Source organism: Parabacteroides sp. PH5-46 (genome assembly GCF_029892785.1).
GTDB lineage: Bacteria > Bacteroidota > Bacteroidia > Bacteroidales > Tannerellaceae > DFXE01.
Genome location: NZ_JARXXA010000011.1, coordinates 1 through 57,671 on the forward strand (window position 1 = coordinate 1; position 57,671 = coordinate 57,671).

Annotated in this window: 53 protein-coding genes and 4 tRNA genes (1 of these 57 running past the window's edge); 29 read left to right on the forward strand and 28 right to left on the reverse strand. The window is 42.2% G+C overall.

Annotation, left to right across the window (positions count from 1 at the left end; genetic code table 11):
• Positions 1-152 precede the first annotated feature (152 nt).
• Positions 153-431, forward strand: coding sequence for a hypothetical protein (locus M2470_RS12010; protein ID WP_280745351.1), 279 nt, complete (start codon positions 153-155; stop codon positions 429-431).
• Between the two features lie 66 nt (positions 432-497).
• Here the strand turns inward: M2470_RS12010 and M2470_RS12015 are convergent.
• From M2470_RS12015 to M2470_RS12035, 5 genes are all read right to left on the reverse strand, one after another.
• A tRNA-Ile gene (locus tag M2470_RS12015) sits at positions 498-571 on the reverse strand.
• A gap of 64 nt (positions 572-635) precedes the next feature.
• Positions 636-1,292: a phosphatase PAP2 family protein gene (locus M2470_RS12020; RefSeq protein ID WP_280745350.1), complete on the reverse strand. Its 657-nt coding sequence runs from the start codon at positions 1,290-1,292 to the stop codon at positions 636-638.
• A 3-nt stretch (positions 1,293-1,295) separates the two neighbouring features.
• A protein-coding gene (prfB, locus tag M2470_RS12025; RefSeq protein ID WP_280745349.1) for a peptide chain release factor 2 occupies positions 1,296-2,421 on the reverse strand; the annotation gives its coding sequence in 2 pieces (ribosomal slippage) (positions 1,296-2,357 and positions 2,359-2,421; 1,125 coding nt in all).
• Between the two features lie 60 nt (positions 2,422-2,481).
• Positions 2,482-4,290, reverse strand: coding sequence for a long-chain fatty acid--CoA ligase (locus tag M2470_RS12030; protein ID WP_280745348.1), 1,809 nt, complete (start codon positions 4,288-4,290; stop codon positions 2,482-2,484).
• A 99-nt stretch (positions 4,291-4,389) separates the two neighbouring features.
• Positions 4,390-5,220, reverse strand: coding sequence for a hypothetical protein (locus tag M2470_RS12035; RefSeq protein WP_280745347.1), 831 nt, complete (start codon positions 5,218-5,220; stop codon positions 4,390-4,392).
• 278 nt (positions 5,221-5,498) lie between these two features.
• On the opposite strand from M2470_RS12035, the gene M2470_RS12040 reads away from it, so the two are divergent.
• Both M2470_RS12040 and M2470_RS12045 read left to right on the forward strand, forming a co-directional pair.
• On the forward strand, positions 5,499-6,338 hold the full coding sequence (locus M2470_RS12040; RefSeq protein WP_280746478.1) for a DUF4349 domain-containing protein: 840 nt from the start codon (positions 5,499-5,501) through the stop codon (positions 6,336-6,338).
• Positions 6,339-6,349: 11 nt separating this feature from the next.
• The gene (locus M2470_RS12045) at positions 6,350-9,235 is read left to right on the forward strand and encodes a glycoside hydrolase family 2 TIM barrel-domain containing protein (RefSeq protein WP_280745345.1); all 2,886 of its coding nucleotides are present in this window, start codon (positions 6,350-6,352) and stop codon (positions 9,233-9,235) included.
• A 38-nt stretch (positions 9,236-9,273) separates the two neighbouring features.
• Here the strand turns inward: M2470_RS12045 and M2470_RS12050 are convergent, their stop codons facing one another.
• Positions 9,274-10,278 carry an AI-2E family transporter gene (locus M2470_RS12050; protein ID WP_280745344.1) on the reverse strand — a complete coding sequence of 335 codons (1,005 nt, stop codon included), beginning with the start codon at positions 10,276-10,278 and terminating at the stop codon, positions 9,274-9,276.
• Positions 10,279-10,389: 111 nt separating this feature from the next.
• Between M2470_RS12050 and M2470_RS12055 the strand changes: the two genes are divergently transcribed.
• The 7 genes from M2470_RS12055 (at position 10,390) to M2470_RS12085 (ending at position 15,531) form a co-directional block, all read left to right on the forward strand.
• Positions 10,390-10,932, forward strand: a complete 543-nt coding sequence (locus tag M2470_RS12055; RefSeq protein WP_280745343.1) for a DUF1599 domain-containing protein — start codon at positions 10,390-10,392, stop codon at positions 10,930-10,932.
• Positions 10,929-12,212, forward strand: a complete 1,284-nt coding sequence (locus M2470_RS12060) for a BT_3928 family protein (RefSeq protein ID WP_280745342.1) — start codon at positions 10,929-10,931, stop codon at positions 12,210-12,212. The genes M2470_RS12055 and M2470_RS12060 overlap by 4 nt, the downstream gene beginning before the upstream one ends.
• Before the next feature lie 32 nt (positions 12,213-12,244).
• The gene (tpiA, locus tag M2470_RS12065) at positions 12,245-13,000 is read left to right on the forward strand and encodes a triose-phosphate isomerase (protein WP_280745341.1); all 756 of its coding nucleotides are present in this window, start codon (positions 12,245-12,247) and stop codon (positions 12,998-13,000) included.
• Between the two features lie 79 nt (positions 13,001-13,079).
• Positions 13,080-13,589 carry an SPOR domain-containing protein gene (locus M2470_RS12070; RefSeq protein ID WP_280745340.1) on the forward strand — a complete coding sequence of 170 codons (510 nt, stop codon included), beginning with the start codon at positions 13,080-13,082 and terminating at the stop codon, positions 13,587-13,589.
• A 23-nt stretch (positions 13,590-13,612) separates the two neighbouring features.
• Positions 13,613-14,197, forward strand: a complete 585-nt coding sequence (folE, locus tag M2470_RS12075) for a GTP cyclohydrolase I FolE (RefSeq protein ID WP_280745339.1) — start codon at positions 13,613-13,615, stop codon at positions 14,195-14,197.
• Between the two features lie 40 nt (positions 14,198-14,237).
• Positions 14,238-14,873 carry a LysE family transporter gene (locus tag M2470_RS12080; RefSeq protein ID WP_280745338.1) on the forward strand — a complete coding sequence of 212 codons (636 nt, stop codon included), beginning with the start codon at positions 14,238-14,240 and terminating at the stop codon, positions 14,871-14,873.
• A 16-nt stretch (positions 14,874-14,889) separates the two neighbouring features.
• The gene (locus M2470_RS12085; protein WP_280745337.1) at positions 14,890-15,531 is read left to right on the forward strand and encodes a carbohydrate-binding family 9-like protein; all 642 of its coding nucleotides are present in this window, start codon (positions 14,890-14,892) and stop codon (positions 15,529-15,531) included.
• A gap of 78 nt (positions 15,532-15,609) precedes the next feature.
• Here M2470_RS12085 and M2470_RS12090 read toward each other — a convergent pair whose 3' ends face one another.
• Entirely contained in the window at positions 15,610-16,011 is a 402-nt protein-coding gene (locus M2470_RS12090) for a DUF6249 domain-containing protein (protein WP_280745336.1), read from the reverse strand.
• A gap of 151 nt (positions 16,012-16,162) precedes the next feature.
• On the opposite strand from M2470_RS12090, the gene M2470_RS12095 reads away from it, so the two are divergent.
• From M2470_RS12095 to rpsA, 3 genes are all read left to right on the forward strand, one after another.
• The gene (locus M2470_RS12095; protein ID WP_280745357.1) at positions 16,163-16,726 is read left to right on the forward strand and encodes a sigma-70 family RNA polymerase sigma factor; all 564 of its coding nucleotides are present in this window, start codon (positions 16,163-16,165) and stop codon (positions 16,724-16,726) included.
• Positions 16,723-17,079, forward strand: a complete 357-nt coding sequence (locus M2470_RS12100; protein ID WP_280745335.1) for a hypothetical protein — start codon at positions 16,723-16,725, stop codon at positions 17,077-17,079. Before M2470_RS12095 ends, M2470_RS12100 begins: the two co-directional genes overlap by 4 nt.
• A 126-nt stretch (positions 17,080-17,205) precedes the next feature.
• A complete protein-coding gene (rpsA, locus tag M2470_RS12105; protein WP_280745334.1) occupies positions 17,206-18,996 on the forward strand; it encodes a 30S ribosomal protein S1 in 1,791 nt (596 codons plus the stop codon).
• Between the two features lie 51 nt (positions 18,997-19,047).
• On the opposite strand, the gene M2470_RS12110 is transcribed toward rpsA, so the two are convergent.
• Together M2470_RS12110 and M2470_RS12115 are read right to left on the reverse strand one after the other, a co-directional pair.
• Positions 19,048-19,284, reverse strand: coding sequence for a hypothetical protein (locus tag M2470_RS12110; RefSeq protein ID WP_280745333.1), 237 nt, complete (start codon positions 19,282-19,284; stop codon positions 19,048-19,050).
• A gap of 172 nt (positions 19,285-19,456) precedes the next feature.
• Positions 19,457-19,529, reverse strand: a tRNA-Gly gene (locus M2470_RS12115).
• 171 nt (positions 19,530-19,700) lie between these two features.
• Here M2470_RS12115 and M2470_RS12120 point away from each other — a divergent pair.
• The 5 genes from M2470_RS12120 (at position 19,701) to M2470_RS12140 (ending at position 23,661) form a co-directional block, all read left to right on the forward strand.
• The gene (locus M2470_RS12120) at positions 19,701-20,936 is read left to right on the forward strand and encodes a site-specific integrase (RefSeq protein WP_280745332.1); all 1,236 of its coding nucleotides are present in this window, start codon (positions 19,701-19,703) and stop codon (positions 20,934-20,936) included.
• On the forward strand, positions 20,933-22,075 hold the full coding sequence (locus M2470_RS12125; protein WP_280745331.1) for a hypothetical protein: 1,143 nt from the start codon (positions 20,933-20,935) through the stop codon (positions 22,073-22,075). The genes M2470_RS12120 and M2470_RS12125 overlap by 4 nt, the downstream gene beginning before the upstream one ends.
• An 88-nt stretch (positions 22,076-22,163) precedes the next feature.
• Positions 22,164-22,472, forward strand: a complete 309-nt coding sequence (locus M2470_RS12130) for a helix-turn-helix domain-containing protein (RefSeq protein ID WP_280745330.1) — start codon at positions 22,164-22,166, stop codon at positions 22,470-22,472.
• Complete coding sequence (locus M2470_RS12135) at positions 22,469-23,173, forward strand: Lin1244/Lin1753 domain-containing protein (protein ID WP_280745329.1); 705 nt, start codon at positions 22,469-22,471, stop codon at positions 23,171-23,173. The genes M2470_RS12130 and M2470_RS12135 overlap by 4 nt, the downstream gene beginning before the upstream one ends.
• A gap of 125 nt (positions 23,174-23,298) precedes the next feature.
• On the forward strand, positions 23,299-23,661 hold the full coding sequence (locus M2470_RS12140) for a hypothetical protein (protein WP_280745328.1): 363 nt from the start codon (positions 23,299-23,301) through the stop codon (positions 23,659-23,661).
• 365 nt (positions 23,662-24,026) lie between these two features.
• Here M2470_RS12140 and M2470_RS12145 read toward each other — a convergent pair whose 3' ends face one another.
• Positions 24,027-24,431 carry a hypothetical protein gene (locus M2470_RS12145; protein WP_280745327.1) on the reverse strand — a complete coding sequence of 135 codons (405 nt, stop codon included), beginning with the start codon at positions 24,429-24,431 and terminating at the stop codon, positions 24,027-24,029.
• 4 nt (positions 24,432-24,435) lie between these two features.
• Complete coding sequence (locus M2470_RS12150; protein WP_280745326.1) at positions 24,436-24,834, reverse strand: hypothetical protein; 399 nt, start codon at positions 24,832-24,834, stop codon at positions 24,436-24,438.
• A 718-nt stretch (positions 24,835-25,552) separates the two neighbouring features.
• Between M2470_RS12150 and M2470_RS12155 the strand changes: the two genes are divergently transcribed.
• Positions 25,553-25,798: a toxin-antitoxin system protein gene (locus tag M2470_RS12155; RefSeq protein WP_280745325.1), complete on the forward strand. Its 246-nt coding sequence runs from the start codon at positions 25,553-25,555 to the stop codon at positions 25,796-25,798.
• A 23-nt stretch (positions 25,799-25,821) separates the two neighbouring features.
• Here M2470_RS12155 and M2470_RS12160 read toward each other — a convergent pair whose 3' ends face one another.
• The 8 genes from M2470_RS12160 to pyrE all read right to left on the reverse strand — a co-directional run bounded on the left by M2470_RS12160 (position 25,822) and on the right by pyrE (position 31,152).
• Positions 25,822-26,220, reverse strand: coding sequence for a DUF1896 family protein (locus tag M2470_RS12160; RefSeq protein WP_280745324.1), 399 nt, complete (start codon positions 26,218-26,220; stop codon positions 25,822-25,824).
• Between the two features lie 283 nt (positions 26,221-26,503).
• A complete protein-coding gene (locus tag M2470_RS12165; RefSeq protein ID WP_280745323.1) occupies positions 26,504-27,169 on the reverse strand; it encodes a hypothetical protein in 666 nt (221 codons plus the stop codon).
• Between the two features lie 871 nt (positions 27,170-28,040).
• Positions 28,041-28,124: transfer RNA gene (locus tag M2470_RS12170), tRNA-Leu, on the reverse strand.
• A 19-nt stretch (positions 28,125-28,143) separates the two neighbouring features.
• Positions 28,144-28,216 (reverse strand) — tRNA-Gly (locus M2470_RS12175).
• 63 nt (positions 28,217-28,279) lie between these two features.
• Positions 28,280-28,753: a (2Fe-2S)-binding protein gene (locus M2470_RS12180; RefSeq protein ID WP_280745322.1), complete on the reverse strand. Its 474-nt coding sequence runs from the start codon at positions 28,751-28,753 to the stop codon at positions 28,280-28,282.
• Positions 28,750-30,090: an argininosuccinate lyase gene (gene argH / locus M2470_RS12185; RefSeq protein ID WP_280745321.1), complete on the reverse strand. Its 1,341-nt coding sequence runs from the start codon at positions 30,088-30,090 to the stop codon at positions 28,750-28,752. Before argH ends, M2470_RS12180 begins: the two co-directional genes overlap by 4 nt.
• 3 nt (positions 30,091-30,093) lie before the next feature.
• Positions 30,094-30,504 (reverse strand): SRPBCC family protein, encoded by a 411-nt coding sequence (locus tag M2470_RS12190; protein WP_280745320.1) that lies wholly within the window; start codon positions 30,502-30,504, stop codon positions 30,094-30,096.
• 9 nt (positions 30,505-30,513) lie between these two features.
• Positions 30,514-31,152, reverse strand: coding sequence for an orotate phosphoribosyltransferase (pyrE, locus tag M2470_RS12195; protein WP_280745319.1), 639 nt, complete (start codon positions 31,150-31,152; stop codon positions 30,514-30,516).
• A 437-nt stretch (positions 31,153-31,589) separates the two neighbouring features.
• Between pyrE and M2470_RS12200 the strand changes: the two genes are divergently transcribed.
• Positions 31,590-32,444: a helix-turn-helix transcriptional regulator gene (locus M2470_RS12200; RefSeq protein ID WP_280745318.1), complete on the forward strand. Its 855-nt coding sequence runs from the start codon at positions 31,590-31,592 to the stop codon at positions 32,442-32,444.
• A 56-nt stretch (positions 32,445-32,500) separates the two neighbouring features.
• Here the strand turns inward: M2470_RS12200 and M2470_RS12205 are convergent, their stop codons facing one another.
• From M2470_RS12205 to M2470_RS12215, 3 genes are all read right to left on the reverse strand, one after another.
• A complete protein-coding gene (locus tag M2470_RS12205; RefSeq protein ID WP_280745317.1) occupies positions 32,501-33,085 on the reverse strand; it encodes an acyltransferase in 585 nt (194 codons plus the stop codon).
• Positions 33,086-33,092: 7 nt separating this feature from the next.
• The gene (locus M2470_RS12210) at positions 33,093-33,797 is read right to left on the reverse strand and encodes an SAM-dependent methyltransferase (RefSeq protein WP_280745316.1); all 705 of its coding nucleotides are present in this window, start codon (positions 33,795-33,797) and stop codon (positions 33,093-33,095) included.
• Positions 33,798-33,863: 66 nt separating this feature from the next.
• Positions 33,864-35,522, reverse strand: coding sequence for a glycoside hydrolase family 43 protein (locus M2470_RS12215; RefSeq protein ID WP_280745315.1), 1,659 nt, complete (start codon positions 35,520-35,522; stop codon positions 33,864-33,866).
• A 287-nt stretch (positions 35,523-35,809) separates the two neighbouring features.
• On the opposite strand from M2470_RS12215, the gene M2470_RS12220 reads away from it, so the two are divergent.
• The 9 genes from M2470_RS12220 to M2470_RS12260 all read left to right on the forward strand — a co-directional run bounded on the left by M2470_RS12220 (position 35,810) and on the right by M2470_RS12260 (position 51,544).
• Positions 35,810-36,859, forward strand: a complete 1,050-nt coding sequence (locus M2470_RS12220; RefSeq protein ID WP_280745314.1) for an AAA family ATPase — start codon at positions 35,810-35,812, stop codon at positions 36,857-36,859.
• Positions 36,856-37,464 (forward strand): DUF3226 domain-containing protein, encoded by a 609-nt coding sequence (locus tag M2470_RS12225; protein WP_280745313.1) that lies wholly within the window; start codon positions 36,856-36,858, stop codon positions 37,462-37,464. Before M2470_RS12220 ends, M2470_RS12225 begins: the two co-directional genes overlap by 4 nt.
• Entirely contained in the window at positions 37,464-38,843 is a 1,380-nt protein-coding gene (locus tag M2470_RS12230; protein WP_280745356.1) for an rRNA cytosine-C5-methyltransferase, read from the forward strand. The genes M2470_RS12225 and M2470_RS12230 overlap by 1 nt, the downstream gene beginning before the upstream one ends.
• Positions 38,844-38,919: 76 nt before the next feature.
• Complete coding sequence (locus M2470_RS12235) at positions 38,920-40,407, forward strand: glycoside hydrolase family 30 beta sandwich domain-containing protein (RefSeq protein WP_280745312.1); 1,488 nt, start codon at positions 38,920-38,922, stop codon at positions 40,405-40,407.
• A 29-nt stretch (positions 40,408-40,436) separates the two neighbouring features.
• The gene (locus tag M2470_RS12240; RefSeq protein ID WP_280745311.1) at positions 40,437-43,442 is read left to right on the forward strand and encodes a glycosyl hydrolase family 28-related protein; all 3,006 of its coding nucleotides are present in this window, start codon (positions 40,437-40,439) and stop codon (positions 43,440-43,442) included.
• A gap of 261 nt (positions 43,443-43,703) precedes the next feature.
• The gene (locus tag M2470_RS12245) at positions 43,704-44,186 is read left to right on the forward strand and encodes a methylated-DNA--[protein]-cysteine S-methyltransferase (protein WP_280745310.1); all 483 of its coding nucleotides are present in this window, start codon (positions 43,704-43,706) and stop codon (positions 44,184-44,186) included.
• A gap of 12 nt (positions 44,187-44,198) precedes the next feature.
• Positions 44,199-44,588 carry a YkvA family protein gene (locus M2470_RS12250; protein ID WP_280745309.1) on the forward strand — a complete coding sequence of 130 codons (390 nt, stop codon included), beginning with the start codon at positions 44,199-44,201 and terminating at the stop codon, positions 44,586-44,588.
• Positions 44,589-44,607: 19 nt separating this feature from the next.
• Entirely contained in the window at positions 44,608-49,233 is a 4,626-nt protein-coding gene (locus M2470_RS12255) for a translocation/assembly module TamB domain-containing protein (protein ID WP_280745308.1), read from the forward strand.
• Positions 49,220-51,544: a BamA/TamA family outer membrane protein gene (locus M2470_RS12260; protein WP_280745307.1), complete on the forward strand. Its 2,325-nt coding sequence runs from the start codon at positions 49,220-49,222 to the stop codon at positions 51,542-51,544. The genes M2470_RS12255 and M2470_RS12260 overlap by 14 nt, the downstream gene beginning before the upstream one ends.
• Before the next feature lie 130 nt (positions 51,545-51,674).
• Here the strand turns inward: M2470_RS12260 and rocF are convergent, their stop codons facing one another.
• The 6 genes from rocF to M2470_RS12290 form a co-directional block, all read right to left on the reverse strand.
• Positions 51,675-52,571, reverse strand: a complete 897-nt coding sequence (gene rocF / locus M2470_RS12265) for an arginase (RefSeq protein ID WP_280745306.1) — start codon at positions 52,569-52,571, stop codon at positions 51,675-51,677.
• A gap of 4 nt (positions 52,572-52,575) precedes the next feature.
• Positions 52,576-53,787: an ornithine--oxo-acid transaminase gene (rocD, locus tag M2470_RS12270; protein WP_280745305.1), complete on the reverse strand. Its 1,212-nt coding sequence runs from the start codon at positions 53,785-53,787 to the stop codon at positions 52,576-52,578.
• A 116-nt stretch (positions 53,788-53,903) separates the two neighbouring features.
• Positions 53,904-55,067 (reverse strand): 1-acyl-sn-glycerol-3-phosphate acyltransferase, encoded by a 1,164-nt coding sequence (locus M2470_RS12275; protein WP_280745304.1) that lies wholly within the window; start codon positions 55,065-55,067, stop codon positions 53,904-53,906.
• 2 nt (positions 55,068-55,069) lie between these two features.
• The gene (locus M2470_RS12280; RefSeq protein ID WP_280745303.1) at positions 55,070-56,050 is read right to left on the reverse strand and encodes a D-alanine--D-alanine ligase; all 981 of its coding nucleotides are present in this window, start codon (positions 56,048-56,050) and stop codon (positions 55,070-55,072) included.
• Positions 56,047-57,126, reverse strand: a complete 1,080-nt coding sequence (locus M2470_RS12285) for an RluA family pseudouridine synthase (RefSeq protein WP_280745302.1) — start codon at positions 57,124-57,126, stop codon at positions 56,047-56,049. Before M2470_RS12285 ends, M2470_RS12280 begins: the two co-directional genes overlap by 4 nt.
• Positions 57,127-57,128: 2 nt before the next feature.
• A protein-coding gene (locus M2470_RS12290; protein ID WP_280745301.1) for a PASTA domain-containing protein crosses the window boundary here: on the reverse strand, positions 57,129-57,671 show its 3' portion. It continues 114 nt past the right edge of the window; the window shows 543 of its 657 coding nt (coding positions 115-657); the start codon falls outside the window, past its right edge; its stop codon occupies positions 57,129-57,131.

Consider the following 57,671-nt stretch of genomic DNA (forward strand, 5'->3'; position numbering starts at 1 on the left):
AATAAATACAAACAAAAAATTGCCTATATCATTTTACGGATACAGACAATTTTATTAAGTGAAAAACTTAAAGCCGCTTTTTAAGGGGTGACTAAATAGATTGTTTTTTGTATTTTTATGTTGTTATAAATTAATGAATAGGAGATTGAACTATGAAAAAAACGGGAATAATCAAAGTGGATAAAAGTATTAAACCAATACATTACAAAGAAAGAACTAAGGTTGAGTTGGTAGTAGGGTGCGACTATTATGTAAGTTTTGGCAATAGCGAAGCTAAAAGATGCAAATTGATCGAAATATGTGACGAAGGAGGTCGAAACCAAATAAAAGTTGAAATCTCCACCAAATACCAAACAGCCATACATACTCTCTTCACAGATGAGATCGGGACAACTCCGGAAGAAGCCGTAATCAACGAAGTCACGTTATGATTTGTTAGTACACCCCAAAGAAAAAAGCACCTACAAGATTCTTGTAAGTGCTTCATTATTAATTTGTGGTCCCACTTGGGCTTGAACCAAGGACTCCCTGATTATGAGTCAGGTGCTCTAACCAACTGAGCTATGGGACCTGGTCGGAGGCTTGCTCTGAAATCGGGTGCAATATTACGACTAATTCTTGATTTATGCAAGCACTCAGGGAAAAAACTTGAGCCATATTCCGGTTCCTGCTGTGAATAAAATAATATAGCCTGCTAGTCCGATTGCTAAATATTTTCCATAAGAGGTTGGGTACTCTGTCTTTATGCGTGAATGATAGAGCCGATAGATAAAATAACCAATGATTACTCCTGCTAGTCCGCCGGCAAAGATGTCGGAGATAAAGTGTACGCCAAGATAGATGCGTGAATAGGCCATCAGTAGTGCCCATAGGAAAATAACGAGGCTGTACAGTTTGTTGCGAAATAGGAGGGAGGTAAACATGGCGAATCCGAAAGAAGTTGCCGAGTGCCCGGATACGAATCCGTAAGGTTCCAGGATTGATTCGTACAATGTACGTACTTCCTCCATGAAGGAGGGGTGGAATATCGGTCGGGGACGGGCAAACAAGGGTTTGGTAATAAGAGAGGAGAAGATAATACAAAGGGTGCAGATTGCCAGAATCGCTCCCAATGTATAAAGCCACTCTTTTCGCTCTCTTTTATATATGAGCATGAAGCAGAAGAAAATGATAAAAGGCAGCCATACATAAATCCCCGAATACATCCACATCACCTGATCCCAGAAGGGATTGTATGAACTGTTTATCAGGAAGAATAGTCCTCTTTCAAATTCTAATAACTTTTCAAGCATTACCTATTTTTCGGATGAATCTTCGGCGGCAAACTCCATCAGGTAGGCTTTGATAAAGCCGTCGATCTTTCCATCCATTACTCCGTTTACATCAGAGGTCTGGTAGTTGGTGCGATGATCTTTTACCCTGCGGTCGTCAAATACGTAGCTGCGGATTTGGGATCCCCATTCGATTTTCTTCTTGCCTGCTTCTATTTTCTGCTGTTCGGCCATTCGCTTTTGCAGGGCGATGTCATACAGCATGGAGCGTAGCAGTCGCATGGCATTCTCACGGTTGCCCAGCTGTGAGCGGCTTTCTGTATTTTCGATCAGAATCTCGCGCGTTTCGCCGGTATCCGGATCTTTGTAGTTGTAACGGAGGCGTACACCGGTTTCTACCTTGTTTACGTTCTGTCCTCCGGCTCCTCCCGAACGGAATGTATCCCATGTATAGTCGGAAGGGTTGATTTCTATTTCGATAGAGTCGTCAACCAAGGGTGTTACAAAGACGGATGCAAAAGAAGTCATACGTTTTCCCTGAGCATTATAGGGCGATACACGCACCAGACGATGTACGCCGTTTTCTCCTTTCAGATAGCCATATGCATAATCTCCTTCTATCTGCATGGTTACAGATTTAATGCCGGCTTCATCTCCTTCTTGCAGGGTATTGATCGTTACCTTGTAATTGTTGGATTCGGCCCAGCGCATATACATACGCATCAACATGGATGACCAGTCCTGGCTTTCGGTACCTCCTGCGCCGGAGTTGATCTTCAAGATGCAACTCATCTGGTCGGCTTCCTGGCGGAGCATGTTTCTGAATTCCAGGTTTTCAATAGCCGTCAGCGCTTTGCTATAGGCAATGTCTACCTCTTCTTCAGACGTAATACCTTCTTTTACATATTCGTAAGCTAGTTCTACCTCTTCGGCGGCCGCTTTTACTTCGTTATATAGTTCGATCCACTTTTTTAATTCGCGAACGATTTGCATTTGGGCCTCGGCTTTCTTGGCGTCTTCCCAGAAAACGGGATCTTGAGTACGTAACTCTTCTTCTTCTAACTGGATGGTCTTACCATCGATGTCAAAGGTACCTCCTCAGCGCGTCCTCGCGCTCCAACACATTCTGTAGCTGGTCTGATGTTATCATAATTTCTTTTTATTTTGCGGTGCAAAAGTACAAAGAAATAATTGAAAATTGAAAGTTGAATTACTCTTTGTACATTTCTTCTATCTGCTCGGCATATTTTTCCAGGATAACGGGGCGGCGGAGTTTCAGTGTATCTGTCAGTTCCCGTCCTTCCATGGTGAAAGGCTCAGCCAGCAGAACAAAGCGTTTTATTTTCTCGTAAGAAGCCAGATCTTTCTGGTGTTCTTCTACGTGTGCCTCTATTAGTTTCTGGATTTTGGTGTCACTGACCATCTCTTCCCTGCTGCCAAAACTAATCCCTTTCCGGTTGGCATATGCTTCCAAGGCATCGAAGTCCGGTACAATAAGCGCTCCTACGAATTTACGTTTATCACCTATTACGGCAATTTGGGCAATGTATTTGTCGTTACCCATCAGCATTTCAATGGCTTGTGGTGCGATGTATTTCCCGTTGGATGTTTTATAGAGGTCTTTGATTCTTTCGGTAAAGTAGAGAACTTCGCCTTCCAGTTTGCCGGCGTCTCCTGTGCGGAAAAAGCCGTCTTCCGTGAATGCTTTGGCATTCTCTTCCGGCTTTTTATAATAGCCGGTGGTAATTGTAGCCCCTTTTACCAATATTTCGTTATTACTTTCGTCTATTCTTACCTGTACATCGGGCATAAGGTTTCCGATTGAGCCAATGACAAAACCTTCTGTCGGACAGAAAGATACGGTAGCGGTTGTTTCACTTAGCCCATATCCGTATACGATTGGTATATTCACCGATTGCAGGAATACATTCACCTCATCTGATAGTGGAGCACCGGCCGTAGGGAAGAGGCGTCCTTTCTGTATTCCCAGCACCTTTTTAAGGAGCATGAAAATGGTTTTGTCATAGAAAAAGAATTGCAGCCTGAGTCCCAAAGGCGGCTTTATTCCTTTATTCTTATATTCCAGATTGTGCCTGTGTCCAACCCGGATAGCCCTTTGGGTTAGTTTCTGCAGGAAGCCGGGGAAAGACTCTATCTTTTCATGTACACCTGCGTATACTTTTTCCCAGAAACGAGGCACATTACACATCATCGACGGACATACCTCGGGCAATGTCTGTTGTATCATTTTGGGGTCTTTGTTTATCGCCACTTTCACCCCTTTGTGCAGGCACAGATAGGTCCAGGCTTTTTCAAAGATATGGGTAAGAGGCAGGAAGCAGATGGATGTTTCCTTGTCTGTAATGATTGGTAGCCGGATGTCGTGGATGCGCATCGCTTCCAGAAAATTGGAATGATGAAGCATTACTCCTTTCGGCTCCCCTGTAGTGCCCGATGTATAGATAATTGTAGCCAGATCCTTGGGTGAGGCTGCGTTCATTCTGATCTTTACAGTCGTTTCGGCATCTGCCGTTTCGCCCAGGCTCAGGAAATCATCAAAATAGATGGAGGCTTTATCTTCGGGATTAATAATTACTTTTTTGTCAAATATGATGAGCCGCTTCAATTCAGAAGAGTCTTTTAGTACTTTGTAAGCATTGTTGTATTGAAGCTGTTCTCCTACGAATAAGGTGTGGATAGAGGCATCATTGATTATGTACTCTATCTGTGCCGGCGAACTGGTAGGGTACATCGGAACCATCACGGCCCGGTTGGCATATGCGGCAAAGTCGGTAAACAGGCATTGTGGCATATTCTGGGAATAGATGCCTATGTTCTCCCGTTTTTCAATGCCAAACTCTGCCATAGCTTTTGCTGTAAGCATGATTGTTTCGGAGAAGCTACGCCAGGAAATTTTCAACCATTTCCCACTTTCGTCGTCCCGGTATTTCAGAGCAGTTCTGGTTCCGTACTTTTCCGCCTGTCGGTGAATCAGTTCGGCATAATGGTAGTTAATCATATTTTTCGTTTTATTTGATACAGCAAAAATAAGGATTCCCTCTCATTATTTACTATAAAAACGATAAGTTTTGCGCAAAAATATCAAAATTGTGCAAGATTACCAGATGCCAACTTTTACGTTTTTACTTCTGAAAACAGGAAAGATGAGGTATTGAGGCTCCATTTTCCGGAGGCGGGGATTGAATTCATAATTAACTCCGGCACCTATGCCAAAGTTTTCATTGATCATGAATTCTACGGCTCCGCCTACATTGGTATGATTGAAATACGGATTCATCAGCATGTGCGGATTGTTCTTTTCGCTATCGTTGTAGAAGGCGTACTGCCCCCAGGTACGTAGCGCCAGGCGTTCGTTTATATCGTAACGAACTTGCATGTTTACACCACCTAAATAGCCGGGTGAAGGGTTGAAAGGGGTGAAGAAACGTCCGGCAAACCCGCCGCCTGTTACAGTCCACTTATCCAGACTCCATGCCATGCCCGGGTTGATCGTTGTTAGCCCTCCCAGTCCGGGCCAGGAATATTGGCTTCCGGTAGTGAAAAAGGCTAAATTTTCATTCGTAGGTACAACAACCGTTTCGCTGAAATCGAAAGCCATAGGCGATATTCTCCTCAGCATAGGAGCGTAAATATTGAAGAAGGGGCGGTAGGCTGCAGAGAGTACCTGCATATCCATCGGCCGTTCGTCGAAGCCGGGCTGAATTTCCGGCATAAACTCTCTAAGCTTCGTCTCAATCTCAAATCGGGAAGAAGGGGTGTATGTCTTATAGGAAAGTTCGGGGACTTTCAACTCATAATCCCTCATTTTGGGAATAACGACTATCTTACCTTCTTTATTGACGGTCAGGGAGAAATCAGACTGCGCTAATACAGTGGTGAAAAGCGCAGATAAAAATACAACTGTCAGGAATAAACGTTTTTGCTTCATAGTCCCTCCTATTCTTGCTGCAAGATACGATGAAATTCCGAAACAGAAAAGAATTGTCTGAAATTACTCCTGTTCATTGTGAAAAAGAACATGCTAAAATAATTTAGAGGTACCTCTAAATCGATTTACACCTACCTCTAAATTTATTTACAGGTAGGTCTAAATTCATTTACACGTACGTCTAAATTATTCTGAAGGTAGGTTTAAATAAAATGTTATTTGTACATATATTAGCAGCGGAAGTACTATATTTGCGATTGTTCCTAATACTGAATGTTATGAAATCGCTTTGTCTGCTTTTTATATTGAATCTTTGTCTTTTGTCCTGTGGTAATGGGGATACTTATGAGGCAGCTAATAATAGGATGGCACAAGGTGTGGAGATGGCAATGGATGATGTGGCCGAGGAAGAGTTTACGGCTGCTGATCCGCTGGCGGAGCCTGTTCTGGTAGAAAAGAAGATCATCAAAGAAGGACGTATGGGCGTTCGGGTGGATGAGTTGGAGCCGTCCAGAAAACGGGTTGATTCTTTACTTGCTGTCTATGATGGATACTATGCAAAAGAAACACTTCATAATTCTACTTACGAATCTTCTTTGTATCTGAAGATACGTATCCCGGTACGCCATTATGAGCGTTTTATTTCGGAGGTGGAATCCGGGAAGGGGAAGGTGTTGTACAAGGAGATCGATGCACGGGATGTAACAGAGCAGTTCCTGGATCTGGAGACCCGTTTGGCCAACAAACGAAACTATCTGAGCCGTTATCAGGACTTGGTAAAACAGGCTAAAACCGTCAAAGAAATATTGGAGATAGAAGAACAGATCAGAGGTCTGGAAGAAGAAATAGAAAGCACGGAAGGCCGCCTGAAATACTTGAGTAGTCAGGTGTCATACAGTACTTTGGATCTGACATTTTCCAAAGAAAACGAATATAAATTTATACCCGGAAAACGGGAAAACTTTTTTGAACGCCTGAAAGAGTCTTTCTCTTCGGGCTGGAGCACTTTTGTTGATTTTGTCCTCTTCCTGATAGGCATATGGCCCTTCTGGTTTGTGATAGCAGGCCTGGTTTACCTTTGGAGATGGCTGAGGAAACGATGGAAAGCCCCTAAATAATAAATAAATGCATGATGAAGAAACTTCTGTTGTCGTTGTTGCTACTATCTGTAGCCTTATGCCTTCCGGCGCAAATTATAGATGCTTTCAAGGGTGTCAAGCCTGTATCTGATCCGGCTTTGATCCAAAGCTTGAATGGTGATTGGAAATTCAAATTTCTGCGAGGATTAGACTGGAGTGCCTATTCTGATTTCCATCAGCCTCCCTATAGAGATGCTGATTGGGATTTGATTCCGGTTCCGGGCAACTGGGATGTTATGGGATATACAGAGCCGCGATATGCACAACCGGATAGCCTGACAGGGCTTTATCGTACATGGTTTACTGTTCCGGAGGCTTGGGGGAACGAACATGTTATTTTGCGTTTCGATGGTGTTTTGCGGGGGTACGAGATATGGGTCAATGGCAAACATGCGGGTAAGTGGGAGTCTGCTTACAATAGCTGTCTGTTTGATATCACTCCTTTCCTGCAAAAAGGTGAGAACTTGCTGGCCGTCCGTGTATATACACACTTCAAGGGGTTCGACTTCGATGGCAATGACGATTGGGCGCAGGTTGGTATTACGAGAGATGTGACACTATTTCCCGTTCCGGATATTCACGTGAAGGATGTGACAATACGAACCGATCTCCTTCAGGAAGCATCAGCAATCATGGGCTTTGATTTCAAGGTAGACGCTTTTTCAAAAAGACGTTTTGGGAATTTATCTATTCAGGGGAAAATACTTGATCGCAAAGGGAACGTTAAAGAAGAATTCAAGCTTCCCGTAAAGATCGGACAGACAGCTTCTGAAGCAGTTGAAATCGATCAGCCGGATCTGTGGACGGCAGAAACCCCTAGTTTGTATCGCTTGGAGTATACGCTTTATGATGGGAAAAAGGCGCTTCAATCGTTCTCTGAAAAATTCGGCATTCGGCAGACGAGTATAGAAGGAGGTGTGTTAAAGCTAAATGGTATTGCCCTTAAACTGCGTGGTGTCACTATCCATGAAACCGATCCTTTCCACGGAAAGGTGATCAGCGAAGAATTATGGCTGAAAGATCTTGGTCTGATGAAAGAGGCAAATATTAATTATATCCGCACATCGCATTATCCGTTTACCCCCCGCTTTTACGAGCTCTGCGATTCACTCGGGTTTTATGTGATGGATGAGGTCCCTTTTGGTTTTGGTGACCGGAATTTATATGACGAATCGTATCAGGATATCCTTCTAACCCGTGCGCTGGCTACTGTTACTCGTGACAAAAACCATGCATCCATCCTGTTTTGGAGTATTGGTAATGAGAATCCGCTGACTCCGATTGCAGAAGAAACGGGTAGGTATGTGAAACGATTAGATCCAACTCGTCCGATCTGTTATCCGATGATTCACGACTATTTTCTGAGCCTGGAATATAATATTCCTGATTTTATCGATATTTATGCGCCTCATTATCCTCCTGTGGAGACATTGAAATACTATGCGTTAACAGCTAAAAGACCGGTGATTCTAACCGAATATTGTCATACGTTAGGGCAATCGCTCGAGCAACATCAGGAACTATGGGAGTTGATAGAGACAAACAGCCATCTGGCTGGAGGAAATATATGGGAATGGGTAGATCAGGGAATGCCCTTTAAAGGGAAAAAGGACGATGTTTTTGTGTGGACCGACAGCCTATGGCTTTCTGACTCGGGTGGCGTTATGATGAATGGAAACCAAGGAACGGACGGCCTTTTATATGCTAATCGAATACCTTTGACTAACTTTTACGAAGTACAACGCAACTACGCACAAGCGCAAGTGCTAAATAAAAAGTTTACATTGACCGGAGGAAAACAGACGATCCACGTATGGCTAAAAAATCGCTATGACTATACGAATTTGAAAGACAATGTTCGCTGTAATTGGTATCTGACGGCAGACAAGGAGGTAGTTCAAAAAGGTTCATTTATTCCTGATTGTGCCCCTCGAAGTGAAACAGCACAATCTGTTGAGGTGACACTTCCTTCGAATCCGGACAATCGTGTATGGTTACTCCGTTTCGAGATGATTGACAAAGAAAATCGTTGCCTCAACCGCCAGGTAGTAAAGGCTGATATTGCCGGAGGGGATAATTGCATCTTCAGTCGTTTGAAAAAGATATCATCAGCCTCGGGAAATGTTATGAATCTAATTCAGGAAGATGCTTTGGTGCGTGTAGGGCGCAAAACAGCACTTCCGGAAGATTCCCGGGTGGCAAGCCGTGTTATTAAAAACTATCTGATGTTGCCTAAAGAGTCAAGCGATGGAGCCTATGTCTACGAAAATGATTCGATTCGCGTTAGTGGCCGGATCGATAAGATAGATACCGGTAAGGGGGTAAAACTGGATTTTAATCTGCGTACGGAAAAGTCTCAAAATCTGTTGCTTGAGGCAGGTGTTGGTTTGCTGCTTGATAGTGAAATAACGCAGGTTCAATGGTTAGGAAATGGCCCTTATGCCTCTTATCCCGGTAAGAGGAGTGCCAATAATTATGGTATTTATTCCATGACGGCAGGCGATCTCTATTTCGAGGGCAACCGGATGGGAGTAGATGTTGTCCTGTGTACGAAGCCCAGTGGCGAGGGTGTCTTGTTGGTTTGCAATAACGGTAATGTTAATTTCGAACAAACTGATCGCGGCATTGTCCTGACAGTCAATGCTTCAGTTTCTGGTCTTGGTGGAAAATTACGTCCGACTTTCTTTCCCGTATACGCAGATAAGATGGATGCTATCGTCGGCTCTTTCGACCTTTACTATGTTGATGGGATGAAATGGGATAAAGTGTTGAAAGAAATATTTGTTTCTCCGCAAGAGGTGAAGAAGCCTTATGCTCCATTTGTATCTCTTTATGATACTTATTTGCTGAAGTTTAACGATATTGTCGGTAGGTAAAGTTGCTTGCCGGATATTTCATTGTTGCAGACATCGGACTAGTTTTTTCCTTCCATATATTCGGTCTTAAAGATGTTGAAGCAAAGGATGAAACTGGCCAATAGGATGGGGCCGAAGATAACTCCCATAAAACCAAATAGGGATAATCCGATGATTACACCGAATATGGTAATCAAAGGGTGAGTGTCTGCCAGCTTTTTCTGTAGAAGAAAGCGGACCAGATTGTCTATATTAGTCAGAATGATAAGCGAATAGGCTACTAATCCCAAGGCGTTGACCCAATCGCCTGTAATCGCCAAGTATAGAGCCAGTGGAAACCATACCAAGCCGGTGCCCAGTAGCGGTACAATGGTGGCAAAACAGGTGAGGAAGGCAAATACAATAGGACTTGGCGCTCCGAAAATAAGATATCCTATAAAAGCAATAATGCCCTGTATAATAGCAAGCAAGGGTACACCCAAGGCGTTTGCTTTTACAAGGGTGTTTACCTCTCTTAAAACTACTCCCTTGTTGGAATCACTGAAGGGGAGTATTTCGAAAACGTATTTCTCCATGCTTCTGCTACTTACCAACATGAAGTAAAGGACAAGTAGCAGCATTACGATATTGATGATAAAGCCACTGATGCCACTCATCAACATTTGTCCTAATTTGGGAAGTAAGGATACGACCGATAGTACATTGCTCTTGTCGAGTATATTATAAGATGTTTTCTCTTTGATAAGATCTATCAGTTGTTCAATCTGAGAGACAACGGATGTTATATCCAGGTTTACCCCCTGTATTTCTGTAATAAACAGCCAGACGGCCAATGTAAGCGGTATCAGAAAACAGAGGATGGTTTCAAGCAATAACACCAAGGCGGCCAGGCTTTTGTTCCATTTCTTCTTTTCAGTGAGAAAAAACAATTGTTTTCTTACTAATACATAGATTGTAAAAGCTCCTAATATTCCACCGAGGAAAGGGGTAAATTCCCGGGCTAAAATAATTCCTGACAGCAGGAGTATGCCAATGAGAGTGTACTTCTGATAATGCTCTTTCATAGGTCTGCTTGTTCTTGTGAATGACAAAGCTAGTATTTATTTGTTTAACAAAATACGTCTCAAAATGTTTAAAGTTCGTATATTTGTCACATTATATATACGTGATTAGAAATGTCGGATACGATAGCACAATTTGAAAAGGTAATCTCCCTGTGTAGGGAGTTGTTTGAGAAAAAGTTGAAAGATTATGGTCCTTCCTGGCGAATTATGCGTCCGGAATCGGTTACCGACCAGATATTTATAAAAGCCAATCGTATTCGTAGCCTGGAGATAAAAGGCGTTAGTATGGTAGGGGAAGGTATTAAGCCTGAGTTTATTGCCATTGTAAACTATGGTGTGGTGGGGCTGATTCAGCTTGAACTGGGTTTTTCCGATACCACCGATATGACAGCAGAAGCGGCTATGGCTTTATATGATAAGCATATAACAACTACAAAAGAGTTGATGTATGCCAAAAACCATGACTATGATGAAGCCTGGCGCAGTATGCGAATTAGCTCATACACCGATTTGATCCTGACAAAGATATATCGTACAAAACAAATAGAGAGCCATGGCGGTAAAACGCTTGTGTCTGAGGGCATAGATGCTAATTATATGGATATGATAAATTATGCACTATTTGCGCTGATTAAGTTGGAGTTTGGGGAATGATGACAAGTTATAAAGAAACAGGAATAAAGATATTTGCAGAGATTTGTCGTTTGTTAATCGGAGTAGTCTTTATTTTCTCCGGTTTTGTAAAAGCAGTAGATCCGGTAGGGTTTGCAATAAAGATAGGTGATTACCTGACTGCTTTTGGCCTGACTGCCCTTAAGCCGCTTGCTTTGTTAGTTGCTTTAAACCTTGTCGCTATTGAATTTGCACTAGGCGTTTGTATGTTGCTTGGTGTGTATCGGCGGTATACTTCTTTTTTGCTCCTTCTGTTCATGTCTGTTATGACTCCGCTGACTCTTTACCTGGCAATTTTTGATCCGGTGTCGGATTGTGGTTGCTTCGGAGATGCAGTGATATTAACCAACTGGGAGACCTTTTTTAAGAACCTTGTTCTTCTGGGAGCCTCAATCTTTCTTCTTCTCTATAATCAGAAGCTATTCCAATGCTTTACTTACAAGGTGTACTGGTTTGTAGCTTTGTTTGTTTATGTGTATTGCCTGGTGTTTTCTGTATGGAATTATAAAAACCTTCCGCTACTTGATTTTCGACCTTACAAAATAGGAGCGAATATCCCGGAGCAGATGCTTATCCCGGAAGGAATGCCCGAAGATGAATATGAATATATCTTCATATATGAAAAGGACGGGGTGCGAAAAGAATTTGGGTTGGATAACTATCCGGCTACTGATTCTACCTGGACTTTTATAGACACTAAAACCGTACTGATAACAGAAGGATATAAACCTCCGATAGAATCATTTACTATTTATGATGCGGAAGGAAATGACCAATCAGACCTGGTGCTTGATGCCTCTGAGCCGCTCTTACTACTGATCGTTCCCAAGCTGGAAGATGCCAGCGACGAGCGGATTGATGAAATAAATAATGTGTACGATTATGCTTTGGAACATGATATGTTGTTCTATTGTATAACAGGCTCTTCGGAGGAATTGATACAGCAATGGATTGATATCAGCGGTGCCGAATACCCCTTCTTGTTTGCCGATGATGTGTTATTAAAAACAATCATCCGTTCCAATCCGGGATTGGTGTTGATGAAAGGTGGCACTGTCCTTATGAAATGGCATTACCGGAACATTCCGGAGGAAGAAGAAATTGGAGCTGTGTTGACTAAATATTTGGGAGAAAAGCCCGTTAACAAATCTAAGCGTTGGATTTATTTCAATCTGTTTGGTTTTATTGTACCTTTGCTGTCTGTTTGGGTGTACGACTTTCTTCGTTTCCGTCGAAAAGAAGAGGTCTTGGAAAATGAATAAAAGTTTTATTACATATATTAATTATCAAGTTTATGAGAAAGAATATTATCGCCGGTAACTGGAAAATGAATACTACACTTTCCGAAGGATTGGCATTGGCAAAAGGATTGGATGAAGCATTAAAAGGGAAGACTTTGAAATGTGATGTGGTAATCGGTACTCCGTTTACTCATCTGGCTAGTATTGCAGCTGCTATTGATACCACAAAGATTGGTGTTGCAGCTCAAAACTGTGCAGATAAAGAAAAAGGCGCATATACGGGAGAAGTATCTGCCGCTATGGTAGTTTCTACAGGTGCTAAATACGTGATATTGGGACACTCGGAAAGACGCCAGTATTATCATGAAACAGCTGAAATCCTTAAAACAAAAGTAAACCTGGCATTGGCAAACGGTTTGACACCTATCTTCTGTATTGGTGAAGTGCTGGAAGAAAGAGAAGCCGGAAAACATTTTGACGTAGTAGACGCACAGGTGAAAAACTCATTGTTCGACCTGTCTGCTGAAGATTTCGGTAAACTGGTGATTGCTTATGAGCCGGTTTGGGCGATTGGTACAGGCAAAACAGCTAGTGCTGAACAAGCACAAGAAATACATGCACATATCCGTAAGACAATTGCGTCTAAATATGGACAGGCCGTTGCTGACGACTGTTCAATCCTTTATGGCGGAAGCATGAATGCTGAAAATGCAAAAGACTTGGTTGCTAAGCCGGATGTAGACGGAGGTCTTATTGGTGGAGCTTCTCTATCTGTAGACAAATTCCTCCCGATTGTAGAGGCATTTTGATTATAATATCCGATATCTCCCGTAGAGGCAAGGTGTTGCCTTGTCTCTGCAGATGATATCAAAAACAAAACATAATATAATGAAACTATTTCTATATATTATTGCTCTGTTTATACTTGCATGTAACATATCCGATGCTTCTGCACAATTTCAATCCGGACAATATGTTACGATTTTTGATGTTTTGCAACAACCGGCCTCCGGCAAAGGTGAGGTTCTTATTGATCAGCCCAATGCAATCCGTAATATGGTAGGCGCCCGCCACTCCGGGATGAATGTGGTTACAAGCGACGGTTCATCCTTCTTGAAAGTGCAGGGATATCGTGTGCAGATTTTTTCGGGAAATGATCAACGTACATCAAAAGACGAAGCGTTTAAAAAAGAAAAAGAAGTAAATAACGTTTTTCCCAATCTTAAAACGTATGTTACATTCGTAGCGCCATTCTGGCGTTTGCGGGTGGGAGATTATGCTTCGCATGAAGAAGCCTATTATGCACAACGCCGACTCTCCGAGGCTTTTCCTTCCTATGGTAAAGAGATGTATATCATCAAGGAAGAGGTGAAAGTGCCATTGGAATTTTATTATTAAGACAAAACAGAAAACACAATATAATGGATAATGTTGACGAAGAACTTCTTCAGACAAGAGGACTTCTGGCCAATCACTATAAGAATATCATAAGTCTGTTGGGCGAGAATCCTGCACGTGAGGGTTTGCTTAAAACGCCGGAGCGCGTGGCAAAAGCCATGCAATTTCTGACTAGCGGTTACAATGAAGATCCTGAGAAAATATTATTGTCGGCCAAATTCCAGGAAGAAGGCTATAAGCAGATGGTTATCGTAAAAGATATCGATTTCTTTTCTTTGTGTGAGCATCACATGCTTCCGTTTTTTGGTAAGGTACATGTGGCGTATATTCCTAATAAATACATAACAGGTCTGAGTAAAATACCACGTGTGGTAGATGTATTTGCGCGACGTTTGCAAATACAGGAACGAATGACTTTGGAAATAAAAGAGTGTATTCATAAAACATTGAACCCCTTGGGGGTAATGGTGGTGATAGAGGCTCAACACATGTGTATGCAAATGCGAGGTGTTGCCAAGCAAAACTCTCTTACTACAACTTCCGATTTTACAGGTTTTTTCCAACAAGCCAAAACACGGGAGGAATTTATGAATCTGATCAAGAAATAAAAATATTATATCATCATGAATTAAATGCTTTCGTTTCTGAATGTTAGGTTTGATAGGCAAAGGATTGATTATAGGAGTACTGGTTTCAGCCCCCATGGGACCGGTAGGGATGCTTTGCATTCAACGTACATTAAGTAAAGGGCGTTGGCATGGTTTTGCTACGGGGATGGGAGCTACCCTGTCGGATGTGATTTATGCGGCAATTACCTGTCTGGGGATGGGTTTTGTTGCCAATTTTGTAGAGGCTAACCAGAGTCTTTTACAGTTCTTTGGTAGTATTGTATTGGGTATTTTTGGTTGTTATGTTTATAAAAATAATCCTACGAAAAGTTTAAAAAAGCAAAGAGACACCAAATTGTCTTTTACACAGGATTTTATTACAGGTTTTCTGCTTACCTTTAGCAATCTGCTGATTGTTCTGTTGTATATAGGCTTGTTTGCCCGCTTCGGCTTTGTTCTTCCGGAGTATACAGTAGGTAAAATGATAGGCGGAGTTGTATGTATAGGGATAGGAGCTACATTTTGGTGGTTTTTTGTGACATATGTTGTTTCAAAGATGAGAAAGTGGTTTAATGTTCGTGGTATTTGGGTTTTGAACAGAGTTGTTGGAAGCGCTGTGGTTCTCTTGGCATTAGTTGGCGTCTTGTCCTTGTTTTTTTCTCCCGGTATTGTGTAATTTACAATGAAATAGTATGAAAAAGCTCAATGTTGTTTGTTTATCGGCGCTTGATGTGTTAGATCTATCATCCGTAGGCTATTTGATGGAAAGTAAAGCACAGAGAGATTATATTAATGTCGTTAATTGGGAGGAATATCCTTATAAACCTATCGCTGTATTTGATATAGCCCGTTCCGACACCTCTTTGTATATCCGTTATTTTGTCCGGGGCAATTCGCTGAAAGCTATTTATGATACGGATAATTCACCTGTGCATAAAGACAGTTGCGTAGAGTTCTTTATGAAGAAAGAAAGGGAGGAAGGGTATATGAATTTTGAATTTAACTGTATTGCTACCTGTGATGCAGCCCGGCGAAAATCCCGCGATGTAAAGGTTTCTCTAAATCCGCAAGAGTATGAAAGTATTCGTCGTTATTCTTCTCTGGAAAAGCGTGCGTTTGGAGAGAAAACCGGAGTTTATTCATGGGAATTGGTGGTGGCTATACCTCTTCAGTTAATGGGCTTGGATCCGGAAAACTTGCCGGAGAAAATATTAGGAAACTTTTATAAATGCGCAGACGATACAGAGGCTCCGCATTTCCTGTCCTGGAATCCGATAGACACTCCGGAACCAAATTTTCATCAGCCGGAATTTTTCGGAGAAATCTACTTTTAAAAGTAATTGAAAATTGAAAACGAACTATCTCAGAAGCGTTTTCAATTTTCAACTTTCCATTTTCAATTTAAAAAGCCTTCAGCTTTTTTTCGCCATTCTCATTTCGATAATAAAGGCTAAGATTAAGCCAAGACCACCGAACAACAGAACGGAAGCTCCATAGGCCGTACCGGCAATTTCTCCGCGATACCAGCTGTCATCATGAAAGGTGTTTCCCAAGGATACATTGATGATAAAACCGGTCAATAATCCAAGGCCTATTCCTGCCATCAGGCAACCAACCTTCAAAGCACTGAAAGAAAAATTGCGGAAGTAACGGGAGGGGCCAACTTGTCCGTCGAATGCAGATGCATCAATTTTATCCCCTATTTTCTCAATGATTGCCATGCGCTCTTTACGACGAGCAAATAATTCGAATAATCCATAAACTCCGGCTACGCATATTCCGATAATCAACGGAACCATAATGAAATCCATCATAATCTTAAGTATTTAAGTGAATAATTTGTTTCGTTTGCTTTTTTTGACGCATCGTATTTTAAAAGGTTACAGTTGGCAGCAGAAAAATATTTATTTATTTTTGTTGAAGCGAGTTGTAACCTATCGTGATAACTTGCGTCCATTAGATATAATGGAGTTGTATTCCGATACATATTATATACAACGAATACAGGCAGGTGATACCGCCAGTTTTGCTTGCCTTCTTGACAGATACAGCCGCCCTGTTCACACTTTGATCCTGAAGATCGTGAGAAGCAATGAGGATGCGGAAGAGCTGACACAGGATGTCTTTCTGAAAGTTTTCAAGCATTTGAAAACATTTAAAGGTGATAGTAGCTTTTCTACCTGGATTTACAGGATAGCATATAATACGGCGATTTCTGATACAAGGAAGAAGAAACACGAATTCCTAGCGATGGAAGAAGCGATGATTAATAATGTGTCGGAAGAGGAGGTGGCGCAAGCACTAGGGTATACGGATGCAAGTGAACAAATGGCTATGCTTGATGCTGCTTTGGCAAAGTTGCCGCCGGACGAGCGAGCCCTCATTCTTCTTTTCTATATGGAAGGAAAAAGCATAGAAGAGGTGTCGGTTATTTCGGAACTTTCCGTATCTAATGTGAAGACGAAACTGCATCGTATACGGAAAAAATTATTTGTTTTATTAAAGGAGATGGAGCGATTGGAAGTATGAGTAAGCAAACAGAAGAAAAAGATATATTGAAGACCTTGTTTGGCCGTATGCCGGAGGCTGATTTGCCTGCCAGTTTTCGCGACAATGTGATGCGGCAGGTTTTTGCCGAGGCTCTTAAGGTGAAGAGGCGGAACGAGTGCTTCGCCCTGCTTTCTGTTATAGTTGCCTCTGTCGCTATAATAGCACTAGCGGTAGTTTCTCTTGTATATATGGATCTTCCAAAGATGGCAATTAGCTTGCCTGATCTGTCTTCCGTTCCTTTTTATCTCTATATTGGGATGCTTACTTTGCTGCTGCTGTTTGGCGACTATAAAATGAGAAAAACATACCGGAAAAAACATTCGGAGAAGTGACTGCTTTTTGTCTTCTAAAATGATTGTAAATCAGAAAAAAACCTTAACTTTGCCCCGCTTTTGAGAGATGACAATATAATGTCTAACTTACTAATTAAAAAGAAATTTAGTATTAACAATTAAAGAATGGAAAATTTAAAAAACATCCAGCCTGTTGATGATTTCAACTGGGAAGCCTATGAACAAGGCGAAACTTACGGCGATGTAAGCAAGGACGATCTTGTAAAAACGTACGACGAAACTCTGAATACTGTAAAAGACAAAGAGGTAGTCATGGGAACTGTAACTGCTATGAACAAACGTGAAGTAGTAGTAAATATCGGTTTCAAATCAGACGGTATTGTACCAATGTCTGAATTCCGTTACAATCCGGAACTGAAAATTGGCGACGAAGTTGAAGTGTACATCGAAAGCCAGGAAGACAAAAAAGGACAATTAATCCTTTCTCACAAAAAAGCTCGCGCTACACGCTCTTGGGATCGTGTAAACGAGGCGTTGGAAAAAGACGAAATTATCAAGGGATTCATCAAATGTCGCACGAAGGGCGGTATGATCGTAGACGTATTCGGTATCGAAGCATTCTTGCCGGGTTCACAGATCGACGTGAAGCCTATCCGCGATTACGATGTATTTGTAGGTAAGACAATGGAATTCAAAATCGTTAAGATTAACCAGGAATTCAAAAATGTTGTGGTATCTCACAAAGCTCTTATTGAAGCAGAACTTGAACAACAGAAGAAAGATATTATCTCTAAGCTGGAAAAAGGACAAGTATTGGAAGGAACTGTTAAGAATATCACTTCATACGGTGTATTCATCGACTTGGGTGGCGTAGACGGTTTGATCCACATTACAGACCTTTCTTGGGGACGTGTTTCTCATCCGGAAGAAATCGTACAATTGGATCAGAAGATCAATGTTGTTATCCTTGATTTCGACGACGAAAAGAAACGTATCGCTCTTGGTTTGAAACAACTTACTCCTCATCCATGGGATGCTTTGGACGCAGAACTGAAAGTTGGTGACAAAGTAAAAGGAAAAGTAGTTGTAATGGCCGATTATGGTGCATTTATCGAAATTGCTCCGGGCGTAGAAGGTTTGATTCACGTATCGGAAATGTCATGGACACAACATTTGCGCAGTGCCCAGGACTTTATGAAAGTGGGCGACGAAATCGAAGCTGTTATCCTTACATTGGATCGCGACGAACGCAAAATGTCTTTAGGTATCAAACAATTGAAACCGGATCCATGGGAAGATATAGAATCTCGTTTCCCTGTAGGTTCAAAACATACTGCCAAAGTGCGTAACTTTACAAACTTCGGTGTATTCGTTGAAATCGAAGAAGGTGTAGACGGTTTGATCCACATTTCTGACCTTTCTTGGACAAAGAAAATCAAACACCCAAGTGAATTCACTCAGATTGGTGCTGATATAGAAGTGCAGGTACTTGAGATTGACAAAGAAAACCGTCGTTTGAGCTTAGGTCACAAACAACTGGAAGAAAATCCATGGGATGTATTTGAAACAATCTTTACTGTAGGTTCTATCCACGAAGGAACAATCATCGAAGTATTAGATAAAGGTGCTGTTATTTCTCTTCCTTACGGTGTAGAAGGATTCGCAACTCCAAAACACTTGGTGAAAGAAGACGGCTCACAAGCTGTAGTAGATGAAAAGATGGACTTCAAGGTGATTGAATTCAACAAAGAAGCTAAGCGTATCATTCTTTCTCACAGCCGTATTCATGAAGACGAGCAAAAGTCTAAGAAAGACGTTTCTGGTGAAAAGAAAGGTAAACGTTCTAAGAAAGATGACGAGTCTCCAATGATGACCGGTTCTGTAGAAAAAACTACATTAGGTGACATTGAAGAACTGGCAGCCTTGAAAGAAAAACTGTCAGGAGGAAAAGAATAAATAATTCTTATATAAATAAAAAGGGCTACCTGATATCGGGTAGCCCTTTTTTTATTCGTACTTGTCTGCAAAGTATTCGCTGTCTTGCGGAATATCCAGCAGATTGTTAATCTCATGCCGCCTGTCTAAGCTCGTGAAGTAGTTCTTAACCACCTTGTAGATGTCAAAACCGTCTGTCGAACCGGCTGCTAATCCTAATGAATCTACCATCTGTCCAACAGCATCATGTATTTTCTCTTCCTTAATCAGGTGGAATTCCCGGCGATGAATTAATTGATTTTTTTCCATATTCCTTTATTTTAGTTTTACATATCCAAAGATATAAATTAAACAAATGTAATGATTTCGTGCCTTCTGTCATTAATAAAACAACATCTTTGCAATATAAGTTTAAATACAACTTGCTAAATAAAAACAGCTCCCGCCTGAAATGAATCCAAACGGGAGCTGTTTTTTTTAGAGCGAAAGACGGGACTCGAACCCGCGACCCTAACCTTGGCAAGGTTATGCTCTACCAACTGAGCTACTTTCGCAAGGTAAGAGTACTCGGAGCGGGAGTGGATTGTTATTAAAACCATTTTTAATTACTTTTAATCTGTTGATTCTCAATATCAGATTATTATGAAAACTAATTTTCATCTCTTTTAATTGTATATAATCGGAATATTATCCCTATTTTTATCCCTGATAGAATTTAAGGGAACATGGAAGCATCTTTTTATTTGAGAAAAGAACTGTTAAACAAGAGTGGTCTTGCTCCAATACGGTTACATATTACGTTTAACGGACAGCTGATTAAGAAATCCATCAAGGGTGTTTCTGTCAAGCCCGAGCAGTGGAAAGAGAAGAAAATGCGGATACGTGCCAACTACAAAACAGAAGAATATAATTTCCATGTTGAATATAATCAGATACTGGATGAACTCGAAGAGCGTATCAGAGACATAGAACGCTATGCGTTACTTAATAAGATAGAGTTGACGAAAGAGTTTATTCTTGATAAGTTGGAGCAAAAACAGAAAATCAATGTGGAGCATGACTTCTTCGATACTTTCCATGAGTTTATAGAGACAAACCGCCCCATATCTTCCCAAAACACTACTAAAGGGCGTGTAACCATACTGAACTTCTTAAAGGACTTTGCGGAGCATCGAGGAACTCAAATCATATTGGATAGTATCAATAACCAGTTTTACGAAGAGCTGCGAGAATTCGCTTTTGAAGAGAAAGGAATCCGGAACAATTATTTCTCAAAGATAGTATCCATCATCAAACGTTTCATGTCATGGGCTGAGGAGCGGAATTATCATGTCAATACACAATATTCTAAATTTAAAGCATCAGAAGAAGAAATAGAAGTAATCTTTCTAAATACAGAAGAACTGATGACTTTATATAACTTTGATTTTAAGTCAGAAAGACTATCTAAAGTGCGTGATTTCTATTGCTTTGGCTGTTTTACAGGACTACGCTTTTCCGATATTCAAAATTTAAAACCGTCAAATATCTATAAGGATTATATTAAGCTCCACATCAAGAAAACAAAACAGACAGACCATGTTGTCCCCTTGAATAAATTCAGCAAAGGGATACTTGATAAATATAAAGATACTCCATTAGAACCCATTCCCTCTATATCTTCACAAAAGCTGAATAAGTATATCAAAGAATGCTGTAAAGAGATAGGACTTGATACTCCTGTCACAATTACAAGATATGTCGGTAGCCAGAGAGTTGATAGTACTTTGCCTAAATACGAGCTAATAACAAGTCATACTGCACGAAAAACATTTGCGACAGTCTCTCTTATATTGGGAATGAGTGAACGTTTTGTGAAGAGCGTAACTGGACATAAGCGAGATTCTTCATTTAATCGCTATGTCAAAATAGCCGAAAAGGAAGTGAAAAAGCAAATGGAAAATACTTGGGATAAGCTATGAAGTATACCTCATTTGAAGAAACGATTAAGAGCAGTCTTGTTCTTTTTTCCAAAGGAGAATTGGAAAATGAATCTGATTTTTTATCTGATTTGTTTGAATTATATCCAATTGAACGAATGTCTACTTTGCTTTTCTCAACAAATGATGAGGATAGAGCGCTGCTGATTAATGCGCTAAATGGTTTTTTAGAGAAACATTACCTCATATTAGACGAGAAAAGATATGATTTTATCAAGAGCATTGAAGCTCAAATTCAAGGTTCTCCATTGGCTATTGCGATAAGCATATTGATCCGGAAGAAGAAAGAAATGCAAATCATTGAAAATGAATGGACTCCAATAAAACAAATAGCTCTATACTATAAAAATTTAATATATTCATTAGATTTTTTGTTGGCAAAGTATAGGGGATTTGCACAATTTGAAATAACCCACAAAAACAAACTTGACATCTACGATAAGTTTACCGCTTTCCTAATAAGCAAACGCCATGATTTGAGTTTTTTTAGAGAGTGTAATGAAATGGAAAAGCAAGCTATGGAGATGCTTTTAGATAGGTGTTCTATATTAAACGATGATATTCCCTGTATTGCCCGAGTTCCATTCGAAGCAACACAAAATGGCAAAGTGGAAATTGAGTTAGTGCCAAGAAAAGAGATAAGTATTGCTTTATGTCATTATCAATTAGATTTTTGGAGCGAAATCGAATTGCCTGATTTGAAAAAGAGTACAATATTGGATGAAGGCTTCTTTATGAAAACAATGTACAAGTTCTTTAAGTACATAAATGAGGATATAACAAAAGAGAATATTTATATATTCATGCAAACTCTTAAGGATCAAATGCATGAGCAATACTCTTCTTATGACAGGAATATTACTCGTTTCATATTAAACAAATCTATTGCAAAATACTCAGATGCGAATAAGTTGTTCTGCGCTATTATCGGCAGCCAGAAAGAAAAACTAATTGGGAACAAGGACAACTTCTATACTGTGTTGTCAGTATATTTCCAGTATGAAATAGCAGAAGCTCAATTATCAAAATCTACAATAGAACGATATCTCGGAACACAGGAAACTCTGGAAACTCTATTGAGGAAATATGGGGAAACTGTTAAATTAATATTAAATGACTGATTGTTAGTGTTTTTGCCCAAAGTTCCTTAACTGGGTTACGACTAAGACAGAATACGTTTGCCATCAAATCATAAAAAAATAAAGTGATATGGCAAAAACAAATTTTAAGCAACTTAAAGCTGTTGAAAATATACAGCTTAACACGGATGGTTCAATTATAATAAAATTGAATCAAGAAGAAACTCCTCAGATCATTCAGAAAAAAGAGATTGAGTTTGATGTGGATAGAATTTCACAAATTGAAGCAGCAAACCTGTTCAAAGTAACCGTTCAAACAATTATTAATTGGTCGAAGCGTGGTATAATCAATCGCTACAAATTGGGAAATCGAGTTTTCTATCTCAAGTCAGAGTTAATCGATGCCGCAAGAAGTAACAGTAATATGCTAAAAGTATGAAGGCGAAGAAAGATGCATATTACTTCCCCCATGATTGTAATGCAAAGGACGACCCAAAGTGCGTTTTGTTAATCGAGCAATTAGGACTTGAAGGTTATGGTATATTTTGGGTTTTAGTAGAAACTTTACGTGAGCAACCGGATTTCAAATATCCATTAAAATTGGTTCCTGCCCTGGCGAGAAAACACAACACAACGACAGCAAAAATGAAGGTGGTAGTAAAAGGATATGACTTATTCATTATTGAAGACAATACATTTTTCTTTTCCGCGAGTTTAAACCGGCGAATGCAACCATATCTTGAAAAGAAAAAAGCATTGTCAGAAGCTGGGAAAAAAGGAAATCAAGTACGATGGAATAAAAATATCGCCTTGCAATCGGGAGGCGATCAGGAGGCGATCGCAAATAAAACAAATAAGAATAAAACAAAGGAAATCCTCCTCTTTAAGGAGGCTAAGGAGGAAGAAGATTTATTGAAATGTAATCCTCCCGAAGATGGAGTTGAGCGAAATTGGAATGGATTAAAGAATTTCTTATCTCAAATGAATGGGAGTATAAAAGAAAATAATTTCATTATCAAAAAATCAAATTTTGGAGAAAAAGGGAGTCCTATTTGGAGTTTTATATTAGAAGTGAGAAATAGTAATGGGAAAATTTACACCCCTATCGCTTTTATTATTTCTCGTTTGAAAGAATCGTGATTTATGAAAATGCAAGATGTACATTTGTATCACAAAATCAGTTGCTTTTGTTTTTACAAATGTATTCTTGCCTGCTTTTAGCAGGGGGATTCATGCGAAACTTATGAAATTTTACGCAACTAAATATGGCAAAGAAAACTAATAAAGATAAATGGATTCATGTCCGGCTTACTGAAAATGAGTATAGGAAACTGCAAAACCAGTCTAAGCCGTTTTCTTCAATGTCAGCTTATATAAGAGTATTACTGTTTAGTAAAGATAAAGTGATTGTAGACCCTAAATCCATTCTTTTAGCTGTCAAAGAGTTGTCGAACGAAATTAATAGAGTTGGTGGAAATATAAATCAAATTGCCAAGTTTATGAATTTTGCTGAAAAGAATGGATTATTGACTAATGAAATAGTAGAAAATCTTATTCTACAAATTGTGGAATTGGTAAAACAGCATGAAGCTTTATGTATGAAAATCAATTATATCGGAATTAAATAAGCACAATTGTATATTTATGCAATTGTATAATCGTATGATTATCTAACTACATATAGATATAATTGCTTGATTATACAATTGTCTATCTAATAATTAGATGACATAGCGCAGAATATATAGGCGTTTCTCCTTCAAAATATATTGAATTTATTTCCTAAAAATAAACCCACCGATGATTCCACCAAGTATAGCCGCACTAAAAAACCTCAATAAGTAATACAATATAACTAAGGGGAAAAAAGTAATAATCAGGAACACTTTGAAAATCTTCATAATTAAATATTAATGAGGTGATACAATTGTTCAATTACACAATTGCTTAGCTATACAATTATATAATTGCATAGCTGAACAATTATATGAGATTAAAAGCCTAATACAAAACCGGAAGTAATCAATACATTATCTGTTTTTTCAAACTTTGACACTCCATCAACAGATATACTACCGGTTACTTTTCCTTCACTTTTATCTACTCCTTCTCCTTTATAAACAGGATAAACGGTTAGAGAAACGTAAACACCGGATTTAAGAGTTACTTCATAAGAGAAAGGCGAAGGTACGGTTTGCTCTTTGATGTTCTCCTTGTCACTTGCAGAAGTGGCATTTCCAACGGTATAGACAACCTTCACATCATATAAGTCCGGTTTATCTACTGATGCTTCATATTTAACTTTATACTCTTTATTGCCCAATTCAGTTTTCTCATCATCTCCGCAAGATAATAGGGAAATGGCCATAACAGCCAGTAAAATAGTTGCTTTCTTCATCGGATTAGTTTGTTTTTAGTTTATAATACAGATTATTTAATAATGCTATATCAGTTTTCTTAACCTCTATTTGAATATTTTCATCATAATTGTCGAAGTCAAATATTTTTACAGGTTGGATATTCAATGGTAGTTTTCTTCTCAGACTTTCTAAAACCAAGATGTGTTGAAATTTAGAAAACAACTGATTCAAAGCTTCAGTCTCAGTTGAAAATCTATCTGAGCCCGTTTTCCTTATCATGAATAGAGTATAAGCAATCATGAAAAAACGAAAGTGGTTTTCAGTCTCTTCTTCCTGCACTGTCCAACTGTTCAATAATTCATCTGGTAGTGAATCTACTGTTGCTTCTGGATTCTGACAGATAAAGTCAAAAGTTCTTTGAAAGAGGTGTTCTGTTTTCATTCAATCAGTACTTTGTGCATTCACAAAATACCAAAAAAAGGTACGGAATCTCACCTATAACGGAATAGAGGTACTGGCATACCTGACAAACGAAATAAGCAAGCCCGTACCTTATGATACGAGCATTGCACATCTCATCTTGTTTGTCATGAAAATTGCCAGTTTTCTATTCCAAGATGCGCTGTGAACGCTAAATTAATATGTAATGCGGATAATCCGCTTATTTTCTACGTACAAATATATCTATTTTCAATTTTAATAAAAATAAATTCGTCAATAATATATTCATATTGTTCGTTAGCCCATCAAGACAATATGTATTTTGGGTTTTCTTTAAAGGGTAGCAAATAGTCTTTTTCGCCACCTAAAATAGCAATTGTTGTAATCATTCCATGCGCTAAAGTGATAATGCTCATAGGAGAAAACTCAAACCCAAGGTATAATGCTTCGTTGGCTTTCTCTAAAGCGTCTAAAGTTCTATCCCCTTTGTTTATTGCATTTTCAAATGCTTCTTTAGCTGCCTAGGCATGAGTAATTTCATTCACTTCGTCTCTATTCTCAAACAGATTAGGAAAATAATCTTTTAAGTATGAATATATTTCCTGTTGATACATAGCCAACAGCAAACGCAAGATATGAGAAAAATAAATGCCCTTTTCTTACATATGCGATGCAAATGCGATACATTTGTATTATAAATAATATATATATGTATCACATGGAAACTACAGTAGAAAGAAAACAAATCTCGTTCTGGCTTAGAAAAGACCTGCTGGAACGCTTGCAAGTTGTTGCAAAGGAAGAGAACAGAAGTCTTAATAATTTCGTGGAAAGTGCGCTAATGGATATCATCTACCACAAACCTAATGCAATCACTTTAGAGTCAATGCGTGAGGCTGAAAGCGGGAAAGAGCTCAAAGCGCTTAATTTGAATAACCTCAAAGACCATGTAAAATCTTTATGAAGAAGATAAAGCAAACAAGCCAATCAAATAAAAGCCATTAATTCATTGCGTAACTCATATTCTTCCTCGGTCCCTTCAAAATCTGCTCCATACCGCCAAAAAAGGTCGCCTGCCTTTTTAAGGATTTTACAAGCTTCGTCGTTATCAATTATTTCGTCTTTCACTTCTTCGTAGAAGGTTTTAATGTAAGCTATAGGCGAAAACTCAAATCCTTGATGAAGTGCTTCATTAGCCTTCTCTTTTGCTTCTAAAGTGCTGTATCCCTCGTCGTCCGCTTTTTCAAAAGCAGCTTTAGCGGCCTTGGCGCGGGTAACAATGATTTCATTCACTTCGTCTATATCTTCAAAGAGATTAGGAAAATAATCCTTTAAGTATGAATATATTTCCTGTTGATATACATTTGCTTTGTCAAGTCCTTCCATAATTATTAAATTATACCAAATTTCAAATAAGCACATTGCAAACAAATCTCGTTCCGTACTCTTGCAAAGATATAGCAAATTAATGAAAATCAAGTAATGAAGGAAGAGTAAATGTATTATAATAAGAAATACTATTGTGTATGCGGGGAGAATACAGATTGTAGTGATTTACTATTTCTCAATAGTATTCCACATCACCACAAAAAGAAGTGCAGTACTTACCAAGATTATAGTAGGGTGCTGGCATACCAAACAATCGGAACAAGAAGCCTCCAGAACGCCATTATTTAGATAGTGGGGTAATATTTTTTATAATTAGATTTCGCTCCATTTTCTTTTTATTATCAGACCAATTTCCATTCCATTTAACTTGAAATATAAATCTTCTTGATAGATAATTATCAGCTACAATTTCTAAGTGGTATTGTTTTGTTTCATTTTTATATAAAAATCCGGGAAAGGCATTTGAATTAACATACAATCTTGGAATGAATTTTTCAGATTTTTCATTTATGTACCCAAAATCAATGACCCCTTCATTTTGCTTAGTTATTGTGATTAACTTTGGTGTTTGTTCATGGGGAGCCCATACATATTGTTGTTCTATATTTATAAAAGCATTGTGAAATTTTTTGTTTCTTTTCTTTGTACTTATTTCTCTCAGTAAAACCTTACAATTTTTAGCAGGGATACGACTTTTATTGATAATATTTAGATGGTAAAATACTACCCTTGTCTGGTTTTCCACATTTTCTACACATCCAATGTTATTTGGGTATTTCTCTTCTTTGCGCATATTCCAGACTGCATATTGTCCCATTTCTTCAGAAAATTCTATAGTTAGGTTTGGACGGAAAAAACTTTTAAAATAATCATTAAATACAGCAAGAATTATAGAAACTATTATAGAAACGATACTTATAATAGCTATGATAAGATTCCATTCCATTTTTTTATCAAATTATAAGGTTAATAAATTGGCACAAATGTAGCAAAATAATTAAAATCACAAAAGTCCTGAGAAATTAGGGCTTTTGTGATTCTGTGATTCAATTATTCTTAGTGTTTTCTTGAGTATATAAAGAATAAAGCATGAATGGTGATATAGCAAATAATCATGACAATATTAGAGCATATATGAACAATATGTGGCGTACTATAAAAATTATAGAGGATTATGATGAATTGCCCAGCCACCAACAATAAAGGGCTTAAACGCAACGCTGCAAGGCGGAGTTTCGTTTTAAGCCGGTGTTGAACTGAAGCTCTTGCACGATTTTTTTTGTCTATAGGGTTTCAATAAAAAAGTTGATTCCGATGGGTTGGCGTTTGAGGTGGTTTCTTAGGCTATGGTGCATTATTCGGTGGGGTTGACACTCACTTTTTTTGGAATCATTATTTCGAATAAATCCCTTAATTATAGCAATTATTGGCACAGTTTTATGTTATTTTACTATTGATAAGTTTTTTGATAGAATTAAAAATAAAATATATTTCCGTTTTTGCAAAAATATGTTTTCTGTAATATGTGGAAGTATCATTGAATTTTTTAATTTGAGAAAAGAATATGAAAATACAATAAACGAATAAGCTGCTGCTAACAAGCGGTTTGCTATAATGCGCGCGGGGGGGGTATGCCCGTTGGCTATAAGTGGGTGGGTATGAAAAAAATAAAAGATAAAGAGAATGGCTATTTGAGTTTAATTCCATACTTGATTCCTTAGACACCAAATTCATAAGAAATTCTTTATTTTATCCCTCAAACTATCCCTCTCTGAAACACCAAAAGCTCACAATCAGTCGATTATGAGCTTTTCTTGTACTCGGAGCGGGACTTGAACCCGCACAGCTGCAATAGCCAAAGGATTTTAAGTCCTTCGTGTCTACCATTCCACCATCCGAGCATCCTTTCTCTAAAAGATGAGCGAAAGACGGGATTCGAACCCGCGACCCTAACCTTGGCAAGGTTATGCTCTACCAACTGAGCTACTTTCGCGTTTTGGTTTGCGTCTGCAAAGGTAGAGAACTTTTTTATTTATGCAAATAAATGATGTGGAAATTAATTGTAAACAATGATCTTGTTTCCGCTTACAGACACCTTATACGACTTCAAATAGTATCCGTCTTCGTTGGCCGGACCGCTGATGGGGTTCCCAATGCCATTTAATAGCTCAAATTTGCTTTCGCATTTAGGGCAAACGGCATAGATGCCATCTTTGTCTACTTCTATAACTGTTGCTTTGTTGGCTTCGTGCGGACAGGCGATCTCGAAGGCGTAATAGGTCTCCATTGCTGTTGTATTGCTTAGTCCGTGATAGATTAATACGCCGGCAAATCCGGCTCTTTCTACGGCTTGGTTGATGTTCTGGCTTGTGTAAATCTTATAGGATTGCAGTCCTACCAGGTCTTTGTCTTCAAAATTTAAATCCAGTTCCAGATATACCGGATAATCAGGTATACTGGATATGTAAGTCTTGTCGCATGACGCAAATAGAGCGAGCAACAGGCATAAAAAGATACGTTTGTATATCATCGTTCTATCAACTTTTTCTCGGCTTCGTTTACTTTTTCAAACGAGAAATCGTCAATAATATTTTGCATAAAGGCGGAAATATGGTCGTTGCATAAATTACCGATACTTCCTTCATGTACGTGATGAATGTTTTTATCTGCTTTGAAGTTGCCGGCTTCGATGTCGAGGCCTACTTTCTTGTATGCATCCCGGAAGGGAACGCCGGAGAGTACCAGACGATTTACCTCTTCTACACTGAATAGTAAGGCATATTTTTCGTCGTCCAGGATATGCTCGTTTACCTTTACTTCGTCCATCATGTGGGTTACCATTCGCAGGCAATCTTTCAGTTCGTCGAACGAAGGGAGGAAGATTTCCTTAATGATTTGCAAATCGCGGAAGTATCCGGACGGAAGGTTGTTGCTGATGAGTGTAATTTGTTGAGGAAACCCTTGTATCTTATTGCATTTGGCACGGGTTAGCTCAAATACATCGGGATTCTTTTTATGAGGCATAATGCTGGAACCGGTAGTGAACTGGTCCGGTAGCTTTATGAATGCGAAATTCTGACTGTTAAACAGGCAGGCATCATAGGCCAGCTTCGATAGGGTAGCGGCAATTCCGGCCAGCGCATAACCCACTGTACGTTCCATCTTTCCCCGTCCCATCTGGGCATACACTACGTTGTAGTCCATAGAGTCGAAGCCGAGGAGGTCGGTTGTCATCTGCCGGTTTAGCGGGAATGAGGAACCGTAGCCTGCGGCCGATCCCAGGGGGTTTCGATTGCATATTTTATAGGCTGCCTGCATCAGTAACAGGTCGTCAGCTAGGCTTTCCGCATAAGCTCCGAACCATAAGCCGAAAGAGGATGGCATGGCTATCTGCAAGTGTGTGTAGCCGGGTAGCAGTACCTCTTTATATCTGTTACTTTGCTTCTGGAGTACGGAAAAGAGGGTGTATGTGAGTTCTACGATCTCCTGGATTTGCGCACGGGTAAACAGCTTCAGGTCTAATAGTACCTGATCGTTACGTGAGCGTCCGCTATGTATTTTTTTGCCTACATCGCCTAGTTTGCGGGTAAGCATCAGTTCTACCTGGGAATGTACGTCTTCTACCCCTTCTTCGATGATGAAGTCTCCTTTATCGGCGATGAGATAGATGTTTTTCAGCTCTGCAAGCAGCTTGTCGAGCTCTTCCTTTGTCAGAAGGCCTATGCTCTCAAGCATTGTGATATGCGCCATAGAGCCTAATACATCGTATTTTGCAAGATAAAGATCCATCTCGCGGTCTTTACCTACTGTAAAGGCTTCGACTTCCTGGTCTACCTTTACATTCTTTTCCCAAAGTTTTTGAGGCATAATTTAATAGGATAATGAAGCCAAAACGGAGGATATCTTTTCCAAAGCATCTTGCAAGGGCTTGGAAACCATTGGCTTGATGAAAGGGTTCAAGTCTGCGCGAACCGTTAGTTTCATGCGCGTGTCATTATCGGCCACCTGTTTCAATTGTATCCATAAATGCAACGGAATAGGTGAGTCTGTTGTTGTGAACTTAATTGTTTTATTGGGTTCACGTTCAACGATTTGAAAGGTGACTTTTCCGACGGGATCGACAGCAAAACTGCAGGAGTCGCTGTCGAATGAAAAGTCTTTCAGTTTATCTTGCGGGACTCTATCCTTTACTTTGTCCAGATTAGACAAGTCGGATAGCATTCGGAATACCCGGTCATCATTATAAGGAATTGCCTTAATATCACTAACAAATTCAGTCATTCGTTCCGATTATTCTTTAGGTTTCCAGTTAGCCGGATCTTTACGCCATTCCTGCAGAGTGGCAATTTCGCTCTGATCTATATAATCGGTACGCACGGCTTCTTCTATAACGGCGTCGTAGTTGCTTAAAGTAGTCAGTTCTACCTTGGCTTCTTTAAAATGCTTGGTGGCAATCGGGAAACCATGTGTAAAGATGGCTACCATGCCGATTACTTCGCATCCGAAATTACGCACGGCTTCTACTGCTTTGAGGCTGCTTCCTCCGGTAGACACCAGGTCTTCCAGGATAACAACTTTTGAGCCGGGTTTCAGCTCTCCTTCTATCAGGTTTTCCAAGCCATGATCTTTTGGGGTGGCACGTATATATACGAATGGGAGTCCAAGTAAGTCAGCCACCAACGCTCCTTGCGCGATAGCTCCGGTAGCAACCCCTGCGATAGCATCTGCATCTTCATATTTTTCGCTAATCACACGGGCTAGTTCCAATTTAATAAAACTACGAACAGCCGGATAAGAAAGTGTCTTTCTGTTGTCGCAGTAGATAGGCGATTTCCATCCGGAGGCCCAGGTAAACGGATTGGCCGGTTGTAACTTTACGGCTTTAACCTTTAATAATTTCTCTGCTACTAATCTTTCCAGTGTTTTCATATCTATAATCTACATCTATTTATATCAAACGCAAAAATAGCTAATCATAATGAAAAACCAACTACGTATCAGTCTAAATTTTGTGTGAAGATTTTGCTGGGTCACAACTGTCGACCACGTGGGTCACAACTGTGAACCAGCTGGTCGACAGCCGTGACCCACGTGGTCGACAGTTGTAACCCAGTAACTTTGTCGGCATGAAATAAATTCTTTTATACGATAAGGACAAAGATAATAGGCGCTTTTTTCTTTGTGTTCTTTTGAAAATGTGCTGTGAATTAGTTTGTTGTTTTAATATTTAGATGGTTTTTTGACTTTTTTTATAACAAGATTTGTATAAAAAACGGTCAAATAGTTCGCGAAAATTAAAAAAACACTACCTTTGGAAGGTGATATTTAAAACAATCAGCCATTATTAACTTTAACAAATAATATTTATGAAGCTTTTGTATGTGCAAGAACATCTGGCATGTAAGAACTATGTATCAGATTATCATATAGGTTTCAGCTATAGGGAGATAAAGAAAGGAGAAGTGTTGCGTCTTGAAGATAAATACTTTAACTATCTATTATTCTTGCTGGAAGGCGAAGTGATGTTTTCTTGTAACGAATTTCGTAACCATCTGTGTCAGGGAGGAGAAATGATTCTTGTTGCTCAGGATTCAGAAGCGCAGGGTGAAGCTGTTAGCGATCTGAAATATCTGTTGCTGAGCTTTGATAACCAGTTTACACTTTGTGATCAACTGGCATTGGAAGCTTTGCAAAGTTACGAGAAGAAGCCGCCTGTGTTTAATAAGATGGAAATCCGCTCTCCATTGCAGACAGTGTTGGATAGTATGATGTTTTATATAGAAAACAAAATACAATGCAAGCATCTGCATGCGATTAAGCAAAAAGAGGTCTTTTTGGTATTCAGAGCCTTTTATACAAAAGAAGAATTGGCTCGCTTCCTTTCTCCGATGTTGAACAAAAATATGGATTTTAAGGCTTTTGTTCTGCAGCATTATCAGGAGGTGAAAACAGTTGAAGAACTGGCGAATATGTGTAATATGTCGGTGCGTTCTTTCAATCGTAAATTTAACGATTACTTTGATTGTTCACCTTATAACTGGATGTTAAAACAGAAATCCCGCCATATAAAAACCCGTCTGGCCGACAAGAAAACGCCTTTCGGTACAATTATTAAAGAATATGGTTTCAGCTCGCCGGCTCATTTTACAACCTATTGTAAAAAACAGTTCGGACAGAGCCCCTCAAAATTAAGAAAACAACTGATTGAGGAAAACTATTAAGATAATGATTAATGGTTAATGATTAATGGGGTGCGTACCTGATTAATCATTAATCGTTAATCATAAATCATTAGTTTTCTGATTTGGTTGTTTATTAGTTGGTATTTTTCGTTGCTTTCGGGACAGGAGGCAATGTTTTCTTTGTTGAATGTTAGTTTGTGTCCGTATTCGCTGACCCATCCGGTTTGGCGGGCGGGATTGCCCATTACTAAAGCATAGGGCGGGACGTCTTTTGTTACAACAGCGCCTGCTCCGATAAGGGCATACTTACCGATGGAATGTCCGCAGATGATGGTGGCATTAGCGCCTATCGTAGCTCCCTTTTCTATGCGTGTTTCTTCGTACTTATCTTTTCTGGGGATGGCACTTCTGGGGTTGCTGATGTTTGTAAATACGCAACTGGGACCTAAAAATACATCATCTTCACAGATTACTCCGGTATAGATGGAAACATTATTTTGCACTTTTATACCATTCCCCAATATAACACCTGGCGATACCACTACATTCTGCCCGATATTGCATTGCTTGCCGATACGGCATCCTTCCATGATGTGTGAAAAATGCCAGATACGGGTATCTTCTCCAATCTCGCAACCCGGATCAATTACTGCTGTTTCGTGTGCCTGATATGTAGCCATAGCCTGTTTATTTATAGAGGAGGAAAATCGTTGGTTTCTTGTTCAGGTCGGGAGTTTTTCCGTTCCATTCTTTCACCGGACGCGTCTGTATGTATTCGTCTTCACAAGTTATATTTGAAGCGATGCAAAGTTTAGTAGAGGGGCGGCATGTACGTATCAGTTCTTCCGCCAACTTATGGTTCCTGTAGGGCGTCTCGATAAACATTTGCGTCTGATTCTCTGTATATATACGGTTTTCCAGCTGTTTTATTGCATTTGTTCTCTCTGGGGAATCAATCGGTAAGTAGCCGTGGAAGGCAAAGCTCTGCCCGTTGAAGCCGGATGCCATCAGTGACATCAGGATAGAGGATGGCCCCACCAAGGGCACAACCGGATATTTCTTTTTTTGAGCAATCGCCACGATATCGGCTCCCGGATCAGCAATAGCAGGGCATCCCGCTTCCGATATCACCCCCACATGCTCACCCTTGGATAGAGGAATCAGATAACCGGAGATATCCTCCGGAGAGGTGTGTTTATTCAACTCATAAAAAGTCAGTTCATCGATGTTGATAGAAGGCTCCGTCTTCTTCAGGAACCGCCTGGCCGTCCGCACATTTTCGACAATAAAATGCTTGATTTGCAAAATAACGTCCCTGTTATACTCTGGAAGAACCCTCCGTAGCTCAGTATCCCCCAAAGTAACAGGTATAAGGAAAAGCGATGCTTGCATACAGTATCTTTTTGGCAAAAGTACTCAAAATGTGAGACTTTTTCTATCTGTATGGAGGATTTCTTGTTACCGTGTCACAGCGTACATGCCAATTGTAGAACCGGTAAAGCCTCCTGCCTTTGCTGTTGATAAAAGGCTTGCATCAACATCTTTGATAAGTGAAGTCCATTCTCCCTTATTTAAAGAGTAATAAAAACTGTAAGATGTACCGGTAGACACAACTTTTAGTTCAATATCCCTTTTGTAGTTCACCGGAGTACTTGCCAACCGTTTTTCTCCCGAACGATCTACTTGTGTAAGCGAAAGTTCGAAGCCCTCTGCTGCTTTCGATAGTGACAGGAAGTAGTGGTTATCTTCATTCTTGTACAAGAGTATTCCGGCTGCTTGCTTTTCATTTTCCGGATTAAATTGCATACGGGTTGTACATTCGAACTTATGATGTTGCATCCTGCGAGCGATATAAGCGGATGTTTTTCTTTCCGTTACACTTATAGGAGCGCATTTTAGGCTAAGTGCCCCTTGATTTTCAGTCAAGGAATAAAGTCCGGATGCTTCCCCACGCAAGCTCATCCACTCCATAGCCAATGTAGAGGTCTCAAATTCATCATGTGCCACAAAGTTTCCAAATGTTGCAGGCTCTTCTCTTTTCACTCCCTTTCTTTCCAGGATCATCGGTACGGTTTCATCTCCTTTAGTCATCATAGGCCAGCCATCTTCCGTCCACTGAACCGGTATGATAAATGTTTCACGTCCCAGGTTCTCAAACGTATTATCTATCGGACGACAAGCTAAGAAGACGGCCCACCAATCCCCCTCGGCTGCTTGTATCAAATCGGCGTGTCCGGTACAGGTTATGGGGTTCGGACGCTCATCGGGTAAATGACGTTGAGTCAATATAGGATTCTTATCCCAAGGGATGAAGGGACCCATAGGGTTGTCACTTCGGAAGATTACTTCCGAATGCTGGGGGCCGGTTCCTCCTTCTGCTGCCATTAAATAATAGCTACCATTGATCTTGTACATGTGCGGCCCTTCAATCCATATCGGTTTCTTTGACAAATCCGTACCTCCGTTCACGATCATTTTCGTCCGGCCGATTGTACAGTCGTTTGCTACATCGAATTCATGTATGCGAATGGAGCGGTGCCCGTCATACAACTCTTTCCCGTCCATTCCGTCATTGTTTACAATGTAGGCGCGTCCATCTTCATCAAAGAAGAATGAAGGATCAATTCCTCCTACTTCAGGTAGGTAAATCGGCTCCGACCAAGAGTCGAAAGGATCTTGTGTTTTTACAAAGAAATTACCAGAACCTACGTCCGTAGTAATCATATAGAAGGTCTTATTATGCGGATTATAACTGATTGCCGGTGCAAAAACGCCACCACTAACATGTTGTCCCTCAAGTTTGGATAGTTGAGAAGGACGGTCGAGCACATGTCCGATTTGTTTCCAATTCACCAGATCGGTGCTATGGAACAAAGGCACACCCGGATAATAAGAGAAAGTAGAAGTCACCATAAAGTAATCTCCTCCCGACCGGCAGATACTAGGGTCGGAATACCATCCGGGAAGGATGGGGTTATAAAATTGGTTATCCTTTGTCAAAGGATTTTCCTTATAGAAATCGTCTTCACCGGAATAGGTGAAATAATCAAAAGAAGCTGTCCCTTCTTTCACCTTATTTTGAGGCAAACAAGAAGACAAGGCAAATAACAGGCTCATACCACAACAGTATAAGAAATGCTTTTTCATGGCGTAATAAAAAATTAAATTGTTTAAACAAAGATAAATACTGTTGAAGACTAGACAAACAACGCGCGATACACAAATGAACACCTCATGTTACATGTTTTACTCACACCTTACATATTCATACGCCCTGCGTAACATAAACCACTCACAAGCCGCTCAATTTAAGAGATATGCAAAAAAATAACAAAAGCAAACAACTTCACAAAAGAGTCTTTTCGTGTTTTTGATTATCTTTGTTTTTAAAAGCAATACAAAAGATGGGATTTCAATCAATAGAAATAAATAATTTTAGAGGGATTAAGCATTTGGAAATTGATAATCTGAAACGTATCAATGTTCTTATGGGGTCTAACAATGTTGGAAAAAGTTCCATATTAGAAGCTTTGTTTCTGTTGACGGGTATCTCTAATCCTTATTTAAGTTTTAAAGTGAATCAATATCGAGGATTCCCGTATGATTATTTTAAAGCTTTGGATGTGTTGTTCTTTGAGCGAAATCATGAGTTGCCCATAACTATAAGTGGGAAAGATTGCCAGGGAAACAAGCGTATGATGAAGATAAGTCCTGTCTATGGATTTTTGGATGTAGACAAATATTCTAACGAATCTTTTTCAAGTAAAGAAGACGAACAAATTATAGGATTATTATCTGCCTTTAATATTGGTGATAAAGAATACAATTCTTCTTTCAGGGGCGAACATACAGATAAAGGAATTGAAATAAGCCAAATACATCCAGAAGGGTATAAAGAAAATATTTTAGCCAAGCTGTTTAAAACAGATACTTCATCAGAAGACTTTGTTACGAGTCTAAAGTCTATAATTGAAAATAAAAAAATAGATTCTGTTATTTCTGTGTTAAAGTTAATTGAGCCAACATTGAATGATGTCATTATTATGGATAATTCTGTTATGGTGGATGTTGGTTATTCAAAGTATATTCCGATTAATGTGTTAGGGGATGGCTTTCGTAAAATATTATCATTAGTAATCTTTATTTACGAGTACCGAAATGGAGTTTTGCTGGTAGACGAAATAGATAATGGGTTGCATTATTCTGTGCTAGAACTTTTATGGGAAACTCTTTTTAAATCAGCGAATGAATTTGACACCCAAATAATAGCAACAACACATAGTTTAGACGTGATATCTTCTTTAGAAAAGTATTTGTCAAATGACGAAAGAGGATTATATCGTGATGATTTTCGCGCGTTTAGTATCCGAAAATATGACTATGAAATGAAAGCTTTTAAATATAACTATGAAAATATCCAATTTGCGTTGGAACAAGAAATTGAAATCAGATGAAACATACCATTTATGTAGAGGATAAAGATCGTGACAGATTGTTTATTGAAGCATATCTTCATCATTTAGGTATTAGCAAGGAAGATGTAAGAGTTGTGTCAGCCAAAGGTTATACTCGTTTGTTTTACGAAACAGGAATCCTTCAGAATCTTGAAGATACAGCTCAGGCTGGAAAGAAAAATATAGTAATTTTTGATGCGGATTATCCTGAAAATGGGGGAGGTTTTGAAGAAAGAAAACAATATTTGCAAAAAGAAGCTGAACGAATCGGGAAAGATATCGAATTATTTCTTTTTCCAAACAATAAAGAAGATGGCGATTTTGAGACCTTGCTTGAGCAATTAGTGCCCGAGGCGCACAAAGGAATCTTAAGCTGTTTTGAGTCATACGAAAAGTGTTTATTAAAGTATAATAATCCATTGTATAAAATCCCGGATAGGAAAAACAAACTTCATACCTATATTTATACGTTTGACAAACAGGATAATGAAGAAGAAATGCGTTTTAAAAAGCAAGACTATTGCTATGAAAATCCCGAATACTGGGATCTGAATGCTGAGGCTTTACTACCACTCAAAACCTTTTTAGAGACACATTTGTCATGATGCAGCTTCCTGTAGATTTTATTACTCGTACGAAAGAATTGTTGGCTGATGATTTCCGGCGGCTGGAGGTTGCTGTGGGGGAGGAGGCTCCGGTGAGTATTCGTGTGAATGCTGCGAAGCGCTTGGAGGGCTTGCCATATGAGCGGGTGGCTTGGTGCGAGACAGGGTATTATCTGCCGGAGCGGCTTTCGTTTACCTTTGATCCGCTGTTTCATGCGGGAGCGTATTATGTGCAGGAGGCTTCCTCAATGTTTCTGGAGCAGGCTATCAGGGCATACGTCGATAAGCCTGTCAAGTGCCTGGATTTATGTGCGGCGCCGGGAGGTAAATCAACTCACTTGCTGAGTGTTTTGCCGGAGGGTAGTCTGCTGGTCAGCAATGAAGTAATCAGAAATCGCTCTAATATCCTATCGGAAAATATAATCAAATGGGGAAATCCGTATTTTGTTGTTACCAATAACGATCCGGCGGACTTTGACGGTCTGGCTCAGCTGTTCGATGTATTGGTGGCTGATGTCCCTTGTTCCGGGGAAGGTATGTTTCGGAAAGATCCCAACAGTATCAACGAGTGGAGTGTCTCTAACGTGCAACTTTGTGCCGCACGCCAGAAGCGGATCATACAGGATATATGGGATACGTTAAAGCCCGGCGGACTGTTGATATACAGCACTTGCACCTACAATACGGAAGAAAACGAAGACAACATCCATTATATCGTAAATGACTTGGGAGCGACTCCTCTGCCGCTTCCGTTAAAGGAGGAGTGGGGAGTGTCCGGAGGCTTGAAGTATGACTATCCGGTCTATCGTTTTTTCCCTCATAAAACCAAAGGCGAGGGATTCTTTCTTGCCGTCTTGCGAAAGAATGAAGGTGAAGTTGTTACTCCAAAAATAAAACCCTCAAAGGAAAAGAAGAAAGCCTCCCAGCCGATACCTCCCGAAGTCCGGCAATGGCTTTCAGAACCAGATCTTTTCAATATAGAATTACGAAATAATACGCTTGAAGCCTTTCCGGTTGCCTATAAGCAGGAGCATATGTTGATCTCAAATGCATTGCGCATGGTGTCGTTCGGGATTCAGTTGGGCGAGATAAAGGGGAAAGATGTGCTGCCTGCCCATCCCTTGGCGATGAGTACGTATTTAAACCGAAATGTTTTCCCTCTGCATGAAGTATCTTACGAAGAAGCTATCCAATACCTTCGGAAAGAGGTGTTGCAGCTTCCTCCCGAGCTGCCGAAAGGATATGTATTGCTGACGTACAAAGGCTCTCCGCTTGGTTTTGTTAAGCAATTAGGCAATCGCGCCAACAACCTTTATCCGCAGGAATGGCGGATACGCTCCGGCTATTTACCCGAAAAAATCACATGTCTGCCGTTCTAATTCTTTTTTATCTATAATAAAATTACTAGCTTAGCGGAGTTTATATTTTTGTATAAATCTCTAATTTTTAATTCTTATGACCAATAAAGTATTGTTAACGTTGATTCTAGGCGCAACGTGCTTGGCAAGTTATGCGCAACAAGCGGCCTCTCATCAGATAGAGGCCTGGGTAACAGAACCGGATCGTTCCGCTCTTTTTCAGAAACAGTCTGAACCCATTCCTTTCTCTACGCAAAATCCCTGGCGGGGAGGTGCTCCCATTGTGATTGACGAGTCGCATACCATGCAAAGTGTAGACGGCTTCGGTTTCGCCTTAACGGGCGGAAGTGCAGAACTAATGATGATGATGACGCCCTCGGCCAGAAAGAGTTTGCTGGAGGATTTGTTCTCAACCAAAGGTGACCATATCGGCGTGAGTTACATCCGCCTGACGATCGGTGCTTCAGATTTGAACAGCTTTGTCTTCTCTTACAACGACCTGAAACCGGGCGAAAAAGACATGGACTTGAAGAAGTTTGATCTGGCTCAGGACAAAAAAGATGTCATTCCGGTGATGAAAGAAATCCTGGCGATTGATCCTAACATCTTGATCTTGGCCTCTCCCTGGTCGCCTCCTACCTGGATGAAAACCAATGACAAGGTAAAGGCCGGCTCGTTGAAGACGGAGTATTATGATGTCTATGCCCGCTATTTTGTCAAGTATCTTCAGGCAATGGAGAAAGAAGGGATTCGTATCGATGCCATCACCATTCAGAACGAGCCGTTGAATGCCAACAATACGCCTAGTATGCGGATGTCGGCACAAGAGCAGGCGGATTTTATCAAGAACCACCTGGGACCTGAACTTAAAAAGGCAAATCTGAAAACTAAGATCGTATTGTTCGATCACAACCTCGACCGTCCGGATTATGCGCTTACTGTGTTGAGAGACCCGGAAGCCGCGCAGTATGTCGACGGATCAGGCTTCCATCACTACGGAGGCGATATGAGCGCCATGGCGGTCGTTCACAATGCCTTTCCCGAGAAACATCTTTACTTTACAGAGCAGATGATTGTAGAGCGTCCCGGAAGTCCGGATATAGCTATTGCTGCTCAGGTGAAACGTATGATTGTTAATGTAACCCGTAACTGGAGCCGGAATGTCATTCTTTGGAACTTTGCAGCCGACCCCAACAATGATCCGCATACCGACGATGGCGGATGCCCGATGTGTCAGGGAGCCGTTACACTGGACGGAGATAAGGTGACAAAGAACGTAGCGTATTATGTTATAGCTCACGCGTCTAAGTTTGTGCGCCCGGGATCTGTTCGTTTGGCATCTACAAACAAAGGAGACATGAGTGTCAGTCTTACGGTAGACGAAGAACGTCCCGAAGTCGTGCGTGTCGCTACTTTCGAGAATCAGGAAGTTCTCCCGAACGTAGCGTTTAAAACACCGGAAGGTAAGTTTGTCCTGATTGTGGCAAATGATACCTGGAATGTTTCCTCGTTTAAGATTCAGTTCAGGGGACAATATGCCTCTATACGCCTCAACCCCGGTGCTGTAGGCACATACATCTGGTAATTATTACAAACAAAACGAACCCTATTACAATGAAGAAGATAATTTTTATATTATTTGCTTTATCTATTGTCATGTCTATACGGGCAGTAGATAACCGTTCCATCTATACACAGCGTCCCAGTGACACAGAGGCTTATTACTTCACAGCCGAAAGTTATAACATAAAAGCCGACGGGAAGACCGATGTTACCGAGGCGCTCCAGCAAGCTATTAATCAGGTGAAGAAAGAGAAAAACTTCGGCATCCTGTTTATTCCGGAGGGCAAATACCTGATAAGTAAAACCATTTATGTGCCGAAGGCCATCCGCCTGATTGGTTACGGAAGCAAGCGACCGGAGATTATACTTAAGAAGAATGCTCCCGGTTATCAGGCAGAAGTTTCTACCGATAAGGGGAAAGCCAATTATATGCTTTGGTTTACGGACAATATGGTAGACGATGTGTCTAATATCCGCGATGCGGGTGCCGGCACGTTCTATAGCGCCTTGTCCAATATCAATCTGCGCATAGAAGATGGCAATCCTCATGCTGTAGCCTTGCGTACACATTTCGCCCAGCATAGTTTCATCAGTCATGCCTGTATATATATAGGTAAAGGAAAAGCCGGCTTGTACGACGTAGGAAATGAAATGGAGAACGTAGCCTTCTATGGTGGCGAATATGGTATCTATACCACGAAATGCTCGCCGGGATGGCAGATGATGATGGTTGACTCGTATTTTGAAGGACAACGCAAAGCAGCTATCCATTGCCAGGAAGTAGGCTTTACGATTGTGAATCTGCAGGCAAAGAATGTACCTGCCGTTGTAGATATTACGCCCAACTATCACGAGCGCCTCTTTATGGAGAACTGCCGCTTTGAAGACGTGAAGGGCCCGGCTATTGTTGTTAGCAACGAGAATAACGGAAACAATCAGATCACCCTCCGAAACGTAGATTGCCGCAATGTTCCCGTACTGGTGAAGTACAGAAGAAGCGAAACGGAAACAGCTGTGCCTCATAAGATATATAATGTACGGAATTATGCGCATGGCCTTCAGATGGATGATATGACATCGCATCCGGAGTACCGTACCCTGAGTGATATCGTTCCTCTGACAAAGATGCCGGAGGCAATGGTACGTGATATCCCTGCTTTGCCTGCTATGGAAAGTTGGGTGAACGTTAAAGATTTGGGAGCCAAAGGAGACGGTGTAGCGGATGATACGAAAGCATTTCAGGAAGCCATCGACAAACATGAAGTGATATATGTGCCGCAGGGTTGGTATCGCTTCACCGAAACGGTTCGCATGAAACCTTCTACCAAGCTGATAGGTTTGCATCCCTTTGGTACACAGTTTATACTGGAAGAAAGCACTCCGGCTTTCAGCGGCTTCGGCGCTCCGAAGGCTTTGCTCGAATCCTCGGAAGGTGGTGAAAACATCCTGAACGGTATAGGTATGAATACCGGAGGATATAACTATCGTGCTGTTGGCCTGAAGTGGATGGCCAATGCCCGTTCGTATGTGAATGATGTGAAGTTTGTAGGTGGACACGGCGGCATGGAGAAAGGCCCGGTTACCCTTCGTCAGTATAACTGGGGCGAACGGAAAACCAGCAGCCCTTCTGCTCCGGTGTACAATATGGGAATGGATCAGGCCTGGGATAACCAGTACTGGAGTTTCTGGGTAACGAAGAACGGCGGCGGAACCATCAAGGATATATGGACGGCCAGCATATACGCTACCAGCGGATTATACGTAAATAATACTTCTACTGCCGGACGCATCTACGCCATGTCGCTTGAGCATCATGTGCGCAACGAAGCCCGTTTCAAGAATGTATCTAACTGGAAGGTTTACGCTTTCCAGCTGGAAGAAGAAAGCCGCGAAAGCTCCGAATGTCAGCCGGTAGAGTTGGAAGGATGCAAAGACATGACCTTTGCCAATCTGTATATGTTCCGGGTGATCCGGGTTAATGTACCGTACCACAATTCGGTGCGTACCTGGAATTGCGAGAACGTGGAGTTCCTTAATGTGCATAACTACTCGCAGATTAAGTACACAACCGATCTTCCGATATACGATATCAATACCGATATCGAAGTGCGCCCCTGGGAGTTTCAACGCTTGCTTATTACCGGGAAAGAGCCTCGCCGCAATCCGCTTGCCAACAAGGCTGGGGTAGCAGAGCAACTCGCTTCCGGTTTTGAGTTTACCGAAGGAATTGCCAGCGATAGCAAAGGCAATGTTTATTTCTCTGAAAATAAAATGCGCCGTATCTATAAATGGAATGCAGAGACGAATCGCCTGTCGATGGTGGCTGATTTCCCCTGGAAACCCATCGCTCTGGCTTGCGATACGAAAGACAATCTGCTGGTATTGTTCCGTTACGATCCTCAGCCCGGCTATCTGGTAGACGGAAAGCAGGAAGCTATTCCTACTTTGCCCGATGCGCACGGTACCTCGTTTAGCGGATGGGGTAATTCAGGTTTCGGTTCCTGGGTGTACGCGATTGATCCGGAAAATCCCGAAGAGACAATCAAACTACTTCCCAAGGTTCCGATGGGGCAGATTAAACAGGTGAAAAAAGCCTTGTATCCGTCCAACCGTTGGAGAGATTTCCACGACTTTAATACCGTATCCGTATGGGTACCTGAGATGTGCTTTGTAGCACCGGATCAGGTAACGATTATCCCGGAGTGCTACGACTTGGCGCGTACTTCCTCCCTGTTGGAAGCCTATCCCGGCAAACCTTTCTATGCAGCCGACGAATACGACAAACGTATGGTGAAAATGGATGTCAGTGCCGATGGAAAGCTATCTAACCTGCAATACTTTGCAGAACGTGGAGAGTTCGGCTCGGCCGTAGACGCCCAAGGCAATGTGTATGTAGCCGACGGACAGATATACATTTACGATAAAGACGGAAAAGAGAAAGGCATGATCGAAGTGCCCGAACGTCCATCTACCATTACCTTTGGTGGAAAAGACGGGAAAACGCTGTTCGTAACAGGACGCTCTAAGTTCTTTAGAATTCCGGGTGCTGCTCAGTAACTATTATATCAGTAATATTGCTGATTTGTAACCCTTATTTTATATTTCTCACAGGTGTGAAAAATTCATTTCACACTTGTGAGAATTTTTTTTCACACCTGTGAAAAGTATGTTTTACAGCTGTGAAATGAATAAAACTTCGCTTTAAAGCAATAAAAAGACAACATCCTTGTTTGTAAATTAGTAAAACTAAAGCTTGAAAACCTTAGGACTGAAAAAAATGTTCTATATATTTGAGGGAAATTATATACCTGTTACAATATGGAGAAAAAAGCCTTTTTTTATGACACACCGGTCGGACGAATCGGTATTGCTGAGCAGGACGGTTTTATTACGAATGTGTTTTTCGGAAAGACCGTAACTCCTGATGTGTATATAGTTGAAGAAACACCCTTGCTGCGTAAGGCGGCGGAACAGCTAACGGAATACCTGGATGGGAAACGGAAAGAATTTGATTTGTCGCTTCGCCCGGAAGGAACCGATTTTGAGCGTAGCTGCTGGGATGCCTTGCTGTCTATCCCGTATGGCGAAACAAGGACCTACGGACAACAGGCTACTATGCTTGGGAATCCCAATGCCAGTCGTGCGGTAGGGCGCGCGAATGGGCGCAATCCGATATCTATTTTTATTCCCTGTCACCGGGTGATAGGGAGCAACGGCTCACTGACGGGCTTTGCCGGGGGGCTTGATATGAAAAAGGAGTTGCTCTCCATCGAGCAGTCTTTTTTCGGTACTAGGATATAATAATTTTAGCCAATGAAAGATCTGGAAAACGAAGACAAATTAGTAAAATACAGTGAGCATTACTCGGAAGAAAAATTCACCGACAAGTTGCTGAAGGTTGCACGAAAGGCAGGTGTAAAAGTAATATATGCCGTCTTTCTCTTGTACTATGCCTTGTCGGATAGTACGTTTCCGGCCAAAGAACGCTTGCTGATCCTGGGAGCCCTGGGTTACTTCATTCTTCCGGTAGATTTAATCCCGGACGCGATTCCTTTCCTTGGCTTCTCTGATGATTTGATTGCTCTGGTCTTTGCTGTCCGAAGGGTGTATATACACATCACACCGGAAATAAAAGAAAAAGCAAGGGCGCAGGTACTTAGTATTTTCGGCAAAGTTGAAGAAAAGGACTTCGACTTGTTTTAAAGGTTAGAAAAAACATAACATGAGGGTTTGGTTGAAATGGGTGGGGATCATCTGTCTGATACCTGTTGTATTATTGTTGATCGTTTCAATCCTTTTATATCTGCCGCCTTTTCAGCAATTTGTTCTTAAAAAGGCGACTCGATATGCCAGTGAAGCGTCCGGAATGGAAATCGACATGCAGCGGATCATCCTGTCTTTCCCCTTGGATGTGTCGGTTGACGGATTAACTGTCAGCTCTGCGGCTACTGATACCTTGTTGGCGGTAGACCGTCTTTCTCTTCGTATCCTGCCCGCACCCTTACTAAAGAAAATCATATCCGTTGATAAGTTAGAGGTAGAACAAGTCGTAGTTCATAGCGGTACCTTAATCGAAGGGATGGAGGTGGATGGCACATTTGACCGCCTGTCTGCCCGTGCCAAGCATATCGGCCTAAACGAAGAAAAGGCTGTGATTGATGATGTCCGCTTGTCTTCCGCTGCAATAACTGTTCGAATTGATTCTCTTTCGCAAGACGATTCGCCCTCCGAACCTCTCGACTGGGAACTGCTTCTGAAGCAAATCAGCTTGGAACAAGTCTGCTTTGCCTTGCAGATGAATACAAGCCCCGATTCCCTTCGCGTGGGCACCTATATTGATGTCGCTACCTTGAGGGAGGGCGCTGTTTACCTGGCAGATGCTCGCTACCAGGCGGCGCATTTTTTATTGTCGGGCAGTAGCCTCGACTATCGTACCGGCCATCAGGAACCATTGTCCGGCTTGGATCCCTCGCATATCGTGCTCAATAACTTGAATATTTCGGTAGATTCTCTTTACTATCAAGAGGGAGAAGCCCGTGCAGATATCCAAAATCTAAGCGCCGAAGAACGCTCCGGACTAACGATTTCTTCCCTGAGGGGTAAGCTGTCAATGGACAGTACCCTGATATCCATCCCGGACTTACTGCTGAAAACACCCGGCTCGGAAGCCCGCTTGCTGGCAGAAATACCCCAAACGGTATTCAATCCCGTATCGCAAGGAAATATGCGGGTATTGTTTACAGCCTCTGTAGGCAAAAAAGATTTGTTTACCCTACTGAACGGAATGCCGAAAGCATTCGAGAATCATTATCCCGATACCCCATTTAGTCTGGCTACGCATGTAGAGGGTAATTTGTCATTACTGAATATTCGTCAGCTAAAGGCCGAACTTCCTGCTGCCCTGGTGCTGGATGCAACGGGACAAGTGGGAGCTGTCACAGACAGTGTCCGGCGCTCTGCGGATATCCGCTTACAGGCACAAAGTCGTAAGATGGACTTTCTGCTGGGTTTACTGCCAGCCGAACAACGTGAACGCTTCCTGATCCCCGCCGGAATAAAACTGTCGGGCAATCTATCACTGAAGGAACAGACCTATGCAGCTAATCTGTTATGCACTGAAGATAAAGCCAAGGTAACACTTGATGCGCAGTACAATATACCCGGCGAGATCTACCAGGCTTCCCTCTCGATAGACAGTCTGGAACCACAACATTTTTTGCCGCATGATTCCCTAATGTGGCTGGCGGCTGAACTTCGGGCAGAAGGGCAGGGGACAGATCCTTTCGCTTCCCGTACAACAATGGAGCTGAAAGGGCGGATAGAGCGTGTCGGCTATGCCGGTATCTCCCTGAAAGATATTACCCTCGGTGCCTCGTTGAAAGAACATCAGCTGCAAGCTGAACTGAATAGCCTGCATCCGGATGCCGCAGCAGGCATTACCTTAGACGGTACGCTACGCGAGGATGAATTATCTGCTATGCTGATAGCCGATATAGATAGTATCAACTTGCGGAAGATCGGCTTAACAACCGATAGCTTCTCCACGTCCTTTCAAGTCTTTGCAGAAATGGAAAGTGACTATCAGAAGCGAAACAAATTAGACGTGACCTTAGGCAACTGGGAACTAGTAACGGGACGAAACCGTATTCATCCCAAGACGCTGACGCTACATGCCCGCAGCGATGAGGATACCACCCGTGTGTCTTTTCATGTGGGGGATCTGGGGATTACGCTTACGGGTAATGCTGATCCGGAGACTATGCTCAACCGGATATCGCTTGTGTCTTCTGAGATGACAAAGCAGATGAAGGAGGATTCGCTCATTAACATAGCCGCCCTGCGTCCTTCCTTTCCGGATGTGAGTCTGCGGATCGTAGCCGGGAAAGACAACCCGGCCTATAATATTCTTCAGCATTACGATATGGGCTTCAGCCGTTTTGATCTGGAAGCTTTGGCTTCGCCGGAGGATGGGCTTCTGATGGATGCCTCCCTCTACACGCTCCACCGGGATACGTTTCTGATCGATACGGTGATGGTTTCGATACGTCCTACGGAGGAAGGCCTGAATTATCGGCTGAATGTGCTGAAGAATCGTTACATGCAGCAAACACCTTTCAGAGCCAGCCTGCAAGGATCGGTAAAGAACCGCTATGTAGATACCGAGTTACTATACAAAAATGAAAAGCAGGAAACAGGCGTGCAACTGGGTATTCGTGCAACTAAGGAAACGGATGGTTTCAAGTTCCGCCTATTCCCTGAACGTCCTGTCTTGGCTTTTCATTCCTTTTCCCTGAATGCCGATAATTATATACGGATGAAGAATCCGAAAGATATAGAGGCAAATGTCCGTTTTACAGGAGGAGGAAATACTTCGTTTTGGCTGCATACGGTAGAGAGCGGGGGTGATTTCCCGGAGCAGCATATCGAATTGAGCCAGGTAGACCTGGAAGCGCTATCGGAAGGCTTCCCCTGGTTGCCCAATATGCGAGGTATTCTTAGTGCAGACATTCAGTATGCCCCTTCGGAGGAGTCCTTTATGGTAGTGCTCGATACCCATGTCGATACCCTTATATATGAAAAAGGACGGGTAGGGGAGCTAATGCTGAATGCCGTGTACCTTCCCCTGGACGATGCTTCCCATCAGATAGATATACACTTCTCGCAGGATCGTGAAGAGGTGGCTTCGGCTACCGCTCTTTATTATTCGGCCAAGAAGAACGACAACCTGGAAGGAAGTCTTAACCTGACGACACTTCCGATGGCTATGCTTTCTCCTTTTATCCCGGACAAGATGGCCTCGCTGAGCGGTGCCCTGAACGGGGAACTGAGCATTCGGGGATCTGCTTCGGCTCCGAAAGTAAATGGTTATATGCAATTTGATACGGCTTCGGTCTACATAACAGCAGCGAACGCCAGCGTCCGTCCGGATAACCGGAAGATCGAAGTGAAAGACAGCCGCGTTTTGTTTGATAAGTATGCGGTTTACTCCTCGGGTACCAATCCGCTGGTTATTGACGGGAATGTAGACTTTCGCAACCTGTCCAAGATGACAGCCGATCTAAAGCTGAATGCCTCAGATCTGCAACTGCTGAATTCTAAAAAAAGCCGCGAAAGTATTGTTTACGGCAAGATGCTGGTTAGCCTGTCGGCTACTGCCAAGGGGGCCTTAGATGCTTTAAATGTGAGAGGAAATATGCAGCTGTTGGGTGGGACAGACTTGGTATATATCATGACCGAATCTCCGCTGACGGTGCAAGACCGCTTGAAGGATCTGGTCACTTTTACTTCCTTTACCGATACGCTTATCCGTGTCCGCAGGCGGCAAGGGCCGCTTCCTTTGGGAGGTATGAATATGCTCATGACGCTCCGTATAGACCCCATCGTGCATCTGCGGGTTGACTTGTCGCCGGATCGCTCTAGTTATGTAGAACTGGAAGGTGGCGGTGATTTGTCCTTTCAATATACATCCCAGGGAGATATGCTGCTGAACGGGCGTTACACCCTCTCGGACGGAAAGATAAAGTACGCCTTGCCCGTTATTCCGCTGAAGGAGTTTGCCATAAAGGCAGACAGCTATGTACAATGGGATGGCGACATGATGAATCCACTTCTGAACCTGGCGGCCACCGAACGTATGAGAGCTTCGGTTAGTACAGCCGGAGAAAACTCGCGGATGGTAGATTTCGACGTCGGCATAGACTTGAAAGAACGCCTGGATAATATGTCGTTGATGTTTACCATAGCTGCTCCGGGAGATATGTCTATGCAGACTACGCTTAGCTCCAAAGGAGCGGAAGAACGCTCGAAACTAGCGGTTGGTATGATGGTAACCGGTATGTATATGGAAGGTGGAAGCGGTGTGAACCTGAACATGGGAGATGCCCTGAGTAGCTTCCTGCAAAGCGAAATAAACAACATAGCCGGAGATGCTCTCAAGACAGTTGATATCTCTTTCGGCATGGATAGTTATGATCAGGACTCGGAGATGGGCGGGGGCTCACGGACGGATTATTCCTTCCAGTTTGCCAAACGTTTCTACAATGACCGTTTGCGGGTAGTAGTAGGCGGGAAAGTATCGACCGGCAATGTGCAGCAAAACGATGCCTTCCTGGATAATGCCTCGGTAGAGTGGCGCCTGGATGCTGCCGGGACACGATACCTCAAGTTGTTTCACGACCGGAATTACGAGAGTCTGTTGGAAGGTGAAGTAGTAGAGACGGGCGTAGGCGTTGTGTTGCGGCGGAAGATGCTACACTTGCGGGAATTATTCAATTTCAAGAAAAAGAAAGTACAACCCATACCGGAAGATCGCGAAGAAGCGGAATACGAAAAAGATGAAGCGCAATAAGTATATATATAATGTAGGATGGATGTTCGGCTGGCTACTGTTATTGGTTTCCTGCTCGACGACCCGGAATCTGCCCGAGGATGAGGTATTGTACACCGGCATCAAATCGATAGAGGTAACCGACAAAGATGTTTCCAAGGCGCAAGACCGGGCCATGGAAGAGCTGGACGCGGCGCTGTCTTACCCTCCGAATAATGCCTTCTTCGGAAGCTCTTCCCTGCGCGTGCCTTTCCCAATGGGTTTGTGGATATACAATAGTTTTGTGAACAAGAAGGGCAAAGTAGGGAAGTGGATCTTTGATACATTTGCTGCCAAGCCGGTATTGCTTAGTACCGTAAACCCGGAGGTGCGCACCTCTGTTGCTCGTAATATATTAAGGGAAAATGGTTACTTTGACGGGACCGCTTCCTATGAAGTCATTCCCAACAAAAAGAATCCCCGCAAGGCGCAGCTTAGTTTTACACTGACAATGAATCATCCGTATACCTATGATAGTATACGGTATATGCGTATGCGTAGTCCGGCCGATTCGCTGGTTGCCTTGCATATGAACAAATCCCTATTGCACAAAGGAGCTAACTTTAATGTAGTAGACCTGGAGCAGGAACGACAGCGTATTTCTTCCCTGCTTCGCAATGCGGGATATTATTACTATCGTCCCGAGTACATCGTGTACCAGGCCGATACACTGATGGCTCCGGGGAAAGTATGGCTGCGTGTGCGGCGGGCGGAAAGCGTTCCCTCTTCGGCTTTGCGCCCCTACAAACTGGGAGATATTTCGGTGTGGTTGGGAGGATATAACAACGAGCCTCCGACCGACTCCGTACGCTACAAAGACCTGACCATCCACTACGAAGGGAAACTTCGTGTGCGTCCTTCCGTACTGTACAAGCGTCTGCGCTTTCAGCCGGGCGACTTATATACGCTGGACGCTCAGCAGCGAACGCAATCGGGTATGAGCCGCCTGGGTATTTTCCGCTATACGGAGATGCAATATACACCACGGGATACCACGCGGAGGAATGATATCCTGAATCTGCGCATTAATACGGTGTACGACTTGCCGATTGACGGCGAGCTGGAAGTAAACGTAACCACAAAAAGTAACGACTTGGCAGGACCGGGTGCCATATTCGGCGTTACCCGGCGGAATGTCTTTCATGGCGGGGAAACGTTCAATGTGGAATTGAGAGGTTCGTATGAATGGCAGACTAACAAGCGGACAAGTAATAACAAGTCTTCCATCAATAGTTATGAGCTGGGCTTATCTTCTACGCTCACGTTCCCCTCTGTTTTGTTTCCCGGCTTTGCGCATCGCGATCTGGAATACCCTTCAAGTACGACGTTTCGTATTTATGGTAGCCAACTGAATCGCGCCCGCTTCTTTAAGATGCTATCTTTCGGCGGAAGCATGACGTACGACTTTCAGCCGACAGCTACTACCCGCCACTCGATTACCCCTTTCCGTTTGTCGTATAACCTGCTGCAAAAGACAACGGCAGACTTCGATAGTATAGCCGACGTAAATCCGGTACTATACCTCAGCTTGCGAGATCAGTTTATTCCGGCTATGAGTTATACGTATACCTATGATGATTCGCCACTGAGCTCTTTAAAGAATCATATCTGGTGGCAAACAGCTTTTACGCAATCCGGAAATATTCTTTCGGGTATTTATGCCCTGGCGGGAAAGAGCTTTGACGAAGAAGAGAAGAAGCTACTCGGAAATCCCTTCTCCCAATTTGTGAAGCTAACCAGCGAACTTCGCTACAATTACCGACTGGACAGAAACAATCGTTTGGTAGCACGGGTAATGGCTGGTGCTATTTACAGCTATGGCAATGCAAGGGTGTCTCCGTACAGCGAACAATTTTATGTGGGAGGAGCCAATAGTGTACGGGCCTTTACGATACGCAGCATAGGCCCCGGGCGCTTTAAGCCGGATTATGAGAACAACCGTTTCGCTTACATCGACCAAACGGGCGATCTTAAGCTGGAAGCAAACCTGGAGTACCGCTTTCGTGTAGCAGGCGACCTATATGGCGCTACCTTCCTGGATGCGGGCGGTATCTGGTTATTGAGAGAGGATGAATACCGCCCCGGCGGAACATTCAAAGTCAGTCGCTTGTTAAAAGATCTCGCGCTGGGCACCGGCTTTGGTTTCCGATACGACCTTGACTTCCTAGTGATTCGTGTAGACTTAGGTATCGGCCTCCACCTGCCTTACCAAACAAGCAAAAAAGGTTACTACAATATCGAAAAATTCAAGGACAGCCTCGGCCTCCACCTGGCAGTGGGTTATCCTTTCTAATGCAGTACGCAGAACGGAACACGCAGCACGGCAGAATAATTCACGTCCCAATAAAAATAGCTCACGACCTGATAAATCCGGGGCGTGAGCTATTTTATTTCACAAACGAGAGATTTTTCCCGTGCTGCGTTTAAATCTTATCTGTTACGTAATCAATGATATTAAGGCAGAGGGCTGTTGTTTGGCCGTCGTTGTCTAAACGAGGGTTTAGCTCTACCAAGTCCATCGACTTTACAAGATTTGTGGAGAGGATGGATGCTACAAATTCTTCAAACTCTCCGGGGGTTAATCCTTCGGGAACGGGTGTTCCTGTTCCGGGAGCATACGCCGGATCGATACTGTCTACGTCAATGCTGAAGTGTACGTTCCGGATCTTCCTTTGCTTTAGTTTGTTTTGAATGTCTTTGGCTACATACTCCATACCTTTCTGACGAATGGTATCCATTGTATAAACACTTAGTTGCTCGCGCTCGATAAGTTCCCATTCTCCTTCATCCAGACTACGTGTTCCAACCAGAAATACGTTTTCAGGGTGCACTTTGTTCCCCGGAGCATAGACATCAACCAACTCTTTGCTTCCCATTCCCATTAAGGCACTCAGGGGCATGCCGTGGATGTTTCCGCTGGGGGATGTTTCGGAAGTGTTGATATCGCCATGTGCATCCAGCCAGATAATGCCGAAGTCGTCAAAACATTTACCTACACCGGAGGCACTGCCCAGTCCCAGGGAATGATCGCCGCCTATCACGAGAGGAAAAGCTCCTCCGCGTAGCGTGTCATATACCAGCTCAGCCAGGTTGTTGTTTACCTCTACAATGGTGTCCAGGTATTTCATGCCGTCTCCGCTGGCAAACTTCTCACTCTCGGAAACGGGTGGGACATATAAATTTCCTAGGTCGAAAGCCCGGTGGCCATTCTTGCGAATGATATCCATTAAGCCTCTTTCGCGCAAATGATTCGGGGCTTGTTCTGCTCCGACACAATCGCAGCCTAAATTCAACGGGACTCCTATAACGTTTACTTTCATATTATTATATTTTGCTGAAGGTGTAACGTATAATCTCTACTGCCTCCATCATTTGCTCCTTTGTGATAATAAGCGGCGGAGTGAAGCGGATGATATCGTCGTGCGTTGGCTTGGCAATCAGCCCGTTTCTTTTCAGTGCCAGACAAACATCCCAAGCTGTTTTCCCGTTTAACGGTGAGGTGACAACGGCATTCAAGAGTCCTTTGCCCCTGACAAGTTTGATCATGGGACTTTCTATCTTTCTCATTTCCTCGCGGAAGATCTCTCCCATCTCCTGAGCATTCTCTGCCAGCTTTTCTTCTTTTACCACTTCAAGGGCTGCGATTGCAATTTTGGCCGCCAGCGGACTACCTCCGAATGTAGAGCCATGCTCGCCCGGCTTGATTGTCAGCATAATGTCATCGTCAGCTAATACGGCAGAGATAGGAATGGTTCCTCCGGAGAGTGCTTTCCCGAGGATAAGGATATCCGGGTGTACCTTTTCGTGGTCGCAGGCTAATAATTTGCCGGTACGTCCTACGCCGGTTTGTATCTCGTCAGCAATAAATAATACGTTATGTTCGCGACACAATTCGCGACAGCTGTGCAGGTATCCGTCATCCGGAACAACTACTCCGGCTTCTCCCTGAATAGGTTCGGCTAAGAAGCCTACAATGTTTTTATCTTTTTCCAGGAGTTCGCGTAACGCTTCCGCTTTATTGTATGGAATTTTGAGGAATCCCGGGGTGTAAGGACCAAAGTCTGTATAGGCTACCGGATCGGTGCTCATGGATATGATAGAGATGGTGCGTCCGTGGAAGTTCTCATGGCAGACAACTATTTTAGCCTGTTCCGGCTCTACGCCTTTCCGGCGATATCCCCAATGCCGGCACAGCTTCAATGCTGTTTCTACTGCTTCTGCTCCACTGTTCATCGGGAGTAATTTGTCGTAGCCAAAGTACTTGCAGGTATATTCCATATATTCTCCCAGCGCATCCGAGTAGAAAGCGCGTGAAGTAAGCGTTAGCTTTTCAGCTTGCTTGCTCATAGCCTGGATTATCTTTGGGTGACAATGCCCTTGGTTCAGAGCAGAATATCCCGACAGGAAATCGAAATAACGTTTTCCTTCTACATCCCACACAAATATGCCTTTTCCTTTTTCTAACACGACGGGCAGCGGATGGTAGTTATGTGCCCCGTACGTTCCTTCACGATTGATAAATTCTTCCGACCTCATAAGTATTTAGTTTTGAATCTTTCAATATGTCAATCAAACGACATATCCACTATTCAAAGGTAGCGGTTTTGCTATCAATGTGGCAGAAAATACAATATGTTAAGAAACATCTGCGACTATTCCTGGGTCGTCAGGGAATTAATCAGCGGATTGGAATACATCTCCAGTATCTTGGTGCGAAGGAATGCCTCGTCTTTATTGGGGATCACTATCTTGTCGAGCTGCCCTTGCAGGTATGACTCAAATTGTTTCTTGTCTTTTAATCCGTAATTGCTGCTGAATCTATTTGTGTTGGTTAGCATATCGTATGCCACGTAATTGCAGGGATAAAAGCGATAGTGTTTGTATATTTCCGTGTCTATGATGCTGGCTATGGTAGCGTAAAGTTCGGTTTTATCCATTTCCTTATCCAGCTTTTCCAACTGTGGGTTGATGGGCGAGGCAATGGTGAAATGTACGCGTCCTTTGCTGTTTAAGATACCAGTTTCCATACTCAGAAGATCATCGCGACGGCTTTTTATAAAGTCGGGATTGTCTCGTTTCTGCTGGAATTCTTTTGCTTTCAGGAAGTCGCAGGGATCAAATTCGTAGGAAATCGCTACGGGTAGGATATTCAGTTCTATTAGGTTGGTTAATACATCCTTTTCGCCACCCATATTCAGCATTTTCAGAATGCTGGTTTGTGTTTTGTCGTTTGAATCCTTGGCACGTCCTTCCCGCTGGGCAATCCAAACGGACTCTTTGGTTTCTTTAATTGTATGATGTATGTATGCCGAAAGCTGAGCACTGGCTAGCAACTGCTGGCGTCCGGATACATTACGTTTGACGATGAAACTGTTGTTTAAGCGGACCACTGTTTCAATCCATGGGTGTGTCAGCAGATTGTCTCCGATAGCTACCTGGGTAAGGCCGTAACCTACTTCAAACAGCATGACATTCAGGAAAGCGGCATCCAGTACAATATCCCTGTGGTTGGAAATAAATGTACAAGGCTTCTGTCCTTCCGGTAAACGGCTTCTGCCTGAGATGGTAAGCGAGAAGGTGGTATTTTTGGCAACCATCATTACCGCTTCGTAGCCCAAGTTGGCTTTGAAATCTTCTTTTGTTTTGAATGTCCGCATGACCTGTTTGAACTGTTCCCAGTCCAGATCCGGTTTTATATAGCGAAATGCTTCCTCAAAATCCTTGCAGGCAATTAGTTCTTCAATTGCCCCTTTTACCTCGTCGTTTGTTAGTGGACGGATATCGTCGAAATTCGGAGTTGCTTTATCTGTTTCCATGTTCACGAATTTAGTTCATTTTCTATAATATCAGTCATAACATCTTTAATCTCCAGCCCGGCTGCGCGTACTTGCTGCGGAATGAAACTGGCGGGTGTCATACCCGGAGTTGTGTTTACCTCCAATAGAACGGGAGTTCCGTCGGCAGGTATGATATAATCAACCCTGATCAATCCCTTAGCTCCCAGCAAGTCGTAAATAACGGATGTCTGACGTCTGATAGTGCTTGCTACCCCTTGCTCTATGCGTGCAGGGGTTATTTCGTCTGATTGTCCGTTGTATTTCGCATCGAAATCAAAAAACTCGTTTTTGCTAACTACTTCCGTAAGCGGGAATATCACCGTTTTTTCTTTTGTCTTATAGCATCCGCAGGTAACCTCCGTACCGGCGATAAATTGCTCGATGATGACTTCATTTCCTTCGGCGAAAGCTTTCTCTACGGCCGCTTGTAACTGTCCGGCTTCTTTTACCTTTGTTACACCAAAGCTACTTCCGCCATCGTTAGGTTTTACAAAAACAGGCAATCCCAAACGGGATATAATAGCTTCGTCTTCCATCCGGTTGTCTTTTGTCAGGCGGACTGAATCAGCGATCCGGATGCCAAAGTTACGAAGATAGTTATTGCACATAAACTTGTTGAACGTTAATGCGCTTGCCAATACGTTGCATGATGAATAGGGCAGCCCGATCAGTTCAAAGTAGCCTTGCAACAAACCATTTTCTCCCGGTGTTCCGTGAATGGTGATGTAAGCAAAGTCAAAATGCTTTGTTACACCCTCTTCTTTGAAGCTAAAGTCATTTTTGTCAATCGGTACCTGTTTGCCTTCGGGGAGCGTTACGCTCCATTCATCCTTCTTTACGATGGCAATATAACAAGAATATTTATCTTTATCAATAAAAGAGTAGATTCCTTGGGCGCTCTTCAAAGAAACGACAATCTCGGATGAATCTCCTCCGGCTATTATTGCTATGTTTTTTTTCATGCTTCTAGCTCTTTTGTGTTTGAGTAGCTTCTCCATTTGTCTATGAGTTGTTTCATATCTTCCGGCAGTTCGGATTCGAAGTACATCTCTTCTCCGGTACTCGGATGGATGAAGCCTAATGTCTTAGCATGCAATGCTTGTCTTGGACACAAGGCAAAGCAGTTTTGAACGAATTGTTTATATTTTGTGAAGGTTGTACCTTTTAATATCTCATGGCCTCCGTATCGCTCGTCGTTGAACAAAATATGTCCGATATATTTCATGTGAGCCCGTATCTGATGCGTCCGCCCTGTCTCCAGTCTACATTCAGTCAATGTTACGTAGCCTAATCGTTCCAGTACTTTAAAATGTGTAACGGCAGTTTTCCCCTGGTCGCCTTCCGGGAATACTTTCATTTGCATCCGGTCGCGCGGATCGCGCCCAATGTTTCCTTCGATGCGCCCTTCATCTTCTTGTATGATTCCCCATACCAATGCTTGATATTCCCGCCGGCTGGTTTTGTTGAAGAATTGCATGCTTAGGTGGGTTTTTGCTTCCGGTTTTTTGGCAATTACCAGCAGTCCGGATGTGTCCTTGTCTATCCGGTGAACCAATCCCAGGCGGGGATCGGACGGGTCGTAGGTCGGATCATCTTTTAAGTACCAGGCTAGCGCATTGACTAATGTGCCGGTATAGTTTCCGTGCCCGGGGTGTACTACCAATCCTGCCGGTTTATTTACAACCAGCAAGTCTGAATCCTCATAAACGATGTTGAGGGGAATGTTTTCGGGTATGATTTCCAGTTCGCGGCGGGGGCGTGTCATAACAATCGACACCGCATCCAGTGGTTTTACGCGATAATTACTTTTTACGGGAACATCATTCACCAGAATACAACCGGCATCGGCTGCCAACTGGATCCGGTTACGGCTCGAGCCGGGCATTCTGTCGGAAAGAAACTTGTCAACACGCAGTAATGATTGCCCTTTGTCGGCTATAAAACGGAAATGTTCGTATAGTTGCGAGCCTTCTTCGCCCTCACTTAACAGGTCTTCATCATCCTGTTCATCATCCCAGTCTTCCGGTAAATCAATCATATTTAAAACCACTCCTCCGGATCACTAACAGGTTCAATGGGTCTATCATTCGGGTTTATAGGCGTAGAAGACGGTACTATCGTCGTAATGGAGTCGTCAGGAAATAAGATAGACTCCCCATTGCTTATTTTTAAGACAAGTGGGGCGGATAGTTGAACCATCTCTCCTCGGTTCAGCAAACGTCCGCGTAACTCAATACCTATAGCCAGATCTTTATAGACTCCCGATACGTATACTGTTTCTATGTTTTCAAAACCACGGGATCTGAGTAATGCATACGCCTGACGGAAAGACATATCTTCTACCTCCGGTATTTCGGCCATCTGCGAAGTCATGGCATTTACCGTAATAAATACGATTCGCCCTTCCTTTACTTTTGAACCGGAAGACGGAGTTATTTCTACAATCGCTCCCGGCTTAACACTTTTGGAAAATACGGAATCTATTACCGTATAGCGTAGTCCTTTGCTCTGGAAGAACCTGTCCGCCTCTTCCACGTTTAACCCTTTTACATCGGGTACGATCACCGCTTCGTTATGACGCGT

Coding starts and splice junctions, on each gene's coding strand:
- M2470_RS12150 (WP_280745326.1), bottom strand. CDS start 24,834: ATGAAAACAGAACACCTCTTTCAAAGAACTTTTGACTTTATCTGTCAG.
- M2470_RS12085 (WP_280745337.1), top strand. CDS start 14,890: ATGAAAAAGCTCAATGTTGTTTGTTTATCGGCGCTTGATGTGTTAGAT.
- M2470_RS12200 (WP_280745318.1), top strand. CDS start 31,590: ATGAAGCTTTTGTATGTGCAAGAACATCTGGCATGTAAGAACTATGTA.
- M2470_RS12240 (WP_280745311.1), top strand. CDS start 40,437: ATGAAGAAGATAATTTTTATATTATTTGCTTTATCTATTGTCATGTCT.
- M2470_RS12050 (WP_280745344.1), bottom strand. CDS start 10,278: ATGAAAGAGCATTATCAGAAGTACACTCTCATTGGCATACTCCTGCTG.
- rpsA (WP_280745334.1), top strand. CDS start 17,206: ATGGAAAATTTAAAAAACATCCAGCCTGTTGATGATTTCAACTGGGAA.
- M2470_RS12080 (WP_280745338.1), top strand. CDS start 14,238: ATGTTAGGTTTGATAGGCAAAGGATTGATTATAGGAGTACTGGTTTCA.
- M2470_RS12225 (WP_280745313.1), top strand. CDS start 36,856: ATGAAACATACCATTTATGTAGAGGATAAAGATCGTGACAGATTGTTT.
- M2470_RS12120 (WP_280745332.1), top strand. CDS start 19,701: ATGGAAGCATCTTTTTATTTGAGAAAAGAACTGTTAAACAAGAGTGGT.
- M2470_RS12135 (WP_280745329.1), top strand. CDS start 22,469: ATGAAGGCGAAGAAAGATGCATATTACTTCCCCCATGATTGTAATGCA.
- M2470_RS12190 (WP_280745320.1), bottom strand. CDS start 30,504: ATGACTGAATTTGTTAGTGATATTAAGGCAATTCCTTATAATGATGAC.
- M2470_RS12095 (WP_280745357.1), top strand. CDS start 16,163: ATGGAGTTGTATTCCGATACATATTATATACAACGAATACAGGCAGGT.
- M2470_RS12205 (WP_280745317.1), bottom strand. CDS start 33,085: ATGGCTACATATCAGGCACACGAAACAGCAGTAATTGATCCGGGTTGC.
- M2470_RS12140 (WP_280745328.1), top strand. CDS start 23,299: ATGGCAAAGAAAACTAATAAAGATAAATGGATTCATGTCCGGCTTACT.
- M2470_RS12035 (WP_280745347.1), bottom strand. CDS start 5,220: ATGAAGCAAAAACGTTTATTCCTGACAGTTGTATTTTTATCTGCGCTT.
- M2470_RS12210 (WP_280745316.1), bottom strand. CDS start 33,797: ATGCAAGCATCGCTTTTCCTTATACCTGTTACTTTGGGGGATACTGAG.
- M2470_RS12220 (WP_280745314.1), top strand. CDS start 35,810: ATGGGATTTCAATCAATAGAAATAAATAATTTTAGAGGGATTAAGCAT.
- M2470_RS12125 (WP_280745331.1), top strand. CDS start 20,933: ATGAAGTATACCTCATTTGAAGAAACGATTAAGAGCAGTCTTGTTCTT.
- M2470_RS12055 (WP_280745343.1), top strand. CDS start 10,390: ATGTCGGATACGATAGCACAATTTGAAAAGGTAATCTCCCTGTGTAGG.
- M2470_RS12230 (WP_280745356.1), top strand. CDS start 37,464: ATGCAGCTTCCTGTAGATTTTATTACTCGTACGAAAGAATTGTTGGCT.
- M2470_RS12235 (WP_280745312.1), top strand. CDS start 38,920: ATGACCAATAAAGTATTGTTAACGTTGATTCTAGGCGCAACGTGCTTG.
- M2470_RS12165 (WP_280745323.1), bottom strand. CDS start 27,169: ATGGAATGGAATCTTATCATAGCTATTATAAGTATCGTTTCTATAATA.
- M2470_RS12280 (WP_280745303.1), bottom strand. CDS start 56,050: ATGAAAAAAAACATAGCAATAATAGCCGGAGGAGATTCATCCGAGATT.
- argH (WP_280745321.1), bottom strand. CDS start 30,090: ATGCCTCAAAAACTTTGGGAAAAGAATGTAAAGGTAGACCAGGAAGTC.
- M2470_RS12070 (WP_280745340.1), top strand. CDS start 13,080: ATGAAACTATTTCTATATATTATTGCTCTGTTTATACTTGCATGTAAC.
- M2470_RS12045 (WP_280745345.1), top strand. CDS start 6,350: ATGATGAAGAAACTTCTGTTGTCGTTGTTGCTACTATCTGTAGCCTTA.
- M2470_RS12215 (WP_280745315.1), bottom strand. CDS start 35,522: ATGAGCCTGTTATTTGCCTTGTCTTCTTGTTTGCCTCAAAATAAGGTG.
- M2470_RS12250 (WP_280745309.1), top strand. CDS start 44,199: ATGAAAGATCTGGAAAACGAAGACAAATTAGTAAAATACAGTGAGCAT.
- M2470_RS12160 (WP_280745324.1), bottom strand. CDS start 26,220: ATGGAAGGACTTGACAAAGCAAATGTATATCAACAGGAAATATATTCA.
- M2470_RS12030 (WP_280745348.1), bottom strand. CDS start 4,290: ATGATTAACTACCATTATGCCGAACTGATTCACCGACAGGCGGAAAAG.
- M2470_RS12145 (WP_280745327.1), bottom strand. CDS start 24,431: ATGAAGAAAGCAACTATTTTACTGGCTGTTATGGCCATTTCCCTATTA.
- M2470_RS12275 (WP_280745304.1), bottom strand. CDS start 55,067: ATGGAAACAGATAAAGCAACTCCGAATTTCGACGATATCCGTCCACTA.
- folE (WP_280745339.1), top strand. CDS start 13,613: ATGGATAATGTTGACGAAGAACTTCTTCAGACAAGAGGACTTCTGGCC.
- M2470_RS12130 (WP_280745330.1), top strand. CDS start 22,164: ATGGCAAAAACAAATTTTAAGCAACTTAAAGCTGTTGAAAATATACAG.
- pyrE (WP_280745319.1), bottom strand. CDS start 31,152: ATGAAAACACTGGAAAGATTAGTAGCAGAGAAATTATTAAAGGTTAAA.
- tpiA (WP_280745341.1), top strand. CDS start 12,245: ATGAGAAAGAATATTATCGCCGGTAACTGGAAAATGAATACTACACTT.
- M2470_RS12060 (WP_280745342.1), top strand. CDS start 10,929: ATGATGACAAGTTATAAAGAAACAGGAATAAAGATATTTGCAGAGATT.
- M2470_RS12245 (WP_280745310.1), top strand. CDS start 43,704: ATGGAGAAAAAAGCCTTTTTTTATGACACACCGGTCGGACGAATCGGT.
- M2470_RS12020 (WP_280745350.1), bottom strand. CDS start 1,292: ATGCTTGAAAAGTTATTAGAATTTGAAAGAGGACTATTCTTCCTGATA.
- M2470_RS12285 (WP_280745302.1), bottom strand. CDS start 57,126: ATGATTGATTTACCGGAAGACTGGGATGATGAACAGGATGATGAAGAC.
- M2470_RS12100 (WP_280745335.1), top strand. CDS start 16,723: ATGAGTAAGCAAACAGAAGAAAAAGATATATTGAAGACCTTGTTTGGC.
- rocD (WP_280745305.1), bottom strand. CDS start 53,787: ATGAGGTCGGAAGAATTTATCAATCGTGAAGGAACGTACGGGGCACAT.
- M2470_RS12260 (WP_280745307.1), top strand. CDS start 49,220: ATGAAGCGCAATAAGTATATATATAATGTAGGATGGATGTTCGGCTGG.
- M2470_RS12010 (WP_280745351.1), top strand. CDS start 153: ATGAAAAAAACGGGAATAATCAAAGTGGATAAAAGTATTAAACCAATA.
- M2470_RS12180 (WP_280745322.1), bottom strand. CDS start 28,753: ATGATATACAAACGTATCTTTTTATGCCTGTTGCTCGCTCTATTTGCG.
- M2470_RS12090 (WP_280745336.1), bottom strand. CDS start 16,011: ATGATGGATTTCATTATGGTTCCGTTGATTATCGGAATATGCGTAGCC.
- rocF (WP_280745306.1), bottom strand. CDS start 52,571: ATGAAAGTAAACGTTATAGGAGTCCCGTTGAATTTAGGCTGCGATTGT.
- M2470_RS12110 (WP_280745333.1), bottom strand. CDS start 19,284: ATGGAAAAAAATCAATTAATTCATCGCCGGGAATTCCACCTGATTAAG.
- M2470_RS12155 (WP_280745325.1), top strand. CDS start 25,553: ATGGAAACTACAGTAGAAAGAAAACAAATCTCGTTCTGGCTTAGAAAA.
- M2470_RS12255 (WP_280745308.1), top strand. CDS start 44,608: ATGAGGGTTTGGTTGAAATGGGTGGGGATCATCTGTCTGATACCTGTT.
- M2470_RS12040 (WP_280746478.1), top strand. CDS start 5,499: ATGAAATCGCTTTGTCTGCTTTTTATATTGAATCTTTGTCTTTTGTCC.